Genomic DNA, 55,800 nt, shown 5'->3' on the forward strand with positions numbered 1-55,800 from the left:
GCATCAACGTCAGGAACGAAACCACGAGCACCAACAATCCCCCGCGTCCGACGACGCTGCGCACACGCAACGTCGCTGCCGTCATGGTGACCGCGGATTTGGCGCCCTCGATCGGGGCGGGCGAGCGCATGGACGTGACCGTATCGTCGCTCGGCGATGCGACCTCGCTGCTCGGCGGCACGCTGGTGATGACGTCGCTGCGGGCGGCGGACGGCGCGGTCTATGCGGTGGCGCAAGGCGCGGTCACGGTCGCCGGTTACAGTGTGGGAGGGCAGGCACAGAACGTCAGCCAGGGCACGCCGACGGCGGGCCGCATCCCGAACGGTGCGCTGGTCGAGCGCGAGGTGCAGGGAAGCCTCCACGAGATGGAGTTCCTGGTGCTGGAGCTCAAGAACCCTGATTTCGTCACCGCGACACGCATTCTCGACGCCATCAACGGTTACGCCGGTGGCCGCTACCGCGCGCAGATCGCCTTCGAGCGCGACTACCGCACCATCGTGCTGTCGAAGCCGCGCCATATCGGCCCCGTCCGCTTCCTCGCCGAAATCGGCGAGTTGACGGTCGAGCCGGACACGCCGGCGCGAGTGGTGATCAACGAGCGGACCGGTACGGTGGTGATCGGGCGCGACGTGCGCATATCGACCGTCGCCGTGACGCATGGCAACCTGACGGTTCGTGTCACCGAGCTTCCCGTGGTGTCGCAGCCGGCGCCGTTCTCGCGAGGGCAGACGGTGGTCGTTCCCCAGACGGTGGTCGAGGCCAACGAGGCCGGATCGCAGGTGGCGATCCTGAGCGGCGTCGACCTCCAGCGCCTGGTGCGCGGGCTGAACCAGATCGGCTTGAAGCCGTCGGGCATCATCGCGATCCTCCAGGCGATCAAAACGGCCGGCGCACTCCAGGCCGACGTGATCGTGCAATGATGCACAAGCGTCGTGCAAGCTTGGTCGCTCAATGCTCAGGTCTCGACCGAGAATCGCACCCGATGCTGAAGCTGGATCACAAAGCCAAACTCCTCCTCCTGGTCGCGGCCTGCGCGCTCGGATGCGCTTCGCCCGTTCTGGCGCTGGATGAGGCCAAGCCGTCGAAGCCGCTCAACCTGCTGTCGTTCGCGCGTGCCCGCGCGCCCGGACCGCAGAAGCCGTATCCGGCGGCCTCGTCGATACCGGGCGACAATGCGTCGTTCCGGGCGACGGCGTGGGCCGCCGAAGATTCCGGACCTGCGATCACGGGGGCCGTGCCGGCTCCCGAGAAGCCCGCGCCAGCGCCCGCAGTCGCGCCCGCGCGCCCGGCCAAGCCGGGCAGCGTCACGGCGCCGCCGAAGCCCGCACCGGCACAGGCTGCCGTACCTGCGGACAATGAGGTCGCCCTGTTCTGCAGCAATGTCGCCGACCCCGCCGTCGATGCGCGGCTGGCCTGGCAGCTCAGGGAGCTGGAGAAGGCCGAGACCCAGCTCCGGGAGCGGATCGCCGAGGTCGAGGCCAAGCGCGCCGAATACGAGAAGTGGATGGCGCTGCGTGACGACTTCCTGAAGAAGGCCGAAGCCAGCGTCGTCGAGATCTATTCGCGCATGAAGCCGGATGCCGCGGCGACCCAGATCGCCGGGATGGCGGACGAGACCGCCGCCGCCGTGCTTGCAAAACTCAGTCCGAGGAGCTCGAGCGCGATCTTCAACGAGATGGAGACGGCACGCGCGGCGCACCTTGCCGATCTGCTCGGCGGAATGCGTCGCGTGGATGACGGAAAGACCAAATAGATGAAGAATCTGATCCTCATCCTGCCGCTCCTGATGCTGACCGGGTGCATCGGCGATCCCGCGGAAGTGCTGACCGGTCCGCGACTGTCGCCGGTCGGCACCGGCCTGAGGACACAGGCCGATCCGATTCCGGTGACGCCCCGCATGCGTACGCCCGTCAGCTATCGCTCGACCTGGGACGACGGCACGGATCTCTATCGCGATCCCCGTGCCCGGCGCACCGGCGACGTCGTGACCGTCATCATCTCGATGCAGGACAAGGCCAAGCTCGACAACAAGACCGATCGTTCGCGCGATTCGCAAATCAAGTTCGGGCTGGATTGGCTGATGGACGTCGCCGGATGGCAGGACAAGGGCTCGACCAGCGCCAATCTGAACACCAACACCCAGATCAAGGGGAACGGTCAGATCGATCGTACCGAAGACATCAAGCTGTCGATTGCCGCCATCGTCACCGACGTGTTGCCCAACGGCAATATGATGATCAGCGGCTCGCAGGAGTTCAAGGTCAATACCGAGATGCGCGTGCTCAACGTCGGCGGCATCGTGCGTCCGCGCGATATCTCGCGCACCAACACGATCTCCTACGAGAAGATCGCTGAGGCACGCGTGGCTTATGGCGGTCGCGGAAATCTGTCTGACGTGCAGCAGCCTGGATGGGGACATCGGATCTATGACGCCGTGGCACCATTCTGAGAATCGCGCCGACCGCGCCGCGCCGCGAGGGCAGGGGACGTGATGCGCCTGATTGCGGCCATTGTGGTGCTGACCCTGATCGCGATCGGTGCGGGCGCGGTTGCCGGCCTGCAGCTGTTCGCGGCCGCGGAGCGCGCCGCCGACGCGAAGAAGAGCGCCACGCCGCCGCCCCTTGCCACGAGCTACGCCGGCAGCGCACGGCTGAGAAAGCTGTCCCCGATCGTGACCAATCTCGCCGCGCCGGCCAACAACTGGGCCCGTGTCGAAGCCTCCATGGTGACCGATAGCATGAGCGACGAGGATGCCGGCATCCTGGCCGCCCATATCAGCGAGGACATCGTGACCTATCTGCGGTCGGCATCGGTTGGCCAGTTCGAGGGATCGCGCGGGCTTCAGCATCTCCGCGACGACCTGACGGAGCGGGCCAATATCCGCTCGTCGGGCAAGATCCGCGAATTGATCATTGAGACCTTGGTGATTCAGTGAGAGTGAGAGTCCTGCTGCTCGCGTTGGTTCTGGTCGTGCTGCCCGAGGTGGCGCTGGCCCAGATTCCGGACCTCAACTCGCTGCTGCCGCCGGGCAACGGCTCGACCAGCGGCCGCATCATCCAGCTGATGGCGGTGATCACGGTGATGTCGGTGGCGCCGGGGCTGCTGATCATGGTGACGAGCTTCACGCGATTTGCGGTGGCGCTGTCGTTCCTGCGCTCCGGTCTCGGCCTTCAGACCACGCCGGCCAATCTGGTGCTGATCAGCCTCGCGCTGTTCATGACCTTCTACGTGATGGCGCCGACCTTCGACCGCGCCTGGGAAACCGGCGTCCAGCCGCTGATGAAGAACGAGATCTCGGAGGAAGAGGCCTATCTGAAGATCACCGATCCGTTCCGCGAGTTCATGCTGGCCCATGTCCGCGACAAGGATCTCCAGACCTTCGAGGCACTCGCCGCGGAGAGCTTCCGCAAGAAGTTCGACGACAAGCGCATCGACATGCGCGTCATCATTCCGGCCTTCATGATCTCCGAGCTCAGGCGTTCGTTCGAGATCGGATTCCTCATCATCCTGCCGTTCCTGGTCATCGACATGATCGTGGCGACGCTGACCATGTCGATGGGCATGATGATGATGCCGCCGACGATCATCGCGCTGCCGTTCAAGATGCTGTTCTTCGTGTTGATCGACGGCTGGAACCTGCTGGCCTCCGGACTGGTGCGGTCGTTCTCGTAGCGACCGCGATCGCCGGCCGGTTATGGTTAGCGAAAAGTGCCGGTCTATGGTTAGCAGAGGGTAATGTTAACTATATGATATTACAGCGAAATTCAAGCCGATCTTAATCTCGGCGCAAGATTCGACGTGCTAGCAATGCGGCACGGCGGGTTGGACCCCACCCACATCAGTCCAAAGGCATGATGCCGCCCCTCCGTACCGGTGAAAGCCCGGTATGTCCCCTCGTGAAAATGTAACGCGTACATCAAAGGGACATTCGCAATGTCAAGCCTGCTTACGAACTCGACCGCCATGACCGCGCTCCAGACCCTGCGGTCTGTCAGCTCGCAACTCTCCACCACGCAGAACCGGATCTCGACCGGCCAGCGCGTGGCCACCGCTTCCGACAACGCCGCCTACTGGTCGATCGCAACGTCGATGCGCGCCGACAACGCCGCGCTCTCCGCCGTCTCCGACTCGCTCGGTCTGTCGGCTGCGACGGTCGACACCGAATATACCGCTCTGACCACGGTTATCGGCAACAAGGACTCCGGCCTGACCAAGCTGCAGGCGCTGCTGGTCGAAGCCAAGACCGCTGGTATCGACCGCACCAAGATCCAGGCGGACGTCACCCAGATCCAGCAGCAGATGAAGGCGACAGCCAATGCGGCGACCTTCAACGGCGTGAACTGGCTGAGCACGACCGCCACCACCCCGGCGACCGTGAACCTGGTGTCGTCGTTCTCCCGAGTCGGCAGCACGCCGACCACGGGCTCGATCACCCTGACCACCGCCAACTACTCGCTCTACACCGCGACCCAGGGCGGCTTCCTGGACAAGGTGAGCGGCGCGGCGTCGATCGACACGCTCAGCATCTCCGCGCTGACCGACTCCGCGGCTGACCAGACCACGCTCGACGGCTATATCACGCAGGTCACCGCTGCGATCAACTCGGTGGCTTCGGCCGCCGCCGACCTCGGCGCCGTCAAGACCCGTATCTCGACCAACACGGACTTCGTGAAGTCGCTGATGGACTCGGTTGATCGCGGTATCGGCCAGCTCGTCGACGCCGACATGAACCAGGAGTCCACCCGCCTGGCGGCCCTCCAGGTCCAGCAGCAGCTCGGCGTGCAGGCGCTCTCGATCGCCAACAACAGCAGCCAGAGCATCCTGTCGCTGTTCCGCTAAGCCTTAGACCATCTGGGGAGGGCCGCGCTTCTCGCGAAGCGCGGCCCTTTCGTTTGGTGTGTTGCCGCGCGCACGCCGCAAATTCGGCTGCCCTGTTGCAGTCCGGGCACAGAGCCACAAGCCTCGCACAAGCTTCGCGCGCTATCGTCGCCGCTACGACAGGTTGGGCCTGCTTTTTCGCCGCCCAAAGGCATGACGCCGCCCTGTCGTACCGGTGCAAGCCCGGTATGTCCCCAAAAACAGTTCAATCTTCAAAGGGACATCAAAAATGGGTTCAAGTCTGCTCACCAACTCGTCTGCAATGACTGCGCTGCAGACCCTCCGCAATGTCAGCTCGCAGCTCGCGACCACGCAGAACCGGATCTCGACCGGCCAGCGCGTGGCCACTGCTTCCGACAACGCCGCCTACTGGTCGATCGCAACGTCGATGCGCGCCGACAACGCCGCGCTCTCCGCCGTCTCCGACTCGCTCGGTCTGTCGGCTGCGACGGTCGACACCGAATACACCGCTCTGACCGCGGTTGTCGGCGACAAGACCGGCGGCCTGACCAAGCTCCAGGCGCTGCTGGTCGAAGCCAAGACCGCTGGTATCGACCGCACCAAGATCCAGGCCGACATCACCCAGATCCAGCAGCAGATGAAGGGTACCGCCAATGCGGCGACCTTCAACGGCGTGAACTGGCTGAGCACGACCGCGACCACGCCGGCGACCTTCAACCTGGTGTCGTCGTTCTCGCGCGTCGGCGGCACGCCGACGATCGGGTCCATCACCCTGACGATCGCCAACTACTCGCTCTACACCGCGACCCAGGGCGGCATCCTGGACAAGGTGAGCGGCGCTGCATCGATCGACACGATCAGCATCGCGGCGCTGACCGACTCGACGGCTGACATGACCACGCTCGATGGCTACATCGCGCAGGTCACGGCCGGGATCAACTCGGTGGCCTCGGCCGCCGCCGACCTCGGCGCCGTCAAGAACCGCATCTCGACCAACACGGAATTCGTCAAGACCCTGATGGACTCGGTGGACCGCGGTGTTGGTCAGCTCGTCGACGCCGACATGAATGCGGAATCGACCCGCCTTCAGGCCCTGCAGACCCAGCAGCAGCTCGGCGTTCAGGCGCTCTCGATCGCCAACCAGAACAGCCAGAGCATCCTGTCGCTGTTCCGCGGCTAAGCCTCAAAACCATCCGGGAAGGCCGCGCTTCTCGCGAAGCGCGGCCTTTTTATTTGGCGTACGCTCGTCACGCGTCGTGACCTCCTGGCTCACCGTGTTGCGGTCCAGCCACGTCGCCACAAGCCTCGCACAAACTTCGCGCGCTATCGTCGCCGCTACGACAGGTTGGGCCCGCTCTTCGGCCGCCCAAAGGCATGATGCCGCCCCGCCGTACCGGTGCAAGCCCGGTATGTCCCCAAAATCAATTCAATCCGTTTCAAAGGGACGTCAAGAATGGCCTCGAGCCTGCTTACCAACTCCGCTGCAATGACCGCGCTCCAGACACTCCGGAGCGTCAGCTCGCAGCTCGCGACCACGCAGAACCGGATCTCGACCGGCCAGCGCGTGGCCACCGCTTCCGACAACGCCGCCTACTGGTCGATCGCGACGTCGATGCGCGCCGACAACGCCGCGCTCTCCGCCGTCTCCGACTCGCTCGGTCTGTCGGCTGCGACCGTCGACACCGAATACACCGCTCTGACCGCGGTTGTCGGCGACAAGACCGGCGGCCTGACCAAGCTGCAGGCGCTGCTGGTCGAAGCCAAGACCGCTGGTATCGACCGCACCAAGATCCAGGCCGACATCACCCAGATCCAGCAGCAGATGAAGGGTACCGCCGATGCGGCAACCTTCAACGGCGTGAACTGGCTGAGCACGACCGCCGCCACTCCGGCGACCTTCAACCTGGTGTCGTCGTTCTCGCGCGTCGGCGGCACGCCGACGATCGGGTCCATCACCCTGACGATTGCCAACTACTCGCTCTATACCGCGACCCAGACCGGTATCCTGGACAAGGTGAGCGGCCCGGCGTCGGTCAACACGATCAACATCTCCGCGCTGACCGACTCGACGGCTGACCAGACCACGCTCGATGGCTACATCACGCAGCTCACCACTGCGATCAACTCGGTGTCCTCGGCCGCCGCCGACCTCGGCGCCGTCAAGAACCGCATCTCGACCAACACGGAGTTCGTCAAGACCCTGATGGACTCGGTGGATCGCGGTGTCGGTCAGCTCGTCGACGCCGACATGAATGCGGAATCGACCCGCCTCCAGGCCCTTCAGACCCAGCAGCAGCTCGGCGTTCAGGCGCTCTCGATCGCCAACCAGAACAGCCAGAGCATCCTGTCGCTGTTCAAGTAAGCTTCGGCTTTGGAAACAACCGTGCTCCCCCGGGAGCACGGTCCCTGCCATGACCGGCGGGTGTGGCGGCACAAGATGTGCCCGTAATGGAAGTTCTTCCGACGCCAGACGTCATGCAACACGCCGCAGCCGATTGCGCTGCCATGCGCTCGTGCGCCTGCTTGTTGCTGCTGAGTTGATCGCGTCGTCCAGGATTCTTGTAAAATTGCAACGCCTCGCCCGCGAACCGACACATTCGTCTCCTTGCGCAACCTTCAGACAAGGTTGGCAGCGGAGTGTCCCATACGTTCGCATTGGTACGAGGTCACATGCTGCTCAGTCGTGCGCAGGTACAGCAACTGCTCAACAATCTGCTGGAGCTTGGGCCGCGGCGCCTGATGGCCTTGGGACTGATCGGCTTTGCCGTTCTCGTCACCGTCGTCGGCGGCGCCTATTATCTGAGCCGGCCTGAGTTCGAAACGCTCTATACAGGCCTGAATCGCGAAGACGTGACGCGCATCGGCGCCGCGCTGCGCGAGCAGAATATCACATTCGACGTCAATACGGCCGGCGACGCCATCTCGGTGCGCCCGAGCCAGACCATGCAGGCGCGGATGCTGCTTGCCGAGAAGGGGCTGCCGACCAGCGCCAATTCCGGCTACGAGCTGTTCGACAAGATCGGCTCGCTCGGCCTTACCTCGTTCATGCAGGAGGTCACCAAGCTCCGGGCGCTCGAAGGCGAGATCGCGCGCACCGTGCAGTTGATGAAGGGCGTCAAGGCGGCGCGGGTGCATATCGTGATGCCGGTGCGCGGCTCGTTCCGGGCGACGCAGCAGCCGCCTTCGGCGTCGGTCGTACTGCGCACCGACGGCGCGATCGAGGCGCGCACGGCGCAGTCGATCCGCCACCTCGTCGCGGCGGCCATTCCCGGCATGAGCCGCGACAAGGTGACGGTGCTGGATGCCGATGGTTCGATGCTGCTCGCCGAAGAGGACGAAGCCAGCGCGGCCCCGACCAAGATGGCGAGCCTCCAGAAGACGGTCGGCGGGATGGTGCAGGAGAACATCCGCAAGGCGTTGACGCCATATCTCGGTCTGGACAATTTCGAGGTGAGCGTCGCGCCGCAGCTCTCCACCGACAAGCGGCAGACCAACGAGACGGTCTACGACCCGGAGAGCCGCGCCGAGCGTTCGGTCCGGAACGTGCGCGAGAAGGAATCGTCGCAGAATGCGGACCGTTCGACGCCGACCACGGTGCAGCAGAACCTGCCGGACCAGCAGGTGAATAGCGGCGGCACGAAGAATTCCAGCGAGGACAAGACCCGCCGCGAGGACGTCACCAATTTCGAGGTGTCGTCCAAGACAACGACGACGGTGAGCGACGGCTATTTGGTCAAGAAGCTCTTCATCGCCGTGCTGGTCAACCGCGCGCGGCTTGTCGCCGATCTCGGCGACAAGAGCAATCAGGCGATCGTCGACAGCAAGCTCGCCGAGATCAGCCAGCTCGCGGCGACGGCAGGCGGACTGGACAAGCAGCGCGGCGACCAGATCCAGGTGACGGCCGTCGACTTCATCGAAGGCTCGCGCGAACTGGCGCCGGTGCCGCCGATCAGCTTCGTCGAGATGATCAACAAGCAGCTCGGCAGCGTCATCAACGCGGTCACCATCCTGGCCGTTGCCTCGATGCTGGTCTGGTTCGGCCTTCGCCCCGCGGTCAACGGCATTCTGACGCATCGCGCAGCGCAGGAGCAGACCGAGGCGGCCGAGGCCGCCGAGCTTGAAGCTGCAACAGCCCTTGCACTGGCCGACAGTCAGGACCCCGAGCTCAACCTCGTCGAGGATCTCGAAGGCAAGATGCAGCGGACGCCGCAGAAGCGGCTGGAGCAGATCGTCCGGCTCGATCAGATGCAGGCGGCAGCAATCCTTAAAGACTGGATGCGACGCGAGGAGGCAGCATGAACGCGGCTATCGGAAAACTCCTGACGCAGTTCGACGCGAATGGGCGGGCCAAGTCTCCGCCGCCGCCTCCGCCCCCCAAGATCCAGGATGTGCTGACAAGGCCGATGGAGGTGCGGCGCGAGCCTCAGCCTCAGCCGCCGCGTCAGGTCCAATCGCAGCCGCAGCTTCAATCGCCGCTTCCGGCGCCCGAGGCGGAAGCTCCGTCGGCCAATCTTCTCGAAGATGCCTATCGTCGCGGTCACGCCGCCGGTGTCGCGGAAGGCGATGCTAGGGTCGCCGAGGAGCGCGTTCGCAGCGCGATCCGGCTCGGCGAGGAGCGGGCCAAATGGTCCGACCAGCAGGCGGCCACGATCGTGGGCGGCTTCGAGACGGCCTGCCGCGAGATCGAAACCAACATCGCAAGCTCGGTTGCGCGGATATTGCTGCCTTTCCTCGCCGACGCCGTCCGTGACAAGGCGATCGGATCGCTGGTCGAGCAGATCGCAACGCTGACCGGCAATTCGCCGGTGCCGGTGTTCAAGATCACCGGCCCGGGCGAATTGCTCGATCTGGTGCGCTCGCAGCTCCAGACGGCCCGGCGAACCGGGATTGAATACGAAGCCGCCGAGACTTTCGAGGTCCGCGTCGTCGCAGACCAGACCGTGATCGAGACGCAGATTGCGGCGTGGAGCGAACGTCTGAACGAGGCGCGCCGGTAGTCCGCCATGGAAGAAGTCAAGCACGAGCTGGTGATCATCCGCAGGCGCAGCGCCTTCGCCGAGGAGGCGCATCACGGTGGCGTCTGGAAGATCGCGTATGCGGACTTCATGACCGCGATGATGGCGTTCTTTCTGGTCATGTGGCTGCTCAATGCGCTCAACCAGGACCAGAAGCAGGTGGTCGCGAGCTATTTCAACCCGATCAAGCTCGCGGAGAACGCACCCGCTCCGAAGGGCCTCAAGGATCTCAGCAAGAAGGAGCCGACGCAGTTCGAAGGCCAGGACGGCAAGCGTCAGCCGGCCGGGCCGAACGAAGAACGTCGCGGAGACTCGCCGACGGCGGAGAAGCCTGCCTCCTTCGAAGAGAAGGTTCTGTTTCGCGATCCCTACGCGACGCTTGCCGAGATCGCCAACAGCGCGAACCAGTCCTCGGGCCAGCGCCGCGCCGGCGCGCTGACCTCCGCCGAAGAGGACGGCCTCAAGGGCGGCGATGCCTACCGCGATCCCTTCGATCCCGGCTATTGGAAGTTGGCGCCGCAGACGTCCAAGGATGCGGATCACTTCGTCGACAGCGAGCCAAAGCCGAACGCGTCCGCGCGCGACAATGCGTCCGGGACAGGTCAGGGCGAGCCGCAGGCGCAACGTGCCAAGCAGGACGATGCCGGCGGTAGCGTGGCTCCAAACGCGGACGCGTCGTCTGCAAGCCTGTCGCCGCTGCTGCCGCCCGGGCCTGCGCTTTCGCAGGCTCAACGCGATGGCAGTGCTCAGGCGAATGCGCCGCAACCGGGCGCCCAGGCTGGCGCTCAAGCCAATGCCGCCGCGCAGCCACGCCCCGGCGATCAAGCAAAGAATTCCGAATCGCGCGATGCGGCACAGACCCAGCAGCCGACCGTCAAGCAGCTACAGTCCGCGATCGTGGATGCGCTGTCGGACATCAAGGCCGGTGCGGGCCCGGTGGCCGAGGTGCGCCAGGTCGAGGAAGGCCTTCTGATCAGCCTGACCGACGATGCGAGCTTCGGAATGTTCGCGGTCGGCTCGGCCGAGCCGCGGCCTGAGCTGATCCGCGTGATCGACAAGATCGGGCCGCTACTGACGAAGCGCCAGGGCATGATCATCGTCCGCGGCCACACCGACAATCGGCCTTACAAGTCCGAGAATTACGACAATTGGCGGCTGTCGACCGCGCGCGCGCAGATGGCTTACTACATGCTGGTTCGCTCCGGCGTCGATGCGCAGCGGATCGAGCATGTCGAAGGCTACGCCGATCGGCGGCCGAAACTGACGAACGATCCAGCTGCCGCCCAGAACCGCCGGATCGAGATCCTGGTCCGGGAGAAGCGCCCTTGATCAGGCCGCTCCTGCGCGCCGCGCTGCTGCTGCTGCCGTTCACGACGGTATGCGCGCTTGCCGATCCGGCACCGTCCCCGGCATCGACCTCGGGCGAGCCCTATGAGCTCGTGCGCACCTTGCAGGCGGTGCAGGATGGCATTGCCCGCGGCGACACCGCGGCGCATGGCAGCCACATCGCGCTGACCCGGCAGGTCGGCGAAAAGTTCCTCGCCGCCGATCCGAGCGTGTGGAGCAATGCGCAGAACGGCCAGGCCGTCATCATCTATTTGCTCAGCGGCGGCGGGCCGCAGGTCGTCCGAAAGCTGCCGCGCGACAAGCTGAACGTCGACGAGCGGCTGTTCAACGGTGCGCTGGCCTATGTCGAAGGCCGCCAGGACGAAGCGCGCGAACTGCTCAAGGACGTTAAGCCGCGCACGTTGCCAACGGGCCTGGGCGGACAGGTCGCGCTGGTCCAGGGCGCACTGTTCGCGCGCGCCGAGGCATCGCTCGCGATCGAGCGTCTGGACGACGCGCGGCTGCTGTTGCCGGGCACGCTGGTGGAGGAGGCGGCACTGCGGCGCGAGATCCTGCTGGTCGGGCAGGCCGAGGATTTCGACAAGTTCGAGTTCCTGACGCTCGCCTATATCCGCCATTACCGCAACTCGGTCTATGCCGGGGACTTCTGGCAGCGCTTCGCCTCCGGCCTGACGCAATCGAGCATTGCTCTCGACGAGCGCCGCTTTGCGCGGATCGTCACTCTGCTGGAGCAGATCGACCGGGCGAGCCGCCTCAAGCTTTATCTCGTGATCGCGCGCACCGCGATGGTGCATGGACGGCTGGCGGTGACCCGGCTTGCAGGCGAGCGTGCGCTGACGCTCAGCGCCGACGCGTCGGAGGATCGCGAGCGCGCGCATTTCTTCCGCGGCGTCTCGCGGGCGCTCACTGACGAGTATGACGGCGGTGTCGCCGAGTTGAAGGCCCTCGACCGCTCGAAGTTGCCCGAGCGCGACGTTCCGTTGCTGAATGCGACGTTGCAGCTCGCACTCGATGTCCGCAAGCCGTTCGCGGGTGGATCCACCGCCGCCGCCGACAAGCCTCCGGTCACGCCGGCGCGTCTCGATCTCGCCGCGTCGACCGAGACGCTTGCGCGCGCGCGGAAGCAGCTCGGCGAACTCGAACGCCTTACCAGGGATCGCCCATGACGAAGCTCAGTGGAACCTCCGGACAGGTCTTTTCGGGTCTCGCCGAAAGCCTCAACGTGCGCGGCGCATCGCGCTCGGGAAAATCCGCCGGAACGAAATCGCCGGCAGATTCGTCGTTCAACGATCTGCTGCACACCGTCTCGAATCTCGCGAAGCGGGCGCTCAACGACGAGGGCGGCAACACGAGCGCGAAAGCCGGATCGTTGCGCACGCACCTCGCGCGCCCGGCCGACAAGGACAAGACGGTGCGGGAACGCACCGAGGCGGATGATGAACCCGAACCCATTCGCAAATCGTCCGACGAGAAAACTGAAAAATCGCCGGAGACGCAAACTCCGGTCGACCACGGCGCGAAGACCGAAGTTTCGGCCCGATCGAGCATTCCGGCGGTCGTCGAACAGCAGTTCGCCGCCGTGCCGGCCGTGAAGCCGCAGCTGCAATCGCCGGCGGGCGACAAGAAGGACGCGCCTGCGCGCGACGAGCGCTCTGCCACGACGAAGCGTGAGGTCCAGGGCACCGCGAAGGTCACGTCTGCCGAGCCCGCGCCGCCGGCTGCCGCTTCAACGGGCACGCGCTCGCAGGCCGCGCCTTCGCAGGCGGCGGCAGCCGCGCAGCAAGCCAGCGATGCGTCCTCGAAGGCAATGCCCGCGACGCAAGGCTTCGAGGCCGTCACGGCCAATGTCGAACGCGCCGTCAAGGCCTCGGCGCGGGACGCATTGCCCGAAGCGACCAAGGTCACCGTGGTCCAGCAGGAGACCCATCTGCCGCCGGCGCAGTTCAGCGCCACGCAGCAGGTCGCCAACGCAGTCGTCGCCGAGCTGAAGGAATCGCCGGCTCCGACGGCGTCCACCGCCGCCGATCTCGCGACGTCGCAGACCAAAGCGCCTGAGCCGCTCAAGATCCTGACGATCAATCTCGAACCGCCGGCGCTCGGCAACGTCACGGTACGCCTTCGCCTCGTCGGCTCGGAGGTTTCAGTTCACCTCGCGGCCGCGCGCAAGGACACCAGCCTGATGCTGGATCAGCAGCGCGAGTCGATCCGCGATCTCATGCAGTCGGCGGGCTATGTCGCCGACGTCGCGCCCGTGCAGCACGGCTCGCTGGACGGATTCCAGAGCGGCTCCGGCCAGCCGCAGCCGCAGCTCTCCGGCCAGCAACAGCCATCGTCGCAGTCGCAAGGCACGTTCGGCGGCGCCGGCACGTCGTCCGGGCAATCGGACGGCGGTGCGAAGCAGGCCCGGCAGGAGCGCCAGTCCAACGAGGAGACGCGTCATGACCAGGACGTGGGGCCGCATACTCGCCGCGGCCCTGTTTATCTGTAGCGCGGGCGCCGCGGCAGCGGCGACCGACAACGCGCGCCCTTGCGAGCGCGAGATGGCGCGCGCGTCCCAGCAGCATGGGATCCCGCTCGGCATTCTCTATGCGGTCGGCCTCACCGAGACCGGACGGCGCGGTTCGCTCCACCCTTACGCGCTCGGCGCCGACGGCCAGACCGTGTTCGCCAAGGACATGAACGACGCGATCGCGAATTTCGAGACGATGCGCGGCAAGGGCATCAAGCTGATCGACCTCGGCTGCATGCAGATCAACCATTATTATCACGGCGACAAGTTCACGTCGGTGCGCGCGATGTTCGATCCCGCGAAGAACGTCGAATACGCCGCACGCTTCCTGAAAGAGCTGAAGCAGCGCGAGGGCAGCTGGACCATGGCGGTCGCGCGCTACAACGCAGGCCCCAACAATCAGCCCGCGCAGAAGCGCTACGTCTGTCACATCGTCGCTCATCTCGTCTCCAGCGGCTTCGGCGCGTGGACCGACAAGGCGCGCTCGTTCTGTCAGCCGAAGACGACGTGACCGCTACCACCTGAAAGTTGTGCACGGATCCCAATCATCAGCTCCGCGCAAGCAAGAACCCGCATTGTAGATACAACCTGACAAAGGAGCCTACTTCATGAGCCTGTATGGTGTTATGCGCACCGGCGTTTCCGGAATGAGCGCGCAGTCCAACAAGCTGTCGACGGTTTCGGACAACATCGCGAACGTCAACACGACCGGTTACAAGCGGGCTTCGACGGAATTCTCGTCACTGATCCTGAAGAGCGGCTCCGGCAATTACGACTCCGGCGCCGTCGAGACGACGGTTCGCTACGCCATCAGCGACGCGGGACACACGCAGTTCACCACGTCGACCACGGACCTCGCCGTGCAGGGCAACGGCTTCTTCGTGGTGTCGAACGCCGCCAACACGCAGCAATATCTGACGCGCGCCGGCTCGTTCGTGCCGGACGCCCAGGGCAATCTGGTCAACGCGGCCGGCTACTACCTCCTGGGCCAGCCCGGTAAGGTGACCAATTTCTCGCAGAACAGCCTGTCCGGCATGCAGATCGTCAACATTGCCCAGGTTTCGCAAGTGCCTGTGCCGTCGACGGCGGGAACGCTCACGACCGGCAATCTGGATCCGAAAGCGGCTGTGATCGCCGGTCCGCCCGGGCCGGCGTCATATTCGTCGAAGAGCTCGATCGTGGCCTACAACAATATCGGCCAGGCCGTTACGCTCGACGTCTACATGTCCCACACGGCGACGGCCGCCGGCTCTGACACCTGGCAGCTTCAGGCTTACAACTCCGCGACAGGTGCGTCGGTTGGTGCCGCCACCACTTTCACCTTCGATACGACCGCAGCCGGCAAAGGCACGCTGGCCGCGGCGAGCCCGACGACTCTCGCCCTCACCGTTCCCGGCGGTGCGGCGATGAGCCTGGACCTGTCGAACATGACGCAGGTCGGAACCGACTTCAGCTTCAAGGCGACAGTCAATGGCAGCGTTCCATCGGCCATCGACAAAGTCGATGTCGACGATTCGGGCTTCGTGACGGCGATCCTCAAGAACGGTCAGCAGCTGACGCTCTACACCATCATGCTCGCCGACGTCGCGAGCCCCGACAACCTGACGCCGGAGCCCGGCAACGTCTATTCGACCAACATGAATTCCGGCAACGCGCAGGCCGGGAATGCCGGTACCGGCGGTCTCGGCACTGTCCAGTCGGGCGCGCTGGAGGACTCCAACGTCGACCTCGCGGACGAACTCACCGGGATGATCGAGGCGCAGCGCGGCTTCACTGCGAATTCGAAATCGTTCCAGACCGGCGCCGATCTTCTCGACGTCGTCGTCAACCTGAAGCGCTGAATCCTCAAGCGCTCATTCCGGGCAAGAGCAAATCATGTCCCTTACCGCTGCTCTCGACTCCGCTCGTGCGTCGCTCATGGCGTCGGGTATCCAGTCGTCGACGATCTCGCGCAACATAGCCGGTGCCAGCGCCGCCGGCTATTCGCGCAAGATCGCCGTGCTGGACAATCTCCCTGGGGCCGGCGTCTATGTGGCGGCGATCCAGCGCGCCGCGAGCTCGGGTCTCTATAATAACGTCCTGATCGCGACGTCTGGGTCCGCCAAGCAGAATGCGATCCTGGACGGTCTTCAGAAGATATCGGCCTCGACTGTAGACGATCCCGAGCTTGGGCAGTCGCCGGCCGCCCAGCTCAACAAGCTGAAGCAGGCGCTCCAGCAATATGCCAACGCCCCGGACAACACCACGCTGGCGCAGGCGGCGGTCACGTCCGCCAAGGACATGGCGACCGCGCTCAACCAGGCCACCAAGACCGTGCAGACGGTGCGCCAGGGAGCGGACGCCGACATGGCGACTTCGGTCGGGAATATCAATCAGCTCCTGACCCAGTTCGATAAGGTCAACACCGCGATCGTGAAGGGGACGATCGCCGGTGACGACGTCACCGATTATCTCGACCAGCGCGACAACATTATCTCGAAGATGTCGCAGGAGGTCGGCGTCTCGATGACGCTGCGCGCCAACGGCGACGCGGCGCTCTACGCCGACAGCGGCGTCGTGCTGTTCGACAAGACGGCGCGCTCGGTCAGCTTCGCGGCGACCAACATCTATACGCCCGGGACCACCGGAAATGCTGTCTATATCGACGGTGTCCCGGTCACCGGCGCCAATTCCGTGATGCCGATCAAGACCGGCAAGCTCGCTGGCCTCGCCCAATTGCGCGACAACGCCACGGTCACGTATCAGAGCCAGCTCGACGAGGTCGCACGCGGCCTTGTCGAATCCTTCAAGGAGGTCGACCAGTCCGGCGCCGCGCTGCCCGACCGGCCCGGCCTCTTCACCTATCCCGGCTCACCCGCGATGCCCGCAAGCGCGACCGTCTCGGTCGGCTTGGCCGGCTCGATCAGCGTTGCCGCGTCGGTCGACCCGGCCCAGGGCGGCAATCCCAACCTGCTGCGTGATGGCGCGATCAGCGGCAACGTTGCCTACAGATACAACACCACCGGCAATGCCGGTTACTCGACCAGGCTGCAGCAGCTCATCGGCAACATGGATGCGTCGCAGCCGTTCGATGCAACCACGCAAGGCAAGCCGAGCGGCAGCTTGATCGACTTCGCTGCGTCGTCGACGAGCTGGATCGAAAACCAGCGCAAGGCCGCGGACGACAACGCCACCTACCAGAACACGCTGCTCGACCGCAGCTCCGCGGCGCTGTCGAACGTCAGCGGCGTCAACATGGACGACGAGATGTCCTTGATGCTTCAGGTCGAACGTACCTATTCGGCGTCGTCGAAGATCATCTCGACCGTCGACCAAATGTTGCAGAGCCTGCTGGCCGCCGTGGGGAATTAAGTCATGATGAGCGCCAACTACATCTCGACCCTGATGCTGTCTTCGTCGTTGAGGTCCTCGATCACGAACAATCAGGCCGCGCTGACCAAGGCCTCGAAGGAAGCCACCACCGGCCGCTTCGCCGATGTCGGCCTCGAGCTTGGTGCCACGACGGGAAGCGACGTCACCCTGCGGGCGGACCTGAGCTTCGCCGATCAACTCGTCGATACCAACGGGCTCGTCTCGGGGCGGCTGGACACGACGCAGAACCGGATCACCCAGCTCGGCACGACCGCAACCTCTTTCCTCAAGGACCTGATCGCGGCCCGCAGCACCGACGGCGGCGGGCGGATCATCCTGCCGCCTGCGTCCGCCAACCTCCAGGATCTGATCGGCGCGCTGAACGTCTCCTATAATGGCTCGTATCTCTTCTCGGGGGTCAACACGCAGAACACGCCGATCACGGCTTACACCGCGGGTTCGGCCAGCAAGAACCAGGTCGATGCCGATTTCCTTGCGACCTTCGGCTTCTCGCAATCCTCGGCCAGCGTGAGCACCATTACCCCGGCCCAAATGCAGACCTTCCTCAACACCACCTTCGATGCCGAGTTCGCGAGCCCGGCCTGGAACACCAATTGGTCAACGGCCACCGACCAGACCATGCAAAGCCGTATCTCCACGACCGAGATCGCCGATACGTCCGTTAGCGCCAACCAGATCGGCTTCCGTAGGCTCGCCGAGGCCTACACCATGATGGCGGATCTTGGGAACGCGAACCTGAGCCAGGACACGTTCCAAGTCGTCGTGGACAAGGCCATCGGCCTCGTCGGTAACGCCATCACTGACCTCGCTACGCTCGGCGGCGGCGTCGGCACAGTCCAGCAGCGGGTCACCGGCGCCACCGAAAAGCTCAAGACGCAGCAGGACATTCTGAACAATCAGATCGTCAAGATGGAGGCCGTCGACCCGACGGAGGCCTCGGTCCGGGTCAACACCCTGCAGACCCAGATCAAGACGGCGCTGTCGCTGACGTCGCAGCTCCAGCAGATCAGCCTGATCAACTATCTCTGAGCCGGGGTCTGTAACTTTGTCTTGTTGTTCGGTCTCCTGCGCAGAGTGGTTCTGATGACGTTTGAAGCCTATGAAGTGGTCGTCGATGATAGCGCCTCTGAGGCGCGGGGCCGCGAGCGGCAGGCGCTCAGCCTCGGCATCGACCGGCTCGAGCGGGTCCAGGGCGGGCGCTTCAGCTTCGAAGATCTGGTCGAGAGCCTGCTCTACGTGCGGCGGCTGTGGACGATCTTCATCGAGGATCTCGCCCATCCGGAAAACGCACTCCCGGAAAAGCTGCGCGCCGACATCATCTCGATCGGTCTGTGGGTCGTCAAGGAAGCGGATCGGCTTCGCGAGGAGAAGTCGAACGACGTGATGCAGCTCATCGAAATAAACCGCCTGATCCGAGACGCGCTCTGATGAAAATATCCTTGCGGGCGGGCGAGCGGATCTACGTCAACGGCGCGGTGCTGCGCGTGGACCGCAAGGTCTCCGTCGAGCTCGTCAACGACGTGATGTTCCTGCTCGAAGGGCAGGTCATGCAGGCTTCCGACGCCACGACGGCGATGCGGCAGCTCTATTTCATCGTCCAGCTCATGCTGATGAACCCGACGGATATCGGCGCCGCAGTCGCGCTCTACGGGGAGCATCACGCGGCCCTGCTCGCGGTTTGCGAGAGCCGTGAGATGCTCGACGGGCTCGCCACGATCCACGAGCTGGTCCGCACGACCCGCTATTTCGAGGCGCTCAAGCGGATCCGGGGACTGTTCCCGGTAGAGGACGCAATCCTGGCCGGCCTGGCCGGCGTCGCCACCGAGATCCCATTCGAGGCTGCCTGACAGCGGAGAGGCTACATGAACGTCAACAGCGCGACCGACAGCACCAGCAAGTCCAATGCGACCGATTCCACGAAGAACACGGCGAGCAACACCGTCGACTACAATACCTTTCTTCAGCTCCTCGTCGCCGAGATGAAGAACCAGGATCCCACCAATCCGATGGATACCTCGCAGTACATGAGCCAGTTCGCCCAGCTCTCGACGGTCGAGCAGGCCATGCAGACCAATTCGAAGCTGGATGCGCTGCTGTCGTCGCAGTCGCTGTCGCAGGCCAACGGGCTGATCGGAAAGACCGTCAGCTTCACCGACGCGACCGGCGCGACCTTCAGCGGCAAGGTCGTTTCGATCTCCATCAACAACGACGGCTCCATCGCAACCCTCGAGAACGGCACGAAGGTCGCGGTCGGGCCCGGCCTTACGATCAGCCAGTCATGAACGAGCGGGACGCCCTCGACATCGTCCAGGCGGCGATCTGGACCATCATCGTCGCCTCCGGCCCCGCCGTCGGCGCCGCGATGCTCGTCGGCACCGCCATTGCGCTGATCCAGGCGCTGACCCAGGTCCAGGAGGTGACGCTGACCTTCGTGCCGAAGATCATCGTCATCCTCCTGGTCGTTGCTGTTTCCGGCTCCTTCATCGGCGCCCATCTCTCCACCTTCACCGAGATGGTCTATTCGCGGATCGAGCACGGCTTCTGATCCGCGAGAGCCCGGCCACCACCCTCGCGTAAGCTTTGCACGGCAGATTGCGGGGCGGACCCTCTGCCGGTGACCCATGGCCGATACATTAGCTGCTAGCCTGCCGACCCCGCGACGATTGGGGGCCGACGCCTTTTTCGCGGGCGGTATCGTGGCCATGCTCACGATCCTGTTCCTGCCAATACCGCCGATCCTGATCGACCTCGGCCTCGCCTTCTCGATCGCGCTGTCCGCGCTGATCCTGATGGTCGCGCTGTGGATCCAGCGGCCGCTCGATTTCTCCGCCTTCCCGACCGTGCTGCTGATCGCGACGATCCTGCGGCTGGCGCTCAACGTTGCGACCACCCGTCTGATCCTGTCGCGGGGCGGGGAGGGCGAACAAGCCGCGGGTCACGTCGTTGCCGGCTTCTCGAAGTTCGTCATGGGCGGCGACTTCGTCATCGGTCTGATCATCTTCACGATCCTGGTGACGGTGAATTTCGTCGTGATCACCAAGGGTGCAACGCGTATCGCGGAAGTCGGTGCCCGCTTCACCCTGGACGCCATCCCAGGCAAGCAGATGGCGATCGACGCCGACCTCTCCGCGGGTCTCATCGACGACAAGGAGGCCCAGCGCCGGCGCCGCGAGCTCGAAGAGGAGAGCGCGTTCTTCGGCGCAATGGACGGTGCTTCGAAATTCGTCCGCGGCGACGCAATCGCCGGCCTGATCATCACGGCGATCAACATCTTCGGCGGCATCATCATCGGCGTGACGCATCACGGGCTGACGTTGTCGCGCGCCGCCGACGTCTACACCAAACTCTCCGTCGGCGACGGTCTGGTAACGCAGATGCCGGCACTGATCGTGTCGCTGTCGGCGGGCCTCCTGGTCTCCAAGGGCGGCACCAGGGGGTCGGCGGAGCAGGCCGTGCTGAGGCAGCTCGGTGGCTACCCGCGCGCGGTGTCGGCGGCGTCGTTGATGATGTTCGTGCTCGCCTTGATGCCTGGGCTGCCGATGGCACCCTTCGTGCTGCTCGGCGGCGCAATGGCCTTTGTCGGCTACTCGCTGCCGCGGCGGCAGGCGGCGCGGGAGAAGAAAGAGCATGCGCGCAAGGCCGACGAGCGCGCCCAGGCCGATGCCAAGGAATCCGTCAAGGAATCGCTCAAGACCGCAGAGATCGAGGTGTCGCTCGGCGGCCATCTGTCGGTCCATTTGCTGGGCGCGCGCACCGAGCTTGGGCACCGCGTCAGCAAGCTCCGCAAGAAGTTTGCCAAGCAATACGGCTTCGTCATTCCGGAGATCAAGCTCAGCGACAATCTGTCGATCGATCCCAAGGGATACCAGATCCGGATCCACGACACGCGTATCGCCCACGGCGAGCTGCGGCTCGGCGAGGTGCTGGTGCTCGTCGACAAGGACGGCAAGCCCGACGTTCCCGGCGAAGAGGTGATCGAACCCGCTTTCGGCATGAAGGCGCTGTGGGTGACGGAGGCGTTCACCGACGAGGTCAAGCGTCAGGGCTGCAAGCCGGTCGACAACCTGTCGGTGCTGCTCACGCACTTGAGCGAAGTGCTCAGGGCAAATCTCGCGCAGCTGCTGTCGTACAAGGACATGCGCGGGCTGCTCGACCGTCTCGATCCCGAATACAAGCGCCTGGTCGAGGATCTCTGCCCGTCGCAGATCTCCTATTCGGGCCTGCTGGCGATCCTGAAGATCCTGCTCGCCGAGCGCGTGTCGATCCGCAACCTCCATTTGATCCTGGAGGCCATTGCCGAGATCGCGCCTCATGTGCGGCGCTCCGAGCAGGTCGCGGAGCATGTGCGGACGCGACTTGCCCAGCAGATCTGCGGCGACCTTTCCGACAACGGTGTGCTGAACGTCGTCCGCCTCGGCAACCGCTGGGACCTGGCGTTCCACCAGAGCCTGAAGCGCGACGCCAAGGGCGAAGTCTTCGAATTCGACGCCGATCCTCGGCTGATCGAGCAGTTCGCAACCGAAGCCAGCGCCGCGATCCGAAAATTCACCGAGAACGGCACCAGCGTGGTTCTGGCGGTCACCCCCGAAGCGCGCCCCTATGTCCGGATGATCCTGGAGCGGGTGTTCCCGACCTTGCCGGTCCTGTCGCATGTCGAGGTCGCGCGCAGTGCCGAGATCAGGGCGCTGGGAGCCATATCGTGATCAGCGGGCTTGCCGATAGCGTGCTGGTCACGTTCATCGTGTTCTGCCGAATCGGCGCCTGCCTGATGCTCGTACCCGGCTATTCCAGCGTCAACGTTCCGGCCCAGGTTCGCCTGTTCGTCGCGCTCGTCACGACGTTTGCGCTGACGCCGATCCTGATCTCGGTCCTGAAACCTCTCACCGACAACGCCGCGCCGCTGACGCTTGCGCTCCTGATCTGCTCCGAGCTCGTGGTCGGCAGCGTCATCGGGCTCGGCGGGCGCGTGTTCTTCCTCGCGCTGCAGACCATGGCGACCGTGATGGCGGGCGCGATCGGGCTGAGCAACATCCCGGGAACGCCGGTCGGCGACACCGATCCGGCGCCGGCCCTGGTCCCGCTGATCATGGCAGCCGTCACCACGCTGTTCTTCATGACCGATCAGCACTGGCAGGTCCTGCGCGGGCTGATGAACTCCTACGACGTCTGGCAGCCCGGCAACAGGATCGGCGGCAGCATGGCGCTCGAACAGCTCGTCAGCCGCCTGTCCGAGGCGTTCGTGCTGACGCTGCGGATCACGAGCCCCTTCATCGTCTATTCGGTCATCGTCAACCTCGCGGTCGGCCTGATCAACAAGCTGACGCCGGCAATTCCGGTCTATTTCATCTCGGTGCCCTTCGTGCTGTTCGGCGGCTTCCTGCTGCTCTACCTCACGAGCGACGAGCTCTTGACGCAATTCATGCTTGGCGTCTCGTCGTGGCTGGCGGAGCGATGGTCATGACGTCGCGCGCGGACAAGCTCGGCCGGATGGTCTCGCTCGTGAAGCTTCAGCTCCGGCTGTCCGAATGGCAGCTCGCGCATCTGCGGCAGCAGGAGCGCAGCTTGCAGGACGAGCAGGAATGGCTGGTAGGAACCCTCAACGAGGGCAAGCCGCCGGCGGGCTCGTCGAGCGACTCAATCGCGCGGCGCCTGAACAGGACGAGCGCCGGTGCGCGCGCGGTCCAGGCGCAGGCGTCGCAGCAGCTCGACCAGGTCCGCGCGGACACCCGCCGTGTGAAACAGTTCGAGCAGGTCGCGAAGGCCGCGCTCGCAGACAAGCTTCGCGACGCGGAGGCGCGCTCGCTCGAAGAGATGACGGGAATAAGCCCCGCCGTGCGTGACTGGACGCCACGGCCAGCCAGCCGGAACAAGACATGATCGTGACAGCGACGCCCGACCTCGTTCTCGATGTCCTCGATGCCGCCGACCCCGTGACGCAGCGGGCGGCGACCGCGAAGCTCGATGCACTGAAATCGTCGGACGCCGATTTCGCCGCCACCATGGACGCGGAGGTCGGCAAGGCCAAGGCGGCGAATGCCGATCAATCCGCGGCGCAGGCTGCCGAAGCGCAGCAGCCGGGTGCGGTGAACGGGCCGCCGGTGCGGGTGATCAAGGCGCCCGCATCCGGCGAGGTGTACCGGAAGTTCGAGGCGTTCATTCTCCAGACCTTCGTCGAGACGATGCTGCCGAAGGAGTCGGAGGAAGTCTTCGGCAAGGGCACGGCCGGCGGCGTCTGGAAGTCGATGCTGGCGGAGCAGCTTGGTGCTCAGCTGGCAAAGGGCAAGGGCATTGGCATTGCCAAGCAACTGGCCGCTGCGCAACCGGCGGGGCCCGGCGTTACGGAAAAGACCGGATCATGATCCGGGAATGGGTGACAGAAGTTGAGGGGTGAATTTCCTATGCAAGCACAAGAAGGTGCGGCGGTCCTGGTGGTGGAGCAGCCGGTCGTGGACGCCGAGGCGATGACGCTGGAAGCGGCAGAAGGCGATGCGTTCTTGCCTGCGCTGCTGCCGAATCTCGGCGGTGACGTGGTGAACGACGGCACCGACGCGGCGAGATCGGACGAGGTGCGTGGCCTGCTGTCTGCGATCCGCCGGCTCGAGAACATCGTCGAGGAGGAGACGGTCGCGCTCTCGACGGGCAAGAAGATCGATTTCGACGACTTCAGTGCCCGGAAGAGCCGGAGCATGCTCGAATTCGTCCGCTTGATGCGGGCTCGGATGCATCTCGGCAACGAGGTCGAGATCACCGAGGAGATCCAGCGGTTGCGCGAGAAGCTCGAGCGAAACCGTTCCATCCTCGAAATGCATTACGATGCGGTGCGTGAGGTCGCGGCCATCATCGTCAAGGCGATCAAGGAAGCCGAGTCGGACGGCACCTATACCGGCCGCACAGCACAGGACGGAAAATGATCAGACTCGTGCTGGCCGGGCTCTGGGTATGCATCCTCACCGCGGGCACGAGCTATGCCGTGGCCTATTGGAAGGAAAACGGCAGCCTGCTGCCGGCGAAGGACGAATATCTCGACGGCCTTCAATACCAGAAGACGCGGGCGCTGAGCGTGCCAATGGTCGAGGGCGGCAGCGTGCAGGGCTACATCGTGGCGCGCTTCGTCTACACCGTTGAAGCGCGGATCATGCACCAGCTCAACGTCCCGCCGGAGCCGTTCGTCGTCGACGAGGCCTTCCGCAGGATCTATGCCGACGACCGCCTCGATTTCAGGAAGCTCGCCCGTTACGACCTTTCCATCCTCACGACGGCCATCAAGCAGCGTGTCAACGAGCGGATGCAGGCCGACGTCGTCCAGGACGTCCTGGTCGAGGACTTCAACTATGTTTCGAAGGAAGAATTCCAGCAGAAGCCGTAGCTGTCGCGGCGCCGGCATCGCGAGGCCGCTGTTCCGCCATCCCTGCCGCTGAAAGTGCAACGGCCTCTGCGAAGGGTACTCCGCAGAGGCCGTTGTCGTTTTCGTGGCGGTGCCCTGCCGCGTTAGTTTCCGGCCGGGTACGCCGCCGGGGCGGCATGTGCCCTGTTCAGGAGGATCCCGACCTCGTCGAGTTCCTGCATCGGCACGTCGATGGTCTCGCCGGCAGGGATGTTGAGGCGGTATCCGACGTAGCGCCGGGCCACGATCGCGTCGAAGCCGAGGCGGTCGCGGAGTTTCTTGCGCAGCTTGCTGACGTGGCTCTCGATCACGCTCTCGTCGAAGGTCGACTCGAAGATGCCGTAGACCGCGTTGAAGATCTGCGTCTTGGTGATCCACTTGCCGTGGTTGCTGACCATATACTCGAGAATGCGCAGCTCGCGGCGGGGCAGGGTGAGAGCGTGGCCCGCGATCTCGGGGTCACGTCCGTTGAAGAAGACCTGGATCCTGGTCTCGCAGGGCCTCGGCAGCTCGCCCACCCGGCGGCGCGCGATTGCGGCCGTTCGGGCGAGGATCTCGCGCAGGTGAATCGGCACGTGGACGACGTCGTCGACGCCCGATTCGAACAGCTCAAGCGTGTTCTTGAGCATCTTCTGGCCGCTCATGGCGATGATGGGCGCCGAGGAGCGCTTGCGCATCGCCCGCGGCAGGCTTCCGCGGGCATCGCAGTCCCCGAGGAGAAAGGCGTCGACCGCCGCCAGATCCGGTTCGCTCGCAGATTGCAGCCAGTCCCAGAATTCTCCGGAGGAGAAGCCGATCGACGATACACCTTCGCGAACGAGCCCTCCAACGTAGCTGTTCGTGACGCTCTCGCGATCATCAACGATAATATACATTAGTCTTTCGCCCCTGTTTCGCACTTGTTGCTGCCGGATGGTTGTTGTGATGCCCGGCTCGGCAACCATGCTGTTTGACGATATTTCCATCCCGCGAACCGTTGTTATGGTTTCGATATTCGCGGGCAGCCCTACGCATTCAGTGCCTGCGTGTGCAGGCCTGCTACTTCGACTCGATACTGAACGCTTACTGCGTGAGGCTCGGCGGGTGTCTTACGGATCACCTCGCGGAGCGGATTGAGACAGACCTAGAACAGTTGCGCCAACTTGCCGATTGCGTCCGAACGCACCTGAACTGTGTCGATCTCCTCGCCAACTGGCGAGAATCACTTGAGTAGGACCGTAACAATTGCCGATTTCCGATCAAGCGCGCGCAGCAAAGCGGTTGCTATGCGTGTTTGATGCTGTTGATTCGTTTCTGGTTGTTTCTTTGTATGTTCGATCGCATCAGTTGATTTGGTAATCGAACTAGTTTTGCACCGTAGCGTTTCTAAAGTTCCGCATCCCCGCGTAATCACAGCTATTTTGCGCGGTGCTGCAGGTCATGCGCACAATGGGGTTTTCAACCCGGGATTGACTCTCCTGCTGGTGTTTCCCCATGCGACAATTCGACTCATGTATGGCGCGGCGACTCCAGCTTGGCGAAATCTTGGCGAGTGTGTGTCTTTCGAGTCGCACTCTCGCCACGTCCATGACGCTTTTGACTCATGCGACGTCGCATCGGGCGCGATGGAAAGTTTTCGCTGCGCACGTTTCAGGCAAGCTTCGGCAAATAACTTCACCGTTCGATAGATCGAACCGAACGGAGCATTTTCACATGTTGTCCGATGGACAAGCTCGTCCCAACGCGACCGCTGATGTTTCCGCGGCGGCGAAGCCGGCTCCGGATGCGCGCGATACAAACACGACACAGACGGCCAAGCCCGCTGCAAGCGCGAAGCGTGTGTCGGCTGCGGCGAACGACGAGACCCTGGCGAAAGAGGCGCTCGAGGGGCTGAAGCGTATTCGCGCCAAGGCGCGCCTCGACAAGATGGCGATACCGAAGCCTGCGCCGACCGTGATGAAGCCGGCCGTGATCGTGGCCAAGCCGCCGCCGCCGCGTCCGACATGGGTCGCGCCGCTCGCAACACTGGCGGTCGCTGCGATCCTGGTGGTCTGCGCCTGCACCGGCGTGATCGCCTATCTCACCACGCAGCCGGCCCAAAGCAACGTGGCCGCCAATACGGAGATCAGGAATCTGCGCGAGACTGTCGCGCTGCTGCGCAAGCAGGTGTCGGGCGTGTCCGAAAATCTCGACGGCCTGCGCACCGCGGTCGATCAGTCGAGCAAGGCGACCAACGATCGCTTCGGCAGGTTCGCCGAGAATCTGGACCGTATCGAGCGGGTGAGTTCGTCCTCGACGGTGAAGCTGGACAAGCTCGCCCAGGCTCAGGCGCAAGCGCCGGCGCCGGCGGCCGTCGCCTCGCAGCCGCCCTCGCAGACGATGCCGATGATGGCCTCGGTTGCCGCGCCCGAGATCACGGGTTCGGTTCCTCCGTCGGCGCCGCGCAAGGTGGTCAAGGGCTGGTCGGTCCGCCAGGCCTATGAGGGAATTGCGATCCTGCAAGGTCCGAACGGCGTCATCGAGGCCGTGCTTGGACAGCAGGTACCCGGGCTTGGCCGCATCGAAGAGATCAAGAACGAGAACGGCCGTCTGGTCGTGGAGTCCAGCGGCGGCGTCATCTACTCGTCACGCAAGGCGACGCCGTGATCGAGGGCCGCCTCCTATTGGCGATGATGCTCGAAGCTGGTGCATAGCAGATCGATCTCCGCCTCGGCGATCGGCGCGCGAAACAGGCGGCAGCTGAACTCGGCGGCGCCGGGCTTGCCGTCCGTGGCGGTGCGATCTTCGCGCAGGAAGATGCATCGCTTGCAGACGTCGGTATGGTGCCGCTGCTCGGCCGCGTCCGCCTGATCGAGCACGTGCCGGAGCGTGTCGCGAAAGCGGATCTTGGCCTCGTCGTCGAGGACGGCGATCGGCTCGAGGAGAACGCTGATGGGGTCGCGCACCAGGAACTTCTTGCCCTGCTGCGTCACGCTCAGCGTCACCGATCGCTTGTCCGTCGCGGAGCGCTTTCGCTCCAGATATCCGAGCCGCTCGAGTTCGCCGATGATGAAAGAGGCGGTGCCGCGCGTGGTGCCGACGTAGCTCGCGAGCGCCGAGGGCGTCCGCGAGAAACGGTTGGCGCGGGAGAGAAAGCGCAGGGCCATCCATTCGCGGTCGCGCAAGCCATGCTTGGTGCCTTCGAACCACAGGATGCGGGCCATCTGTCCCAACAATTCAATCGCTTCGCGAGCTAAAATCATTTCAGTTCCAGGTCGGACAAGCTTTATTCAATTGAGCCTTTGGTAGCGCAATCTGGGTGGACGAGAATGAAAGTTCTCGGGCGATTCTTCGTCCGTTGCCGGATGGAGGGACCGCGCTCGGGAAGTTGCATCCGTTGTGCAGATGGAACTTCCGGCCGTGGAACTAGAGCGTCACACAGAAAGTTCGAGTAAATCGCACGGCTCAACTCTTCTGAAAATTTCAATCAAATCACGAGAGCTTGCACGTGAATTGACGGTGATGTGCGACGCCTGAGCAACATGATGTGTCATTGTCGCCACTGCGAGGCCCATTTGTTGCGGCCTGGAGTTTCGAATACGCAAAAGGGCGCATCACCGGCAACGCCTGGCGATGTGGCTGGCCGGGAGAGAACCCTCTCTTTCGGTTAATGGATGTTGCGACGCAATGCAGCCGGACGGTTAAGTCTGGCAAACGAGCGAATCCAGGGAAGTCAAAGTGTCGTTGGGAATTGAGCAAGCGGCGCCGTTCAACGTCAAACGAGCAGCATTCGCAGCCACCATCGGCAACATGCTCGAATTCTACGACTTCATTACCTACAGCTTCTTCGCCATCCAGATCGGCCATACCTTCTTCCCGACCGGAAGCGAGTACGGCAGCCTGATGCTGTCGCTGGCGACGTTCGGGGCCGGCTTCGTGACGCGGCCGATCGGCGGGATCGTGCTCGGCATCTATTCCGACCGGATCGGCCGGCGGCCCGCCATGCTGCTGAGCTTTGCGTTGATGGGAGCTGCTATCCTGACCATCGCGCTCACGCCGTCCTATCGCATGATCGGCGTCGCCGCGCCCATCATCGTGATTGCGGCGCGCATGGTGCAGGGCTTCGCCCTCGGCGGCGAGGTCGGACCGACCACCGCCTATCTTCTCGAGATTGCCCCGCTCGAGCATCGGGCGCTGGTCGTGGCATGGCAGCCGGCGAGCCAGGAGATCGCGGCGACCGCCGGCGCGCTGGTCGGCGTCATCCTGAGCACGACCATGGCGCCGGAGATGCTGGACTCCTACGGCTGGCGGGTGGCGTTCCTGATCGGGGCTGTCTGCCTGCCGTTCGGGCTCTGGATGCGGCGGACACTGCCCGAGACGATTCCGCATGCCGATGCCGGTGTCGCAGCGAAAGAGCGCACAGGTCACCTCTCGCAGGCCCGGCGTCACCTCGGCATCATCGCGCTGGCGTTGATGATCCTGGCCAGCGGAACGATCTCGACCTATGTCACGCAATACATGACGACTTATGCGCAGAATACCCTGCACGTGTCGTCGACGCTGGCTTTCGCCGTGTCGCTCGTCAGCAACGGCATTCAGTTCGTCGGCGCACTGGTCGGCGGATGGCTCGCCGATCGTCTCGGCCGTAAGCCGATCATGATCTGGCCGCAGCTCGCAACCCTCCTGCTCACCTATCCGACCTTCCTGTGGATCGTCCATGCACCGGGCGCGCTGTCGCTCCTGATCGGCTTCGGTGTGCTATCGATCATCGGCTCGCTGCCGTTCACCGCGTTCTATGCGACCTTCACCGAAGCGCTGCCCCAGAACATCCGCGGAGGCGTGTTCGCGACCGTCTACGCGGTGGCGATCGCGAGCTTCGGAGGTACGGCGCAGCTCGTGGTCACCTGGCTCCTCCACGTCACCGGCAATCCGCTGGCACCGGCCTGGTACCTCCTGCTTGCGGCGATCGTCGGACTTGTCGCAATGAGCCTGATGCCCGAAACGGCGCCGGTGAAAAGACGTCAGGGCTTGGCCTGAACGCGAACATGCTCGCAGGCTGGTGATTTGCGTTTCGCCGGCAATTATCGGCGAATGCGCCGCCTGAGGAATCAGGGCCCAGCATCAGGAAGGATCGACCGATGAGCTTCGAAACCACCATGACATCCGACGTCGTCGGGCTGACGAAAGTCGCGCCGGTCTCGCGCCGCGGATTCATGAGCGCCACCGCGGCCGTCGCTGCCGGCTACACGCTTGCGGCCGGTCCGGTCCGTGCCGAAATCATCACGACAGATACCGGCGGCCTCCAGGCTGGCGACACCAGGATCAAGGTCGGCTCCGAAGAGATGCCTGCCTATTTCGCGCGCCCGGCCGGCAACACCAAGGCGCCGGTGATCATCGTGGCGATGGAGATTTTCGGCCTGCACGAATACATCAAGGATGTGACACGGCGCCTCGCCAAGCTCGGCGCCTTCGCGGTCGCGCCCGACTATTATTTCCGCAAGGGTGTCGATCTCACCAAGGTCACCGACATCAAGGATCTGCTGCCGGTCGTCAATGCCAAGCCGGACGCCGAGCTGCTGTCCGATCTCGATGCGACGGTGGCGTGGGCGGGATCGCAAGGCGGCGACACCACGAAGCTAGGCATCATCGGCTTCTGCCGGGGTGGCCGCAATGTCTGGGAATACGCTGCCCACAGTGGCACCCTCAAGGCCGGTGTCGCGTTCTACGGTGCGCCGGTCGATCCCGCCAATCCGGTGTGGCCGAAGAGTCCGATTCAGCTCGCCCCCGAGATGAAGGCGCCGGTGCTCGGCCTCTATGGCGGCGCCGATACCGGCATTCCCGTGGCCCAGGTCGAGCAGTTCAAGGCGACGCTTGAGCAGGACAAGAAGATCGCCGAATTCAAGATCTATCCGCAGGCGCCGCACGGCTTCCATGCCGACTATCGCGGCAGCTATCGCAAGGATGCGGCGGAAGACGCCTGGAAGCAGGCCCAGGCCTGGTTCAAGAGGTACGGCGTGTTGAGCTGACGCCAGATTCGCAAAGGGCGGCCTGAGCGGCCGCCCTTTCTATTCCAGCGCGCCGGTCTTACTTCACCATCGCGCCATAGACGATGTCCTGCACCTGCTCGCGATAGTATTTCCTGAGCTCGCCCGGCGCCGCCGTTCCCACCACCACGACGAGACGCTCCTTGGGATCGCAGAAGAACTGCGTCCCGTAGGCGCCGTTCCAGGTGAACTCGCCGGGATTGCCGGGAACCGACGACAGCCCTTCGCTGGTCCGGACCGCGACCGCGAGACCAAAGCCGAAGCCGGCGCGATGCGGCTCGATGTTCGCCACATTGTTCTTGATCTCGGGACCGAGGTGGTTGTTCGTCATGTGATGCACGGTCTTCGGGGAAAGAATGCGCTGGCCGTCGAGCTCGCCGCCGTTCAGGAGCATCTGGCCGAAGCGGATGTAATCGCCCATCGTCGCGAACGAGCAGGCGCCGCCGCAGTCGAACTTGGTCGGAGTGTCCAGCAGCTTGATGGCCTGCGGCTTGCCGGTCAGCGGATCATTGGCAAACGGGCGGGCGAGGCGAGGGCGCTGTGCGTCGGTCGGGTGGAAGGTCGCGTCCTTCATGCCGAGCGGCTGCCACACATTGGCGGCGAGATAGTCGCCGAGCCTCTGCTCGCTGACCTTCTCGACGACGGCGCCGAGCACGTCGATCGAAAAACCGTATTCGAACTCGGTCGAGGGCTGATGCGCCAGCGGCAGTTTTGTGATGCGGTCGATGAAGGCCTCAGTGTCGCCTTCCACCGCCGGGGCGACGCCATCGGGGTATTGCCGCGCCACCGGGCTTGATGAGTCGGGGCGGCCGCCATACATCAATCCGGACGTATGCCGGTAGAGATCGTGGATGAAGATCGGGGAGGCCTGCGGTTCGAGCTTGAGCGAGCCATTGGCCTCGGTCGCGCCGACCTTCATGTCGGCAAAGCCTGGATAGTAGTCGGACAGCTTCGCCTGGAGCGGCAACTGGCCTTTCTCCATCAGCGTCAGGCCGGCGACCGCCGCCATCGGCTTGGTCATCGAGGCCAGCGCGAAGATCGCGTCGACCGGCATCGGCGTGCCCTTGTCCGGATCGAGCATGCCGTAAGCCTTGTAGTGCACGAGCTTGCCGTCCCGCGCCACCGCGACGACGGCGCCGGGGACGCGCTTGGCGGCGATCTCGCGCGCGAAAAAGCTGTCGAGCCGCGCGAGACCCTGCTTCGAGAAACCGGCGTCATCAGGGCTGGCTTCGGGCAGTGGTGCGGCGCGCGCCGCACCGAACGTGATGACGGCAACCGCCGTCGCGATCATGGCGATCGTCTTGTTCATTGCATCCTCCCAAGGCGAGCTCGTTCTGTGGTGGCTCGCCGAGCGGCTAGATCACGGCTGCGCCTGAGCGAAGTCAAGCGCGGGCGGGGCATGTCTGGGACGCGTCGGAGATAACCGGAACCTATCGCCCTTGCCCGGTGCGCCACAATGCATCCAGGCCATGCCGATAGGTCGGATGAGCAAGCGTGACACCGAGCTCGTGCTTCAGTTTCGCGTTGGAGACCCGGGCACTGCTGGCATAGAAGCTGCGGGCCATCGCCGACATCTCGGCGGTTTCAAACGGCTCTTCGGGCGGCGGCGCAAGGCCCATCAGCTTCGCCGCATAAGCGATCACCTCCTGCGGCGGCGCCGGCTCGTCGTCGCAGACGTTCCATGTGCCGCCGTCACTGTGCTTCACCGCGGCCATGATCGCGGTCGCGATGTCGTCGGCGTGGATGCGGTTGAAGACCTGTCCCGGCTTGATGATGCGCCGGGCCGTCCCCGCCCGCAGCGTCACCAGCGCGTTGCGGCCGGGACCGTAGATGCCCGCAAGCCGCAGGATCGCGACGTCGCCGCGCGCCGTGGCGGTCCAGGCTTGCTCCGCCGCAACGCGCGTGCGCGTGCGGTCGAGGGTGGCCTGCGGCGGCGTGCTCTCGTCAACCCAGCGGCCTGCGTGATCGCCATAGACGCCGATGGTGGAGAGATAGACGATCTTCCGCCGCCGGCTCGCGAGCGCGTCGCCAAGGGCCGTAACTGCGGGGTCGCCCGCGCTGCCGGGCGGGATCGATATGAGAAGGACATCGGCGTCGCGGACTCGCTCGACCACCTCGCGGGCCGGACTGCTGCCGGAAAAGGTGTGCACCTCGATATCGGCAAGGTCGTTTCGCTTGCCGGGATCGCGCACGGTGCCGGCGATATGCGAGAAGGCGCCGCCGAATTGGCCGACGAAATGCCGGGCACTGTAGCCGAGGCCGAGGATGAAGAGCCGCATGCGCCTGCCGTGCTGGAGTTCCCGCTCGCGCGAACTGCGCGCCGTTCGCTCATAAGGGATTTTTGGGTCCGGCAAAAGATATTGCAATTTTACTCGGCCGCCAGGGCACGCGATGCTCGCTTGTCAGGAGGGAGGTGTCGGTCATGCAGGCAGAAGCGCCGGCCGCAGTGCCATGCGGTGCCGCGGAGTTGATCGGGCGCGCCGCCGCGCTGATCTTCGATGTCGACGGCACGCTGGCCGAAACCGAGGAGCTGCATCGGCGGGCCTTCAACCATGCCTTCGTCCGTCACGGCCTCGACTGGCAGTGGGACCGGGCCGTCTACAAGGAGCTGCTGCGTGTCACCGGCGGCAAGGAGCGCATGCGCGCCTTTCACGCGAGGCTGCAGGTCGCGCCGCCATTGCCGGATGCCGATATCGCAGCCCTTCACCGCATCAAGACCGCGCATTACGCCGAGCTGATCGAAACCGGCTGCTGCCCCTTGAGGCCCGGTGTGGCGGACCTGCTCACCGCCGCGAGGGCCCGTGGCCAACGGCTCGCGATCGCGACCACCACCTCGCACGGCAATATCGATGCGCTGCTGTCGCAAGCGTTGGGAACGCGCTGGGCGGCAGATTTTGATGCGGTCGTCGCAGGCGACGATGTCCGCCACAAGAAGCCGGCCCCCGATGTCTATCTGGAAACCCTGGCGCGGCTGAAGCTGGGCGCAGCCGACTGCGTCGCGATCGAGGATTCCCGCAACGGCCTGATCGCGGCCTCGCGGGCGAACATTCCGGTGCTCATCACCAGGAGCATGTTCTTTCGGGACGATGATTTCAGTGCGGCGCAGGTCGTGCTGGACGATTTGTCGGAACTTGGGGGCTCAAGACAAAAAACTGAAAAACAACCCCATGCACAGTAGAAAGCGCCGGCCGGCCCGCCGCGGTCAGTGGACGCGGTGGCTCGTTCTATCGTCTTCAGCCTGCTCGACAATCTGCGCGATCGGGCTCGACTGGTGGTGCACCAGCCGCCAGCCGTCGCCGACACGCCGAAAATGGTTGGCCGCGGCCAAAGCGGTGCCGTCGACGATCTCGATGCAGAGCACGCGCGCGCTGTCGCCGTCGACGATCGCCTGCGGTTCGGCGCAGACGATCTGCGGCCGCTCCGGATTTTGCAGGATGTCGCGCCAGCTGCCGATCACCGTCGCCCGGCCGATGATGGCCGGCCAGCCGGGATGGATGCAGGAAATGGCGTCGTCATCCGCCCACATCCGCTCCATTTCGTCGAAGTCGCCCGTTGAAAAGGCGGCGTAGAAGGCCGCGTTCGCGGCGATGACCTTATTGTCCTTTGCCATGCCTCTCGGGTGGGGCAATGGCAGGCAAAAATCAAGCGCGACTTCCGTCCGACTTTGCGTTCGATTTGGACCGCAGTGCAGCATTGCCTGCTTTGTGGTCACGCCGAGACAGATGTCTCCACCGCTCGCCGCGCACCATCCTTATAAAGACGGCCGAGCGCCGTGGTCACGGCCTCGCGCAGGCGCGGCTCGGTGCCCAGCGGTCCGAACACTTTCTCGACCCCGAGCAATGCGGGCGCGAGCCGTTCGGCGACGGGACCCGCCTCGCGCGCCAGCGCGGCGAACTCGGCGGCGAGCGGATCGCGAACGTCGATGGCGCGGCCCTGCTCGTCGCGTGCGGTGACGTAACGCATCCAGCCGGCCACAGCGAGCGCATGCGTCGCGATCGGCAGGTCTTTGCGCAGGCGATCCTGCATCGCGCCGAGCAGGCGCTGCGGAAGCTTCTGCGAGCCGTCCATCGCGATCTGCCAGGTACGGTGATGCAGCGCCGGGTTGGCGAAGCGCTTGAGCAGCGAGGCGCGATAGGCGGCGAGATCGGTGCCAACAGGCATCGTCAGCGTCACCGCGGCCTCTTCCATCACCTGCGCGGCGAGACGGGCGAAATGCGGATCCAGCATGGTGTCGGCGATGGTCTCGTAGCCCGCGAGATAGCCGAGATAGGCCAGCGCCGAATGGCTGGCGTTGAGCAGTCGCAGCTTCATCAGCTCGAACGGCTTGACGTCGGTGACGAGCTCGACACCGGCGGCGGCCAAATCGGGCCGCCCCGCCGTGAAGCGGTCCTCGACCACCCATTGCGTGAACGGCTCGGTCATCACAGGCCAGGCGTCGCGCATGCCGAGCGCGTTCGAGATCGCATCCCGGTCGGCGTCCGTCGTCTCCGGCACGATGCGGTCGACCATGGTCGACGGGAAGGCAGTACTATCGGCGATCCATTTGCCGAGGTCCTTCGAGCGGAGCGCGGCGAACTGCGTCACGATCCGCTGCACGGTGTGGCCGTTGGCGGCGAGATTGTCGCAGCAGAGTACGGTGAAGGGCGCCAGCCCCTGTGCACGCCGGCGCGCCAGTGCGGCCACGATGAAGCCGGGCGCCGAGCGCGGCGCGTCAAAATTGTTGAGATCGTGCACGACATCCGGATGCCGCTCGTCGAGATCGCCGGTCTGCGGCGTGTGGCAATAGCCCTTTTCGGTGACCGTCAGCGAGACGATGCGAATGGCGGGATCGGCCATCCGATCGACCAGTGCTGCCGGCTTCTCGCGCGCGACGACGCTGTCGAGCAGCGCGCCGATGACGCGGTGCTCGGTGCCTTCGGCGGCACGTACGGCGACAGTGTAGAGATGATCCTGCGGGGCGAGGGCGTCGCGCGTATCCGGGCTGCGCAGGCTCGCGCCGACGATACCCCAGGAGGAGTTGCCTGCGGCCAGGCAGTCGTCGATGACGACGGCCTGGTGCGCGCGATGAAATGCGCCCAGGCCCAGATGCACGATGCCGGGCGTAACGCGCGAGCGGTCATAGGCCGGCCGGCGGATGGCGGGCGCCAGCCGGTCGAGATTGGCGCGGCCAAGACGCGTTGAACTATGGCGCATGGTCGTCTCTCCCTGTGTTTGGCCGCTGCTTGACATGGCGCCTGTCCTCGGTCAATGCTTCGGTCAATTGGTAAGACCAATTTTCCAAAATTGGCGGGCCGCCGGGACGCGATGCTTCCCAGCGAGACCCTTTCGGGGAGGCCAGCGTGCCGCTGGAAGCTGTGGAGGCGAGACGGCTTTACCGCCAGGTCGCCGATCAATTGCGAAGCCTGATCGACAGCGGCGAGTACGCGGTCGGCAGCCGCTTGCCGACCGAACGGGAACTCGCCGAGCAGCTCAAGATCTCGCGGCCGACGGTGCGCGAAGCCCTGATCGCGCTCGAGGTCGAGGGCCGCGTCCGCATTCGCGTCGGCTCCGGCATCTATGTGACCGAGCCAGCGGACGCCGCGCCTGCGCTTCCGGCCGCCGGCATCGAAGGCCCGTTCGAGCTCTTGCGCGCCCGCGAATTCCTCGAAAGCGCGCTCGCCGAGCAGGCCGCGCGCGTGGCGACCAAGGACGATATCGCCCGCATCAATGCGTCGCTTGTCGCCATGGAGAATGTCGAGCATCCCGGCGAGGCCTCGATGGTGCACGACCGTGCCTTCCACGTCGCGATCGCCGGCAGTCTCGGCAATGCCGTGCTGGTGCGCGTGGTCGGCGAGCTGTTCGACCAGCGCCTCAATCCCTATTTCGCGCAGCTTGCGCATTACTTCGAGAGCCCAGGCACCTGGCGCACCGCGCTCGACGAGCATTGCGCCGTGCGTGACGCGATTGCGGCGCATGATCCGGACGCCGCGCGCGAGGCCATGCGCAAGCATCTGGCGCGCTCGCAGGAGCGCTTTGCGCAGAACTTTGGTGCCGAGACCGCCGCGGGATCGCCCGCGGAGCGAGGCCGGGTCGCGCGCACGCCGGCGAAACCGGCAAAACCAAAACGCGCGAAGACGCAGGCCAAAAGCGGCAACGCGCGGCGACGATGAGATTGGGCGGCTCGTCCCGGTTTTGGGGCGGGTGAACAAGAAGCAGACTTTAGTCAGTGGAGGATAAGTCAGTGTTGAAGAAGATGACGATGGTGCTGGCGACTTCGGTCGCGGCGATGTTCGCGGCGACCAATCCCGGCATGGCGCAGACCAAGCTCAAATGGGCCCATGTCTACGAGACCTCGGAGCCGTTCCACACCGCCTCGGTCTGGGCCGCGCAGGAGATCGGCAAGCGCACCAACGGGCGCTATACCGTGGACGTTTATCCGGCGTCGCAGCTCGGCAAGGAAGCCGACATCAACCAGGGCCTCTCGCTCGGCTCGGTCGACATCATCATCTCCGGCTCGAGCTTCGCGGCCAAGAGCTTCCCGCCGATCGGCGTGACCTACTATCCCTACACCTTCCGCGACGCCGACCATCTCCTTGCCTACACCAAGAGCGACATCTTCAAGGAGCTCGCCAAGGGCTATGAGGACAAGAGCGGCCACCACATCGTCGCGGTGACCTATTACGGCGTGCGCCAGACCTCGTCGAACAAACCGATCAAGACTTGCGCCGACCTCAAGGGCCTCAAGATGCGCGTGCCCGACGTTCCGGCCTATCTGGCGATGCCGCGCGCCTGCGGCGCCAACACCGCGCCGATCGCGTTCGCCGAAGTCTATCTCGCGCTTCAGAACGGCACCGTCGAGGCGCAGGAGAACCCGCTGACCACGATCGAGGCCAAGAAGTTCTACGAAGTGCAGAAGCACATCGTGCTGACCGGCCACATCGTCGACCACCTCAACACGGTGGTGGCGGGCGCGCTCTGGAAGAAGCTCAGCGACGAGGACAAGAAGATCTTCACCGACGTCGCGCAGGAGGCCGCTGCGAAGGCGACCGCGGAGATCAAGCAGAACGAGGCCAAGCTGGTTTCCTTCTTCAAGGAGAAGGGACTGACCGTGACCGAGGTCGACAAGAACGAGTTCCGCGACATCGTGCTGAAGAACGTTGCGTTCGAGACCTTCGGTTATCGCAAGGCCGACTGGGAACGCATTCAGGCGGTGAAATAACTGAGACCCTCATGGTGAGGAGCGCGAAGCGCGCTCCGGACGATGCTTCGCATCGCCGGGCGAACCATGAAGGCCCGGATGTTGCTCAGGCGTCGCCCGAGGCCATCCTTCGAGACGCTTGCTTCGCAAGCTCCTCAGGATGAGGAGTGGAGTTCGTAGAACTAAGTCGTCGTTCCGGGTTCGGCTCTTCGAGTCACCCCGGAATGACGATTAAGAGGTTGAGGAGTAACCCCATGTCCACCGTCGAAGTGCACCGGCAGATCACCGGGGACGAGATCGCCCACACCTTCGAGGAAGAGGCGGTGCCGAAGGTCGATCTCGGCGTCTACGCTTTCGAGGACTGGGTGGCGCTGGTGATCTTCTGGGTGATGGCGCTTGCCGTCTTCCTCCAGTTCTTCACCCGCTACGTCCTCAACGACAGCTATGCCTGGACCGAGGAGATCGCGACCTACTGCCTGATCGGCGTGGTCTTCATCGGCTCCTCGATGTGCGTACGGCTTTCACGCCACATCCAGGTCGACCTGATCTACCGCTATCTGCCGCACATCGTAGCGCGCGCGCTGTCGACGGCGATCGACCTGATCCGGATCGCGTTCTTCGGCTACGCCATCAAGCTGGTCTGGGTCTATATCCAGATCATCGGCGATGAATCGATGACCACGATCAACCTGCCCAAGGACTACGTCTATTACGCCGTGCTGGCCGGCTTCGTGCTGATGTTCGTGCGCTCGGTGCAGGTGGCCATCCAACATTTGCGACAGGGTTATTCGATCCTCGAACGTCCCGGCGCCTACGACGGTTTTGAAGGGTAATCCCATGTTGCTGTTGCTTGGAGGCTTTCTCATCCTGATGCTGCTCGGCGTTCCCGTGGCGATCGCCATGGCCGCGTCGTCGCTGCTCTACATCCTGGTCAGCGGCGTGACGCCCGATGTCACGCTGGCGCAGCGCATGATCGCCGGCGTCGAGAGCTTTCCGCTGCTCGCGGTGCCGTTCTTCATCCTGGCCGGCAATCTCATGAACATCGCCGGTGTGACCGGCCGCATCTACAAATTTGCGGTCGCGCTGGTCGGCTGGATGCGCGGCGGCCTCGGTCACGTCAACATCATCGGCTCGGTGATCTTCTCCGGCATGTCGGGCACGGCGATCGCGGACGCCGCCGGTCTCGGCACCATCGAGATCAAGGCGATGAAGGACCACGGCTATTCCACCGAGTTCTCCGTCGGCGTCACCGCGGCCTCAGCCACGCTCGGGCCGATCATCCCGCCGTCGCTGCCCTTCGTGATCTACGGCATGATGGCGAACGTCTCGATCGGTGCGCTGTTCCTTGGCGGCGTCATTCCCGGCATCGTCATGACGCTGCTGATGATGGCCACCGTCACCTATTTCGCGCACAAGAACAAATGGGGCAGCGATACGCCGTTCTCCTGGCCGCAGCTCGGCTCGGCCGGCATCGAGATCGCCATCGTGCTGGCTTTCCCGCTCGCGATCTGGCTGATGGTGCTGGCCGGCATGTCCACCAACATGGCCGTTGTCATCGGCCTCGGCACGCTGCTCGCGATCGACTGGTACTTCGACTTCTCGGCGGTAATGGCGCTGATGGCGCCGGTCATCCTGATCGGCGGCATGACGCTCGGCTGGTTCACGCCGACGGAGGCCGCGGTCGCCGCCGTGATCTGGTCGCTGTTCCTCGGTCTCGTCCGCTACCGTACCATGACCTTGAAGACGGTGGCGAAGGCGACCTTCGACACCATCGAGACCACGGCCTCGGTGCTGTTCATCGTCACGGCAGCCTCGATCTTCGCCTGGTTGCTGACGGTGTCGCAGGCAGCCCAAATGCTTTCGGACTGGATGCTCAGCATCACCCACAACAAATGGGTGTTTTTGGCGCTCGCCAACGTCCTGATCCTGTTCGTCGGCTGCTTCATCGACACCACGGCGGCGATCACCATCCTGGTGCCGATCCTGCTGCCGATCGTGCTCAAGCTCGGCATCGATCCGATCCATTTCGGGCTGATCATGACGCTGAACCTGATGATCGGCCTGTTGCATCCACCGCTCGGCATGGTGCTGTTCGTGCTCGCCCGCGTGGCCAAGCTCTCGGTCGAGCGCACGACGGTCGCGATCCTGCCCTGGCTGGTGCCGCTGATGGTCGCGCTGATCGCGATCACCTACATTCCCGAACTGACCCTCTGGCTGCCTAAATACATGGGACTCTCCAAATGACCTCCACCGCTCTCGCCGCAACCCTGTTCGGCCCCGAAGATCTGCGCATGATCGAGCATCCGCTCGACAAGCTCGCTGATGGCATGGTGCGCATCCGCTTCGGCGCCGGCGGCATCTGCGGCTCCGACATGCATTATTTCCGTCATGCCCGGACCGGCGATTTCGTCGTGAAGTCGCCGCTCGTGCTCGGTCACGAGATCTCGGGCGAAGTCGTGGAGATCGCAGGTTCCGCAGCGAACCTGAAGGTCGGCGACCGTGTCGCCGTCAATCCGTCGCGCTGGTGCGGCCATTGCGTCGCCTGCCGCGAGGGCCGGCCGAACCTCTGCGAGAACATCTACTTCATGGGCTCGGCGTCGAAGACGCCGCACATGCAGGGCGGCTTCGCCAACTATTTCGACGCGATCCCGGCGCAGTGCGTCAAGATCCCCGACCACGTATCTTATCAGGCCGCGGCGCTGGCCGAGCCGCTCGCGGTCTGCCTGCACGCGGTCGCGCGCGCCGGCAACATCGAGGGCAAGCGCGGCATCATCTTCGGTGCCGGCCCGATCGGGCTTTTGACCATGCTCGCCGCACATCGCGCCGGCATGGCCGACATCACGGTGGCCGACATCGCGCCGGCGCCGCTCGCCTTTGCGACCCGGCTCGGCGCTTCGCATGTCGAGAACGTCTCGGCCGGCGAGGAAGGACTGAAGGCACAGGCCGCATCGCGTCCCTATGATGTGGCGTTCGAGGTCTCGGGCACCGCCGCGGGCCTTGCCAGCGCGATCGGCATAGTCAGGCGCGGCGGCATTGTGGTGCAGATCGGCAATCTGCCGGGCGGCCAGATTCCGACGCCGTCGAATGCGGTGATGGCCAAGGAGATCGACCTGCGCGGCTCGTTCCGCTTCGGCTTCGAGTTCATGACCGCGGTGGAACTGATCGGCGCAGGCAGCGTCGACGTGCTGTCGCTGGTCACCGCCGAGCGGCCGCTGTCGACCGCGCCGGACGCGCTGCGGCTGGCACTGGACCGCTCGCAGAGCGTCAAGGTCGTGCTGACCGCGAACTGATTCTTTGTTTTGACGCGTTTTCTTCACGCGAACCGGTATCCACTTCGCCCGAAAACGCTTTAGGAGAATTTCGATGATGCTCGAGGGATGGCGCTGGTACGGTCCGGATGATCCGGTGTCTTTGGACGATGTCAGGCAGGCCGGGGCGACGGATATCGTCTCGGCGCTGCATCAGGTGCCGATCGGCGAAGCCTGGACACGCAAGGCGGTCGAGGAGCGCAAGAACTTCATCGAGCACGGCCAGCCCGGCCGCTCGCAACTGACTTGGTCGGTGGTGGAGTCCATTCCGATCCCCGACGACGTCAAGCGGCTCGGGGCCAAGGCGACGGCCTCGATCGACGCGTGGATCGCGAGTCTCGAAGCGGTGGCGGCGGCCGGCATCAAGATCATCTGCTACAATTTCATGCCGGTGGTGGACTGGTGCCGCACCGATCTGGAGTGGGAGCTGCCGAACGGCGCCCGCGCCATGCGCTTCGACCAGGACCGCTTTGCCGCGTTCGAGCTGCATATCCTGAAGCGTCCCGCCGCCGTGCAGGAGTATTCGCCCGAACAGCAGGCGCGCGCCAAAAAGCTGTTCGACCAGATGAGCCAGGCCGATATCGACTATCTCGTCATGGTCATCGCCAGCGCGCTGCCGGGCTCGACCACCGAGCCGATGACGATCCCGCAATTCCGCGACCGGCTGGAGACCTATCGCGACATCACGCCAAAGATCCTGCGGCAGCATCTCGCCGAGTTCCTGGGCCGCGTCACGCCGGTCGCCGAGCAACTCGGGGTGTCCCTGACGCTGCATCCCGACGATCCGCCGCGTCCGCTGTTCGGCCTGCCGCGCATTGCCTCCACCGCCGACGACTATCAGGCGCTGTTCGACGCCGTGCCGTCCAAGGCGAACGGCATCTGCCTGTGCACCGGCTCGCTCGGCGTGCGCGCCGGGAACGATCTGCCCGCGATGGCCGAGCGCTTCGGCCCGCGCATTGCGTTTGCCCATCTGCGCGCGACCAAGCGCGAGGCCGACGGCCTGTCATTCTACGAGTCCGATCATCTCGATGGCGACGTCGACATGGTCGCGGTGCTGAAGGCGCTGTTGAAGGAGAACGCACGGCGTTCGCCCGACAAGAGAATCGTGTTCCGTCCCGACCACGGCCATCGTATGCTCGACGATCTCGCCGCAACCAAGCGCACCAATCCCGGCTACACCGCGATCGGACGCCTGCGCGGCCTCGCCGAGCTCCGCGGCGCGATCAGGGCGATCGAGCATCGATAGGAGACCGGCGGCGCCATCAGGCGAGAGATCGCCGCGATGGCGACCGCTGACAGCATCGGCGGCGCGATGGCAAGATGATCGACGCGCAGAGCATGCCGTGAGCGGAGTTGAGAAATGCGCCTGACACAGTGTCATAACTTCCACGATTTCCGGCGGCTGGCGCGCCGCCGACTGCCCGGTCCGATCTTCGACTATATCGATGGCGCGGCCGACGATGAGACCACCCATCGCCGCAACAGCGCGAGCTTCGAGCATTGCGACCTTCTGCCCAACGTGTTGCGCGGCGTGCAGGACGTCGATCTGTCGGTCACCATCATGGGCCAGAAGCTCGCGCTGCCGTTCTACTGCTCGCCGACCGCCTTGCAGCGCCTGTTCCATCATGAAGGCGAGCGTGCCGTCGCCGCTGCTGCGGCGAGCTACGGCACCATGTTCGGCGTCTCCTCGCTGGGCACGGTGTCGCTCGAGGAATTGCGCAAGGCCCACGACACGCCACAGGTCTATCAATTCTATTTCCACAGGGATCGCGGTCTCAACCGCGCCATGATGCAGCGCGCCAGGGACGCGGGCGTCGAGGTGATGATGCTGACGGTCGACAGCATCACCGGGGGAAATCGCGAGCGTGATCTGCGCACCGGCTTCAGCATTCCCTTCCGCCTGACACCTGCGGGCATGTTGCAGTTCGCGATCAAGCCGATGTGGGGCATCCAGTATGTCAGCCACGAGAAATTCAGGCTCCCGCAGCTGGAAGAGCATGTCGACATGAGCGGCGGCGCCATGTCGATCGGTCGCTACTTCACGGAAATGCTGGATCCCGCGATGAACTGGGACGATGTCGCGGAGATGGTGCGGACCTGGAACGGCCCGTTCTGCCTGAAGGGGATCATGTCGGTGGAAGACGCGCGCCGCGCCGTCGATATCGGCTGTGCCGGGATCGTCCTTTCCAATCATGGCGGCCGCCAGCTCGACGGCTCCCGCTCGGCTTTCGATCAACTCGCCGAAATCGTCGATGCCGTGGGCGACCGCATCGACGTGATGATGGACGGCGGCATCCAGCGCGGAACCCATATCCTGAAAGCGCTGTCGCTCGGGGCCAAGGCGGTCGGGCTTGGACGATACTATCTCTATCCGCTCGCCGCCGCCGGCCGGCCCGGCGTCGAACGGGCCCTCGGCCTGCTGCGGGCCGAGCTCGTGCGCGATATGAAGCTGATGGGATGCACGTCGATCAGCCAGCTATCGCGCGCCAATCTGCGCTTTCGGCCGGGGTAGCGCGCCGTGATCGTTCGGCATCAATAGCAGGCGGCCATCGCGCCGAGCTTCGGATAGAGCCGGTCGATCGCGGCGATCTCGCTTTTCATCTGCGCGATGATCCAGTCGCGGATCTCGGCGGCGATGGGGCGCATCGGCCGGTTGCGCGGCGGCAGGAATTCGCAGATGCGCCGCGTGGTGGTGAGCGTCTCGGAGGCCGGCACCAGCGCGCCGGTCAGGAGCCAGTGCGAGGCCACCGTCAGCCAGCCGAGCGCGATGCCCTGGCCGAGCAGGGCAGCCTGCATCACGACGGCATAGTCGGTGAAGCTCAGCGCCTTGGCCGCGCCGCGGCGGCCGGTGAGAAGCGAGGCGTAATCCGCCGCCCAGTCGCCCGGCGTCTCGGCGAGGCGAATGATGGTGTTGCCTTCAGCGGGATCGGTCTCGCCGAGATAGCCAGGGCTGCACATCGGCAGCATGACTTCCTTCATCACCAGCGTGCCGCCGGACGACGGCTCGTCGCGGTCACGGAAGCGCATGCCGAGGTCGACATTCTCGACCGGTCCGCGCAGCGCGCCGGAGATCAGCTGGAAGCGCAGATCGACCTCGGGAAACTGCTTCTGGAGCTTGTCGATGCGCGGCATCAGCCAATGCGTGGTGAAGGCGGAGGAGACCGACAGCGTCACCGTCTCGGTGCCCTTGCGGCGCCGTTCGATCTCGACGAGCCCGGTCTCGATGCTGCGAAAGCCTTCGAGCACGCGGCGATAAAGCAGCTCGCCTTCCTCGGTGAGCACCGCGCGCCCGGCAGTGCGGTCGAACAGGCGGACGCCGAGATGCTCCTCGAACTGTCCGAGCATCCGGCTCACCGCCGGCTGCGTGACGTTGAGCTCGGCTGCTGCCGCCGTGAAACTGCCATTGCGCGCCGCTGCGTCGAAGACGAACAGGGCGTTACTGGAGGGCAGCATCCGGCGTAGCTCGGGCATAACGCCATGTTATGGACACGGTGAGAATTTGGCAATTGCCGAGTTTTGCCAAGTCTGGTGTCATCGGCATCACAGCCTAAAGAAAGGGCTTGCGAACGAAGATTTGGTGCGGTGCACGCTTCGGCCGTGAGTGCTCAAAATTCCTGTCTATAAAGCAGGCTTATGGCGCGCAGTGAGGCACGCCATTGCAGGGAACGAGGCGAGGTCGATCGTTGGACAAACGAGCGGAAAGCGTCGAGATCAGGTCCGCGAGCAAGGCGTATGGCCCCGTTCGCGCTCTCGACGACGTTTCGCTCAATGTCGGCGCCGGCGAATTCGTCTCGCTGCTCGGGCCCTCCGGCTCCGGCAAGACCACGCTGCTTGGAATTCTCGGCGGCTTCATCCTGCCGTCGAGCGGAACCATCCTGTTCGGCGGCCGTGACGTCACCTGGATGCCGCCGCACAAGCGCGACATCGGCGTGGTGTTCCAGAACTACGCGCTGTTCCCGCATATGAGCGTCGGCGAGAACGTCGCCTTTCCCCTGCGCGCACGGCGCCTGCCGAAAGCGAGCTGGCCCGACAAGGTGCGCGCAGCGCTCGCGATGGTCGGTCTCGCCGGCTATGAAGAGCGCGGCATCGCGCAGCTCTCCGGCGGCCAGCGCCAGCGCGTGGCGCTGGCGCGCGCGATGATCTTCGAGCCGCGCCTGATCCTGATGGACGAGCCGCTCTCCGCGCTCGACAAGCAGCTCCGCGAATCCATGCAGATCGAGCTGCGCGCGCTGCACCGGCGCATCGGCGCCACCATCATCTACGTCACCCACGACCAGCGCGAGGCGCTGACCATGAGCGACCGCGTCGCCGTGATGAAGGACGGCCGGCTGATCCAGATCGACGCACCCGAGCGGCTGCACGATCATCCCGCGGATTCCTTCGTCGCGAGCTTCATCGGAGAAGCGACGATGCTGCCGGTTCGCCGCGTCGATGCCTCCAGCGTCGCGCTCGGCAACGCGCTCTTGCGCAGCGCCCGCGCCATTCCCTCAGGCGATGCCTTGATGCTCGCCGTGCACAGCGAAAAGCTCTTGATCGACGACGGCGCGCAGGATGCCGCCTGCAACCGGCTGACCGGAACTGTCACCGACATCGTCTACCAGGGCGAGAGCCTCCGCATCTTCCTGGCGCTCACCGATGGCATCGCGCTCAGCCTGCGCCAGCCGAGCTATCACCAGGCCTACAGCCGCATCCCGCCGCTCGGCGGCAGCCTCACCGTGACCCTTCACCCCGAGGACACCATCGTTGTCCCCAGGGCGGGGGACTGAACTCAAGCCCTGTTCAACCGAGAGAAGAAACCAAAGATGTCGTCAGCAGCCTCGTTCAGCAATTTCAAGGTTCTCACCTTCGACGTCGTCGGCACCTTGATCGATTTCGAGACCGGCGTGCTCTCCGCGGTGCGCAAGATCTCCGGCAAGTCGCCGGCCGAGCTCAGCGACGAGCAGATCTTCGAGCCCTATAAGCGCGGCCGCGACAAGCATTATGAGCGCTCGAGCGAGGCGATGTTCCACGTCTATCGCCATCTCGCCAAGGAGCTCGGGCTTCCCTCCGACGATGCGTCCTGCGATGTGTTCCAGCTTTCGGTGCTGCGCTGGGGGCCGTTCGCGGATTCGGTCGAGGCGCTGAAGCGTCTGCGCACGAAATTCCGGCTGGTGGCGATGACCAATGCTGACCGGGTCGCGCTGTCGTGCTATGCGCACGCGCTCGGAAATCCCTTTGACGATACCGTCTGCGCCGACGATACCGGCGTTACCAAGCCGAACCCGGAGTTCTTCGCCTACAATAAGGGACGCCAGTCCGCCTTCGGCTACAAGAAGTCCGACATCCTGCACGTCGCGCAGAGCCAGTACCACGACATCGGGATCGCGCGGAAGCTCGGCTACAAGGTGTGCTGGATCGAGCGCCGCCAGGGCATCGCCGGTTTCGGCGGCACGCCGGCGGTTGAGACGCTGACCAAGCCGGACTTCCACTTCCCGACGCTGAAGGCGCTGGCCGACGCGGCGATCGGACCGGCGGCGTAAGGCATGAGCGGCGGCATGACACGGGACTGGAGCGCATTGCCATCGGCCAACTCGCTGTGGGAAGCCACGGCGGAGCCGGCGCGCGCGTTTCCCGTGCTGTCGGGCGAGCGACAGGCGGATGTGGTGATCATCGGTGCAGGCTACACGGGCCTCTCCGCGGCGCACCACATCGCCAAGAGCGGCCTGTCGCCGGTCGTGCTGGAGGCGAACCGTCCCGGCTGGGGCGCAAGCGGTCGCAATGGCGGGGTGATCACCGCAAAATTTCGCCTGTCGTTCCGCGAGATCGACGCCACCCATGGCCGCGCCATGGCGCAGCGCATGTACGAGATCGCGCATGAATCGACTGACATGGTCGAGGAGTTGGTGTCCGAATTCGGCATCGCCAGCGCGGCGCTGACACGCACGGGCCAGGTCAAGGCCGCGCATAACGAGACGACGCTGAAGGCCGCGATCGACGAAGCCAACTGGATGACGCGCGAGATGGGCTCCGCCGAAGTCCGCATCCTCGACAAGCGCGGGGTGCGCGACGAAACCGGCTCCGACATCTTTGTCGGCGGCGTGCTCAATCCCGGCTCCGGCGGCATTCATCCGCTGAACTATCTGCGCGGGCTCGCCGATGGCGTCGCGCGCCGTGGCGTTCCGATCTTCCACGAGTCGCCGGTGGTCAAACTCCGGCGCGAGAATGGCGGCATCGTCGCTGAGACGCCGCAAGGCGCGGTGCGCGCGAAGCAGGCGATCATCGCCACCAACAGCTACTCCGATCTCACCAGCGCGACCGCGCACATGCAGCGCACGCTGATCCCTTTCCGCAGCGCCATGGTCGCGACCGAGCAGCTGCCGCGCAATCTCGCGGGCAAGCTGATGCCGACGGGGCGCACCTACACCGAGACCAAGCGCATGATGCGCTGGTTCCGCATGGTCGACAACCGCGTCATCTTCGGCGGCCGCGGCGCCTTCGGCAAGCAGGACTCGCAAGCTGCCTTCGACGCGTTGCGCAAGGCGATGGTCGGCATCTTCCCGGATCTCGCCGATGTGCCGCTCGCGTACAAATGGTCGGGCCTCGTCGGCATGACCCTGGACTCGGTGCCGCATATCGGCCGGCTCGACGACCGCACGCTGGTCTCGATGGGCTACAACGGCGCGGGTGTTGCGATGTCGAGCCTGATGGGCCGCTATCTCGCCGCCTTCGTGCGCGGCGAGACGCCCGAGGTAGGGCTGCTCGATATCAGGCGCATGAAGGCGATCCCGTTCTATCCGCTGCGCGAGCCCGCCGTGCGCATGGTCGCCGGCTGGTACCAGTTTCTCGATGCGATCGGTCAGTGAGATTATTTGGTGATGGAGGAGGCGAGGATGATGACGAAACGGCATTCTGGATTTGGCTACGCCCTGTTGGGCGCCATCGCGTTTAGCGGCACCGCGGCGAGCGCCGCCGAGCAGATCACCTTCGTCTCGCAGGGCGGCGCCTATCAGGCGGCGCAGACGGTGGCGATCCTCGATCCCTCCGCCAAGAAGCTTGGCATCACCATCAACCAGGACTCCATTCCCGACGCCTGGCCCGCGATCAAGACGCAGGTCGGCAGCGGCAAGCCGATCTGGGACGTCGTCGATACCCCCACCGGAAACTGCCTGCGCGGCGGCGAGCAGGGGCTGATCGAGAAGCTCGACTTCTCGAAGATTCCAAACGGCGCGGCGATGCCGGAGGCCTATCGCAGTCCCTATTCGGTGTCATACGAGTTCTATTCCAGCGTGCTGTCCTACAGCCAGAAGACGTTTCCGAAGGACGCGCCGAACAGCTGGGTGGATTTCTGGGACGTCAAGAAATTCCCCGGCCGCCGCGCGCTACGCAATCACCCGATCGCCACGCTCGAGGCCGCGCTGATGGCCGACGGCGTCGCGCCCGACAAGCTCTACCCGCTCGACGTCGACCGCGCCTTCAAGAAGCTGGAGGAGATCAAGCCGCACATCACGGTGTGGTGGACCTCAGGCGCGCAATCGGCGCAGCTGCTCAACGACGGCGAGGTCGACATGGAGATGGCGTGGAACGGCCGCGTCAGCGCCGTGGCCAAGGAGGGTGCAAAGGTCTCCTTCACCTACAACCAGGGCGTCCTTCAGAGCACCTCGCTCTGCATCCTCAAGGGCGCGCCGAATCTGGAGACGGCAGTCAAATTCGTCAACGAGGCCGTCGATCCCGTGCACCAGGCCAATCTGCCGCTCAACATCGACTACGGCCCGGGCAATCCGAAGGCGTTCGAGACCGGCGTGATCAAGCCCGAGCGTGCCGCGCAGCTGCCGAGCGAGCCGGCGAACGCGGCTAAGCAGGCGCTGATGTCCTACGCCTGGTGGTCCTCGCCCGCGGGCGAGGCCGCCGAGAAGCGCTGGGCGTCGTTCATGCAGAAGTAAGCGAGGTCAGCCTTGGCGACATCCATGCCAGATTCCTCCCAAAAGCATCAGCGCCGCGAGCATGCGCTGATGCTGGCATTGGTGTCGCCGGCGCTGCTCGTGATTCTTCTCCTGATCGTGCTGCCGGTCGGGTGGCTCGCCTGGCAGTCGATCTACCATGACGGTTTCACGCTGGAGAACTATCGCCGGGTCTTCACGGAAGACATCTACTGGCGCAGCTTTGCGCTGACCTTCGAGATCAGCCTCGCGGTGACAGTCATCGCGCTGCTGCTCGGCTATCCCGTCGCCTATCTCGCCAACGCCGTGCCGAAGGGCTGGAGCATCCTCATCCTGTCGCTGGTGGTGCTGCCGTTCTGGACGTCCGTGCTGGTCCGCGCCTATGCTTGGCTGGCGCTGCTCCAGCGCACCGGCGTGATCAACCAGTTCCTGCGCTATCTCGATGTCATCTCCGAGCCGCTCGCGCTCGTGCACAACACGTTCGGCACGGTGGTTGCGACCGTGCACATCCTGCTGCCGTTCATGGTGCTGCCGCTCTATGCCACCATGCAGAAGATCCCCGGTGATTTGATGCAGGCCGGCGCGAGCCTGGGGGCGAGCCCGTCGCTTACCTTCTTCCGCGTGTTCCTGCCGCTGTCGTTGCCGGGCGTGCTCGCCGGCTGCACCATGGTGTTCGTGCTCTGCCTCGGCTTCTACATCACGCCGGAATTGCTCGGCGGCGGCCGCACCGTGATGGTGTCGATGCTGGTGAGCCGCAATGTCGAACTCTACAACCAGTTCGGCGCCGCGAGCGCGGTCGCCGTGGTGCTGCTCCTGAGCGTGCTCCTGATCTTCTTCGCCGTCAGCCGCTTCATCTCGCTCGATCGCGTGTTGGGGCAAAAATGACGCGCACTTCGCCCGCACGGATTGTCCTCTACGTGATCAGCGCGCTGGTGCTGGTCTATCTGATCCTGCCCGTCCTGATCATCGCGCCGATCTCGTTTTCCAGTGCGCGCTTCCTGACGTTCCCGCCGCCGTCGTTCTCGCTGCGCTGGTACCAGCAATATTTCGCCAATCCCGCCTGGATGCAGGCGACGCGGGTAACGCTGACGGTCGCCTTCTTCACGGTCCTGATCGCAACGCCGTGCGGGGTTGCTGCGGCCTACGCGATCAGCCAGTCGAAGCTGCGCATCATGCGCATCATCCACATGGCACTGCTGCTGCCGCTGGTGGTGCCGATCATCATCACGGCGGTCGGCATTTTCTTCGTCTATGCAAAGGTCGGCCTGGTCGCGACCATGCCCGGCCTCGTGCTGGCGAATGTGATGCTGGGCCTGCCCTACGTCGTCATCTCGGTGCTCGCGGGCTTGCAGAGCTTCGATCCGGCGCAGGAGATGGTGGCGCGCAGCCTCGGCATGAACCGCCTGCGCAGCTTCTTCGCGGTGACGCTGCCGCAGATCAAGTCCAGCGTGGTCGCGGGCGGCATCTTCGCCTTCATCTCGGCGATGGACGAGACCATCGTCGCGCTGTTCATCTCCGGCGGCCAGTATCAGCCTCTGACCAAGCGCATGTTCACCGCGCTGCGTGACGAGATCGACCCGACCATCGCCGCGATCTCGACGCTGATGACGGTGGCGTCGTTCATGCTGGTGCTGCTGGCGAGCACGCGGGGGAAGAGGGGCGGGTGAGGGGGGCTCCGGTCTCCGCCGTCATCACCCGCGAAAGCGGGTGATCCAGTATTCCAGAGCCGGTAGTGGTTCCTCGATAGGCCGCGGCGTACTGGATTCCCCGCCTGCCGCCTACGCTAAAGCTTCGGCGCCCCTGGACCGCAGCCCCGGCGAAGCCTTGGCGTAGCCGGGTCGCGGGGAATGACAGCGAGTGTGCTGTTAAGCCTTCGCCCCAAGCCACGCCAGGATCATCTCCACGATCTGCGTCCGGCTCGTCGCCAGCACCCTGGGCTCGCTGAGGTCGCGGTCGAACAGGGCGCCGAAGGTGTGGCGGTTGGCGACGCGAAAGAAGCAGTAGGAAGAGATGGCGAGGTGCAGGTCGATGGCGTCGACGTCGTCGCGGAAGACGCCTTCGCCGCGGCCGCGCTCGAGGATGCCGTCGAGTGTCGCGATCACGCTGGCGTTGAGCTGGCGCAGTTGCAGATTCTGCTTCAGGTGCTTGCCGTGGTGGATGTTCTCGATGCTGACGAGGCGGATGAAGTTCGGATTGCGCTCGTCATGGTCGAAGGTGGCCTCGATCAGCCGGCGCAATCCCTCGCGGGCGTCGCAGCTTTCGATGTCGAGCTGGTCCTCCAGCGCGCGGATGCTGCGATAGGCCTCCTCCAGCACCGCGAGATAGAGCTGCTCCTTGCCGCCGAAGTAGTAATAGATCATCCGCTTGGATGTGCGCGTGCGCGCCGCGATCGCATCGACGCGGGCGCCGGAATAGCCCTCCGAGGCGAATTCGGCCATCGCCACTTCGAGGATGTCGCGCTTGGTGCGCTCGGGGTCGTTGGTGCGCTTCGATGGGGGCGGCATACGCTCGAGCATCACTGTTTCTCCCGCCAGTTTCCACGGATCACCTTGAAGGTGAAGGCAAATTTCACCCGTCGGGGCACTGATCCAATGCGTATTGCATAAACGTACTAGTTCGTACATTATCGCTCCAAACCAAAGTTGCGGCAACCAGAACCAGAAAACGCGCGCGAGGCGATCTGCCTGACGCGAACCGCACCGGCCACATGGGGAGGAGCTTTCAATGACGTTGACGTCAACCGCACCGCTGCGCGCATCATCCAGCGCGGAAGCCACGCCGAACAGGCTGCCGAAGCGCGCCGCGCTGGTCAGCTTCGTCGGCAGCATGCTCGAATACTACGACTTCTTCATCTACGGCACCGCGGCGGCGCTGATCTTTCCAAAAGTGTTCTTCGCCAATGTCGATCCCTCGACCGCGTCGCTGCTCGCGTTGCTCTCCTTCGGCATCGGCTATATCGCCCGGCCCGTGGGCGCCGTCATCCTCGGCCATTTCGGCGACCGTATCGGCCGCAAGACGGTGCTCTTGTTCACGCTGGTGCTGATGGGCGGCTCGACGCTGGCGATCGGCCTGCTGCCGGATGCCAAGACGATCGGCAACGCCGCGCCTGTCATCCTGACGCTGCTCCGCCTGTTGCAGGGCCTGTCGGCCGCCGGCGAGCAGAGCGGAGCCAACTCCCTGACGCTGGAGCATTCCGCCAATTCCAACCGCGCCTTCTTCACGAGCTGGACCCTGAGCGGCACCCAGGCTGGCGCCATCCTTGCAACACTGGTGTTCATCCCGGTGTCGAGCCTGCCGGAAGACCAGCTGTTGAGCTGGGGCTGGCGCATTCCGTTCCTGCTCTCCGCGCTCGTGCTGCTGGTCGCCTATCTGGTGCGGAGGACCATGCCGGAAACGCCCGTCTTCGAAGACATCAAGGACAAGGCGCAGGTGGCGCGCTTTCCCGTCGTTAGGCTCTTGCGCGACTACTGGCCGGACGTGCTGCGCGTGATCGTCTGTGCGCTGATCGCCACCGTGAGCACGATGACCGCGGTGTTCGCGCTCGGCTATGCCACCAGCAAGTTCGGCGTCGCGCGCCCGACCATGCTGTGGGCCGGCGTGCTCGGCAATGTCACCGCGCTGATCACCCAGCCGCTGTGGGCGCTGCTGGCCGACAGGATCGGCCGCAAGCCGGTGTTCATCGGTGGCGTGCTCGGCTGTGCGGTGCTGGTGTTCCCGTACTTCATGCTGGTGACATCAGGGAATACGCTGGCGATCTTCGCCGCGGCGATGATCCTCTCGGGTGTCATCTACGCCGCGCCGAACGCGATCTGGCCGTCGTTCTATGCGGAGATGTTCGACGCGCGCGTGCGTTACTCCGGCACGGCGATCGGCACGCAGCTCGGCTTCCTCGCCGCCGGCTTCACGCCGCTGGTGAGTGCGAGCCTGGTCGGCGAAGGGCCGAACGGCTGGATTCCCGTGGCAATCTTCGTTGCCTGCTGCTGCGTGATCTCGGCGGCATCAGCGGCCACCGCGCGCGAAACCCACAATGTCGACATCGCCGATCTCGGCAAGCAGCGCGCTTGAGTCGGGATGAGTGAAAGTCGCATGTTGACCAACGCAGTTTCGACCGCCAGCGGGCCGATCATCGGCGCCGAGCAGAACGGCATACGCGCCTTCAAGGGCGTGCCGTTCGCGACCGCGCGGCGCTTTGCCAGGGCGACACCGCCGCTCGCGTGGACGGAGCCGCGCCAATGCACGGACTACGGCGCTTACGCGCCGCAGCCCGGCCATCTCGATCATGCTGACGAGGAATCCTGTCTCAGCCTGAACATCTGGGCGCCGGCGGCGGATCACCCGCTGCCGGTCAAGTTCTTCATCCATGGCGGCGCCTTCGTCACCGGCGGCGGCGCCGACTATCACGGCTCCTTCCTCGCCGCCCACGGCCCGGCCGTCATCGTCACCATCAACTACCGGCTCGGGCCGCTCGGCTTCCTGCAACTGCATCGTCACGGCCTCACCGAAGCCAACAACCTCGCGCTCCAGGATACGCTCGCAGCGCTCGATTGGGTCCGGGCCAACATTGCGAATTTCGGCGGCGATCCGGATGCGATTACGCTGTCGGGACAATCCGCCGGCGCCTCCATGGTGATCGCGCTCGCAACCCTGCCGCAGACAAGAGGCAAGTTTATCCGTGCGCTCGCGCTGAGCGCGCCCGGCCGAAACATCATGAGCGCCGATCATGCCGACGATGTCGCGCGCCACGTGCTCGAGGAGCTCGAGCTTGCGCGCGATCCCAGCGCGATTGCGTCCGTGCCGCTGCCAAAGCTGTTTGCGGCGGTAAAGCGCGTCGGACGCAGGCTCGCGGACGAGACCGACGCAGGCACCGTGTTCGGTCCGGTGCTCGACGGCACCGTCATCGCGCGCGAGCCGCGCGACGTCTTCGCCGACGGAACTTTGCGTGACATTCCGCTCTGGCTCGGCTCCTGCCGCGACGAGATGGTGATGTTCCTGAAGAGCGTGCCGCCGGCCGCGATGATCCGCACCACCGAGCGACAAGTGCGCGCGGCGTTCGGCGATGCCGGCTGGTGCCGGCTGCTATCCTATTATCGCGCCAACGCGCGCCTCGACGAGGATCCGTACGAGGCGCTGTTGTCGGATGCGTTCTGGCATCGCCCCATGGCCGATCTCGCGCGGCGTCATGCTGCGGCAGGCGGCGCGGTGTGGTTGAGCCGGTTCGATCATCGCCCAGCGCTGGAGCCGTTCCTGTCGCAGGGGCCGACACACGGTGCGGACAACGCCTGCCTGTGGGCGCATCTGCCTGATTTCATCGATCGGCCGATCCTCAAGCGCAAGGGCGGGCCGATGACGCCGGCCGACATTGATGTCGCCGCGCGGTTTCAGGTGAGCGTCTTGCGCTTCGTCACGACCGGCAGGCCGGATATCGCTCAAGCCTGGCCGCGGTTCGAGCCGGGCCATGAGCCGCTCGCGATCTTCGGCCAGCCGTTTCACATCGTGCCGCTCAACGACGGCGCACGCTTCCGCGTGTGGGCGGAGCTATTGGCGCAATCCGGAGCAGCGCAAGCTGTGACTGCGATGTAGCAAGGCAGCACCATGAGATTAGACTCCATGATGCGTCGCCTGAAACACCGAGATGTTGTCGCTTAGCCAATCGGTTACCGGGCGCGGAGCGTGGCCAGTCAACTCGCGAACAGTTGACGTGGTTTCTGCGAGGACCGATTCGTAGAAAAGGCGATCCAGACCGAGCAGCAGGTCGGCGACAAATTCGTTGAGTCCAGACGCCATCAGCTTCTCACGCTGCTCCGCAGGGCTTCGGTGCTGATATGTGACGAGACGTCCAAGCAGTCTGGACATTTCATTTGCTATCTCAGGCATGCTGACCGCGATTGGCCCGGTCAGATGATAGGCGCGCTGGGACGTTAAGTGCGCGTCGTCGAGAAGCACAGCGAAAGCCGAGTCCGCCACATCGCGCGTGTCGATCAAGTTGACCAATCCATCGCCGGCTGCCCCGCCCCATGCGTCATTGGCGACTGGAGCGCCAGCCCGTGCCAGGATATCGACGAAACTCGATGGCCGCAAAACCGTGAAGCCTACGTCGCAGGCCGCAAGATGCGCCTCAATTTGCGCATGCCAGTCGAACGGATGTAGCCGAGACGGTGGTCCCAACACGGACAATTTGACGATGTGGCCTACGCCGCCGGCCACGGCTGCGTCGATCAGCGCAATTTCATTGGCGACTTGCCGGGGGGACGTGCCGTGGGCGAGGAACAGACGGTCAACTCCGCGCAGCGCGTTGTCCAAAGTCGATCGCGCATCGAAGTCCACGGTCGCAAGCGAAACTCCGGACGGCAGACGTCCAGCATCCGACGTGCGGGTCAATGCCACAATCTCAACCGGTTCCGTGAACAGTTTCGAAATCAAGGCGGAGCCCACGCGACCTGTGGCTCCAGCAACGGCAATGCGCGTGCGGCCGGCGCCACGCTGGGAGGGGTTGAACATCCGGATAACCTTCCGTATCTTGGAACGATCAGTTCAAGATACGTGGAACGATCGTTCCATGATGTCAAGTGGGAATGGCATGAGTGGAAAACCCCAATTCGATGACGATGCCGTGATCAATTCCGCGATGGATGTGTTCTGGCGTCACGGCTATTCGGCTTCGTCGATCGATCAACTGACGACAGCGATGGGCTTGTCGCGGTCGAGTATGTACAAGCGATTTCAAGACAAGGACGGGCTATTCGAAGAGGTCCTTTCGGCTTACATCGAGCGCGTCGAGCGGCGCATGAGCGCCGTTCGAGGCGAGACGAAGCGCCAACAGCTTGAAGCGCTGTTGCACGAATTCTTGCCCAGAGCGGGCAAGACGGCGCGGCCCGCTGGATGCATGCTGGCCCGATCGTGCGCTGAGATGGTGGACCTGCCTCCGGCAGGC

The 55,800-nt window shown here is 64.6% G+C and carries 56 protein-coding genes (2 of these 56 running past the window's edge); 47 read left to right on the forward strand and 9 right to left on the reverse strand.

All coding sequences use genetic code 11. The annotated features are described in order from the left end of the window. The 27 genes from flgI to AB7Z56_RS07810 all read left to right on the forward strand — a co-directional run. On the forward strand, positions 1–920 hold the 3' portion of the coding sequence (flgI, locus tag AB7Z56_RS07680; protein ID WP_063981299.1) for a flagellar basal body P-ring protein FlgI. 211 nt of this gene lie to the left of the window's left edge; 920 of the gene's 1,131 nt are visible here — the last part of the coding sequence; its start codon lies beyond the left edge, outside the window; its stop codon occupies positions 918–920. A 62-nt stretch (positions 921–982) separates the two neighbouring features. After that, positions 983–1,753: a MotE family protein gene (locus AB7Z56_RS07685; protein WP_063981300.1), complete on the forward strand. Its 771-nt coding sequence runs from the start codon at positions 983–985 to the stop codon at positions 1,751–1,753. Then, positions 1,754–2,449 (forward strand): flagellar basal body L-ring protein FlgH, encoded by a 696-nt coding sequence (gene flgH, locus AB7Z56_RS07690; RefSeq protein WP_028153467.1) that lies wholly within the window; start codon positions 1,754–1,756, stop codon positions 2,447–2,449. A 42-nt stretch (positions 2,450–2,491) separates the two neighbouring features. Then, positions 2,492–2,935, forward strand: a complete 444-nt coding sequence (locus AB7Z56_RS07695; protein ID WP_063986114.1) for a flagellar basal body-associated FliL family protein — start codon at positions 2,492–2,494, stop codon at positions 2,933–2,935. After that, positions 2,932–3,672, forward strand: a complete 741-nt coding sequence (gene fliP / locus AB7Z56_RS07700; protein ID WP_071909955.1) for a flagellar type III secretion system pore protein FliP — start codon at positions 2,932–2,934, stop codon at positions 3,670–3,672. Before AB7Z56_RS07695 ends, fliP begins: the two co-directional genes overlap by 4 nt. 261 nt (positions 3,673–3,933) lie before the next feature. Continuing rightward, positions 3,934–4,839 (forward strand): flagellin N-terminal helical domain-containing protein, encoded by a 906-nt coding sequence (locus AB7Z56_RS07705; protein ID WP_135216098.1) that lies wholly within the window; start codon positions 3,934–3,936, stop codon positions 4,837–4,839. Between the two features lie 268 nt (positions 4,840–5,107). Continuing rightward, positions 5,108–6,019 carry a flagellin N-terminal helical domain-containing protein gene (locus tag AB7Z56_RS07710; protein WP_063981303.1) on the forward strand — a complete coding sequence of 304 codons (912 nt, stop codon included), beginning with the start codon at positions 5,108–5,110 and terminating at the stop codon, positions 6,017–6,019. Between the two features lie 273 nt (positions 6,020–6,292). Next, positions 6,293–7,201, forward strand: coding sequence for a flagellin N-terminal helical domain-containing protein (locus AB7Z56_RS07715; protein WP_063981304.1), 909 nt, complete (start codon positions 6,293–6,295; stop codon positions 7,199–7,201). A gap of 308 nt (positions 7,202–7,509) precedes the next feature. Then, the gene (gene fliF, locus AB7Z56_RS07720; protein ID WP_063981305.1) at positions 7,510–9,138 is read left to right on the forward strand and encodes a flagellar basal-body MS-ring/collar protein FliF; all 1,629 of its coding nucleotides are present in this window, start codon (positions 7,510–7,512) and stop codon (positions 9,136–9,138) included. Further along, complete coding sequence (locus AB7Z56_RS07725) at positions 9,135–9,836, forward strand: hypothetical protein (protein WP_063981306.1); 702 nt, start codon at positions 9,135–9,137, stop codon at positions 9,834–9,836. Before fliF ends, AB7Z56_RS07725 begins: the two co-directional genes overlap by 4 nt. Positions 9,837–9,842: 6 nt before the next feature. Then, positions 9,843–11,183, forward strand: a complete 1,341-nt coding sequence (locus AB7Z56_RS07730; RefSeq protein ID WP_063981307.1) for a MotB family protein — start codon at positions 9,843–9,845, stop codon at positions 11,181–11,183. Beyond that, on the forward strand, positions 11,180–12,367 hold the full coding sequence (locus AB7Z56_RS07735; protein ID WP_063981308.1) for a chemotaxis protein: 1,188 nt from the start codon (positions 11,180–11,182) through the stop codon (positions 12,365–12,367). Before AB7Z56_RS07730 ends, AB7Z56_RS07735 begins: the two co-directional genes overlap by 4 nt. Beyond that, complete coding sequence (fliK, locus tag AB7Z56_RS07740) at positions 12,364–13,689, forward strand: flagellar hook-length control protein FliK (RefSeq protein WP_283017532.1); 1,326 nt, start codon at positions 12,364–12,366, stop codon at positions 13,687–13,689. The genes AB7Z56_RS07735 and fliK overlap by 4 nt, the downstream gene beginning before the upstream one ends. Further along, a complete protein-coding gene (locus AB7Z56_RS07745) occupies positions 13,640–14,221 on the forward strand; it encodes a transglycosylase SLT domain-containing protein (RefSeq protein WP_063981310.1) in 582 nt (193 codons plus the stop codon). The genes fliK and AB7Z56_RS07745 overlap by 50 nt, the downstream gene beginning before the upstream one ends. Positions 14,222–14,318: 97 nt before the next feature. Beyond that, a complete protein-coding gene (locus AB7Z56_RS07750; RefSeq protein ID WP_063981311.1) occupies positions 14,319–15,551 on the forward strand; it encodes a flagellar hook protein FlgE in 1,233 nt (410 codons plus the stop codon). 34 nt (positions 15,552–15,585) lie between these two features. Next, positions 15,586–17,061 carry a flagellar hook-associated protein FlgK gene (gene flgK, locus AB7Z56_RS07755; protein WP_063981312.1) on the forward strand — a complete coding sequence of 492 codons (1,476 nt, stop codon included), beginning with the start codon at positions 15,586–15,588 and terminating at the stop codon, positions 17,059–17,061. Positions 17,062–17,064: 3 nt separating this feature from the next. Continuing rightward, positions 17,065–18,111: a flagellar hook-associated family protein gene (locus tag AB7Z56_RS07760; RefSeq protein WP_063981313.1), complete on the forward strand. Its 1,047-nt coding sequence runs from the start codon at positions 17,065–17,067 to the stop codon at positions 18,109–18,111. Positions 18,112–18,165: 54 nt separating this feature from the next. Further along, positions 18,166–18,510: a flagellar biosynthesis regulator FlaF gene (flaF, locus tag AB7Z56_RS07765; protein ID WP_063981314.1), complete on the forward strand. Its 345-nt coding sequence runs from the start codon at positions 18,166–18,168 to the stop codon at positions 18,508–18,510. Further along, on the forward strand, positions 18,510–18,929 hold the full coding sequence (gene flbT / locus AB7Z56_RS07770; RefSeq protein WP_063981315.1) for a flagellar biosynthesis repressor FlbT: 420 nt from the start codon (positions 18,510–18,512) through the stop codon (positions 18,927–18,929). The genes flaF and flbT overlap by 1 nt, the downstream gene beginning before the upstream one ends. A gap of 15 nt (positions 18,930–18,944) precedes the next feature. Beyond that, positions 18,945–19,364 (forward strand): flagellar hook assembly protein FlgD, encoded by a 420-nt coding sequence (gene flgD, locus AB7Z56_RS07775; protein WP_063981316.1) that lies wholly within the window; start codon positions 18,945–18,947, stop codon positions 19,362–19,364. Beyond that, on the forward strand, positions 19,361–19,627 hold the full coding sequence (gene fliQ / locus AB7Z56_RS07780; protein WP_014492683.1) for a flagellar biosynthesis protein FliQ: 267 nt from the start codon (positions 19,361–19,363) through the stop codon (positions 19,625–19,627). The genes flgD and fliQ overlap by 4 nt, the downstream gene beginning before the upstream one ends. Before the next feature lie 76 nt (positions 19,628–19,703). Beyond that, on the forward strand, positions 19,704–21,785 hold the full coding sequence (gene flhA, locus AB7Z56_RS07785) for a flagellar biosynthesis protein FlhA (RefSeq protein WP_063981317.1): 2,082 nt from the start codon (positions 19,704–19,706) through the stop codon (positions 21,783–21,785). Continuing rightward, complete coding sequence (gene fliR / locus AB7Z56_RS07790) at positions 21,782–22,543, forward strand: flagellar biosynthesis protein FliR (protein WP_354233146.1); 762 nt, start codon at positions 21,782–21,784, stop codon at positions 22,541–22,543. The genes flhA and fliR overlap by 4 nt, the downstream gene beginning before the upstream one ends. Next, complete coding sequence (locus tag AB7Z56_RS07795; protein WP_063986115.1) at positions 22,540–22,959, forward strand: hypothetical protein; 420 nt, start codon at positions 22,540–22,542, stop codon at positions 22,957–22,959. The genes fliR and AB7Z56_RS07795 overlap by 4 nt, the downstream gene beginning before the upstream one ends. Further along, the gene (locus AB7Z56_RS07800; protein ID WP_063981319.1) at positions 22,956–23,441 is read left to right on the forward strand and encodes a rod-binding protein; all 486 of its coding nucleotides are present in this window, start codon (positions 22,956–22,958) and stop codon (positions 23,439–23,441) included. Before AB7Z56_RS07795 ends, AB7Z56_RS07800 begins: the two co-directional genes overlap by 4 nt. A gap of 39 nt (positions 23,442–23,480) precedes the next feature. Then, positions 23,481–23,993: a hypothetical protein gene (locus tag AB7Z56_RS07805; RefSeq protein ID WP_063981320.1), complete on the forward strand. Its 513-nt coding sequence runs from the start codon at positions 23,481–23,483 to the stop codon at positions 23,991–23,993. Then, positions 23,990–24,448, forward strand: coding sequence for a hypothetical protein (locus AB7Z56_RS07810; protein ID WP_014492689.1), 459 nt, complete (start codon positions 23,990–23,992; stop codon positions 24,446–24,448). The genes AB7Z56_RS07805 and AB7Z56_RS07810 overlap by 4 nt, the downstream gene beginning before the upstream one ends. Before the next feature lie 122 nt (positions 24,449–24,570). Here the strand turns inward: AB7Z56_RS07810 and AB7Z56_RS07815 are convergent, their stop codons facing one another. Continuing rightward, positions 24,571–25,341: a response regulator transcription factor gene (locus AB7Z56_RS07815; RefSeq protein ID WP_028147148.1), complete on the reverse strand. Its 771-nt coding sequence runs from the start codon at positions 25,339–25,341 to the stop codon at positions 24,571–24,573. An 817-nt stretch (positions 25,342–26,158) separates the two neighbouring features. Here AB7Z56_RS07815 and AB7Z56_RS07820 point away from each other — a divergent pair. Then, a complete protein-coding gene (locus AB7Z56_RS07820) occupies positions 26,159–27,091 on the forward strand; it encodes a hypothetical protein (RefSeq protein ID WP_063981321.1) in 933 nt (310 codons plus the stop codon). Between the two features lie 14 nt (positions 27,092–27,105). On the opposite strand, the gene AB7Z56_RS07825 is transcribed toward AB7Z56_RS07820, so the two are convergent. Next, the gene (locus tag AB7Z56_RS07825) at positions 27,106–27,687 is read right to left on the reverse strand and encodes a MarR family winged helix-turn-helix transcriptional regulator (protein WP_028147146.1); all 582 of its coding nucleotides are present in this window, start codon (positions 27,685–27,687) and stop codon (positions 27,106–27,108) included. Positions 27,688–28,234: 547 nt separating this feature from the next. Here AB7Z56_RS07825 and AB7Z56_RS07830 point away from each other — a divergent pair. Both AB7Z56_RS07830 and AB7Z56_RS07835 read left to right on the forward strand, forming a co-directional pair. Further along, positions 28,235–29,461, forward strand: coding sequence for an MFS transporter (locus AB7Z56_RS07830; RefSeq protein ID WP_245328637.1), 1,227 nt, complete (start codon positions 28,235–28,237; stop codon positions 29,459–29,461). Between the two features lie 101 nt (positions 29,462–29,562). Then, positions 29,563–30,450 carry a dienelactone hydrolase family protein gene (locus AB7Z56_RS07835; protein WP_063981323.1) on the forward strand — a complete coding sequence of 296 codons (888 nt, stop codon included), beginning with the start codon at positions 29,563–29,565 and terminating at the stop codon, positions 30,448–30,450. 58 nt (positions 30,451–30,508) lie between these two features. On the opposite strand, the gene AB7Z56_RS07840 is transcribed toward AB7Z56_RS07835, so the two are convergent. Further along, complete coding sequence (locus AB7Z56_RS07840; RefSeq protein ID WP_063981324.1) at positions 30,509–31,777, reverse strand: serine hydrolase domain-containing protein; 1,269 nt, start codon at positions 31,775–31,777, stop codon at positions 30,509–30,511. Positions 31,778–31,898: 121 nt separating this feature from the next. Beyond that, a complete protein-coding gene (locus tag AB7Z56_RS07845; RefSeq protein ID WP_063981325.1) occupies positions 31,899–32,747 on the reverse strand; it encodes an SDR family oxidoreductase in 849 nt (282 codons plus the stop codon). A 143-nt stretch (positions 32,748–32,890) separates the two neighbouring features. Between AB7Z56_RS07845 and AB7Z56_RS07850 the strand changes: the two genes are divergently transcribed. After that, positions 32,891–33,646 (forward strand): HAD family hydrolase, encoded by a 756-nt coding sequence (locus AB7Z56_RS07850; RefSeq protein ID WP_063981326.1) that lies wholly within the window; start codon positions 32,891–32,893, stop codon positions 33,644–33,646. Positions 33,647–33,670: 24 nt separating this feature from the next. Here the strand turns inward: AB7Z56_RS07850 and AB7Z56_RS07855 are convergent, their stop codons facing one another. Both AB7Z56_RS07855 and AB7Z56_RS07860 read right to left on the reverse strand, forming a co-directional pair. After that, positions 33,671–34,078: a nuclear transport factor 2 family protein gene (locus AB7Z56_RS07855; RefSeq protein WP_014492699.1), complete on the reverse strand. Its 408-nt coding sequence runs from the start codon at positions 34,076–34,078 to the stop codon at positions 33,671–33,673. Positions 34,079–34,176: 98 nt separating this feature from the next. Continuing rightward, positions 34,177–35,661, reverse strand: coding sequence for a mannitol dehydrogenase family protein (locus AB7Z56_RS07860; protein WP_063981327.1), 1,485 nt, complete (start codon positions 35,659–35,661; stop codon positions 34,177–34,179). Between the two features lie 146 nt (positions 35,662–35,807). On the opposite strand from AB7Z56_RS07860, the gene AB7Z56_RS07865 reads away from it, so the two are divergent. The 7 genes from AB7Z56_RS07865 (at position 35,808) to AB7Z56_RS07895 (ending at position 43,465) form a co-directional block, all read left to right on the forward strand. Further along, positions 35,808–36,617, forward strand: a complete 810-nt coding sequence (locus AB7Z56_RS07865) for a FadR/GntR family transcriptional regulator (protein ID WP_063981328.1) — start codon at positions 35,808–35,810, stop codon at positions 36,615–36,617. Between the two features lie 89 nt (positions 36,618–36,706). Beyond that, positions 36,707–37,666: a sialic acid TRAP transporter substrate-binding protein SiaP gene (locus AB7Z56_RS07870; RefSeq protein ID WP_071917185.1), complete on the forward strand. Its 960-nt coding sequence runs from the start codon at positions 36,707–36,709 to the stop codon at positions 37,664–37,666. A 233-nt stretch (positions 37,667–37,899) separates the two neighbouring features. Beyond that, complete coding sequence (locus AB7Z56_RS07875) at positions 37,900–38,478, forward strand: TRAP transporter small permease (protein ID WP_063981329.1); 579 nt, start codon at positions 37,900–37,902, stop codon at positions 38,476–38,478. A gap of 4 nt (positions 38,479–38,482) precedes the next feature. Beyond that, entirely contained in the window at positions 38,483–39,889 is a 1,407-nt protein-coding gene (locus tag AB7Z56_RS07880; RefSeq protein WP_063981330.1) for a TRAP transporter large permease, read from the forward strand. Continuing rightward, positions 39,886–40,935 (forward strand): L-idonate 5-dehydrogenase, encoded by a 1,050-nt coding sequence (locus tag AB7Z56_RS07885; protein ID WP_063981331.1) that lies wholly within the window; start codon positions 39,886–39,888, stop codon positions 40,933–40,935. The genes AB7Z56_RS07880 and AB7Z56_RS07885 overlap by 4 nt, the downstream gene beginning before the upstream one ends. 73 nt (positions 40,936–41,008) lie before the next feature. Next, positions 41,009–42,199 carry a mannonate dehydratase gene (gene uxuA, locus AB7Z56_RS07890; protein ID WP_084794984.1) on the forward strand — a complete coding sequence of 397 codons (1,191 nt, stop codon included), beginning with the start codon at positions 41,009–41,011 and terminating at the stop codon, positions 42,197–42,199. 114 nt (positions 42,200–42,313) lie between these two features. Continuing rightward, the gene (locus tag AB7Z56_RS07895) at positions 42,314–43,465 is read left to right on the forward strand and encodes an alpha-hydroxy acid oxidase (RefSeq protein ID WP_063981332.1); all 1,152 of its coding nucleotides are present in this window, start codon (positions 42,314–42,316) and stop codon (positions 43,463–43,465) included. 20 nt (positions 43,466–43,485) lie between these two features. Here the strand turns inward: AB7Z56_RS07895 and AB7Z56_RS07900 are convergent, their stop codons facing one another. Further along, positions 43,486–44,424 (reverse strand): LysR family transcriptional regulator, encoded by a 939-nt coding sequence (locus AB7Z56_RS07900; protein WP_028147133.1) that lies wholly within the window; start codon positions 44,422–44,424, stop codon positions 43,486–43,488. Between the two features lie 212 nt (positions 44,425–44,636). On the opposite strand from AB7Z56_RS07900, the gene AB7Z56_RS07905 reads away from it, so the two are divergent. Genes AB7Z56_RS07905 through AB7Z56_RS07930 form a run of 6 tightly spaced genes read left to right on the forward strand, consistent with a single transcriptional unit; the run spans position 44,637 to position 50,536 of the window. After that, entirely contained in the window at positions 44,637–45,719 is a 1,083-nt protein-coding gene (locus AB7Z56_RS07905) for an ABC transporter ATP-binding protein (protein WP_063981333.1), read from the forward strand. A 36-nt stretch (positions 45,720–45,755) separates the two neighbouring features. After that, positions 45,756–46,472 carry an HAD family hydrolase gene (locus AB7Z56_RS07910; protein ID WP_063981334.1) on the forward strand — a complete coding sequence of 239 codons (717 nt, stop codon included), beginning with the start codon at positions 45,756–45,758 and terminating at the stop codon, positions 46,470–46,472. A 15-nt stretch (positions 46,473–46,487) separates the two neighbouring features. Then, the gene (locus AB7Z56_RS07915; RefSeq protein WP_063986118.1) at positions 46,488–47,795 is read left to right on the forward strand and encodes an NAD(P)/FAD-dependent oxidoreductase; all 1,308 of its coding nucleotides are present in this window, start codon (positions 46,488–46,490) and stop codon (positions 47,793–47,795) included. Positions 47,796–47,822: 27 nt separating this feature from the next. Then, the gene (locus AB7Z56_RS07920; protein WP_063986119.1) at positions 47,823–48,872 is read left to right on the forward strand and encodes an ABC transporter substrate-binding protein; all 1,050 of its coding nucleotides are present in this window, start codon (positions 47,823–47,825) and stop codon (positions 48,870–48,872) included. Between the two features lie 24 nt (positions 48,873–48,896). Further along, positions 48,897–49,754 carry an ABC transporter permease gene (locus tag AB7Z56_RS07925; RefSeq protein WP_245328551.1) on the forward strand — a complete coding sequence of 286 codons (858 nt, stop codon included), beginning with the start codon at positions 48,897–48,899 and terminating at the stop codon, positions 49,752–49,754. Beyond that, positions 49,751–50,536, forward strand: a complete 786-nt coding sequence (locus AB7Z56_RS07930) for an ABC transporter permease (protein WP_063981335.1) — start codon at positions 49,751–49,753, stop codon at positions 50,534–50,536. The genes AB7Z56_RS07925 and AB7Z56_RS07930 overlap by 4 nt, the downstream gene beginning before the upstream one ends. A 198-nt stretch (positions 50,537–50,734) precedes the next feature. Here the strand turns inward: AB7Z56_RS07930 and AB7Z56_RS07935 are convergent, their stop codons facing one another. Further along, positions 50,735–51,385 (reverse strand): TetR/AcrR family transcriptional regulator, encoded by a 651-nt coding sequence (locus AB7Z56_RS07935; protein ID WP_063981336.1) that lies wholly within the window; start codon positions 51,383–51,385, stop codon positions 50,735–50,737. 208 nt (positions 51,386–51,593) lie between these two features. On the opposite strand from AB7Z56_RS07935, the gene AB7Z56_RS07940 reads away from it, so the two are divergent. Both AB7Z56_RS07940 and AB7Z56_RS07945 read left to right on the forward strand, forming a co-directional pair. Next, positions 51,594–52,934, forward strand: a complete 1,341-nt coding sequence (locus AB7Z56_RS07940) for an MFS transporter (RefSeq protein ID WP_084794985.1) — start codon at positions 51,594–51,596, stop codon at positions 52,932–52,934. Positions 52,935–52,955: 21 nt separating this feature from the next. Next, positions 52,956–54,449 carry a carboxylesterase family protein gene (locus AB7Z56_RS07945; protein ID WP_063986121.1) on the forward strand — a complete coding sequence of 498 codons (1,494 nt, stop codon included), beginning with the start codon at positions 52,956–52,958 and terminating at the stop codon, positions 54,447–54,449. Positions 54,450–54,467: 18 nt separating this feature from the next. Here AB7Z56_RS07945 and AB7Z56_RS07950 read toward each other — a convergent pair whose 3' ends face one another. After that, positions 54,468–55,367, reverse strand: a complete 900-nt coding sequence (locus tag AB7Z56_RS07950) for an NmrA family NAD(P)-binding protein (RefSeq protein WP_063981337.1) — start codon at positions 55,365–55,367, stop codon at positions 54,468–54,470. Between the two features lie 79 nt (positions 55,368–55,446). On the opposite strand from AB7Z56_RS07950, the gene AB7Z56_RS07955 reads away from it, so the two are divergent. After that, a protein-coding gene (locus AB7Z56_RS07955; RefSeq protein WP_063981338.1) for a TetR/AcrR family transcriptional regulator crosses the window boundary here: on the forward strand, positions 55,447–55,800 show its 5' portion. Its footprint extends 255 nt past the window's final position; 354 of the gene's 609 nt are visible here — the first part of the coding sequence; it begins with the start codon at positions 55,447–55,449; its stop codon lies beyond the right edge, outside the window.

The sequence above is a fragment of the Bradyrhizobium sp. 482_C4_N1_8 genome (assembly GCF_052075965.1).
In the GTDB taxonomy this organism is placed as follows: Bacteria; Pseudomonadota; Alphaproteobacteria; order Rhizobiales; family Xanthobacteraceae; genus Bradyrhizobium; species Bradyrhizobium barranii.

Bases quoted from the DNA above. Each gene is read 5' to 3' on its own strand.
- flgK (WP_063981312.1), top strand. From the start codon at position 15,586: ATGTCCCTTACCGCTGCTCTCGACTCCGCTCGTGCGTCGCTCATGGCG.
- AB7Z56_RS07930 (WP_063981335.1), top strand. From the start codon at position 49,751: ATGACGCGCACTTCGCCCGCACGGATTGTCCTCTACGTGATCAGCGCG.
- flgH (WP_028153467.1), top strand. From the start codon at position 1,754: ATGAAGAATCTGATCCTCATCCTGCCGCTCCTGATGCTGACCGGGTGC.
- AB7Z56_RS07860 (WP_063981327.1), bottom strand. From the start codon at position 35,661: ATGCGCCATAGTTCAACGCGTCTTGGCCGCGCCAATCTCGACCGGCTG.
- AB7Z56_RS07920 (WP_063986119.1), top strand. From the start codon at position 47,823: ATGATGACGAAACGGCATTCTGGATTTGGCTACGCCCTGTTGGGCGCC.
- AB7Z56_RS07875 (WP_063981329.1), top strand. From the start codon at position 37,900: ATGTCCACCGTCGAAGTGCACCGGCAGATCACCGGGGACGAGATCGCC.
- AB7Z56_RS07935 (WP_063981336.1), bottom strand. From the start codon at position 51,385: ATGCTCGAGCGTATGCCGCCCCCATCGAAGCGCACCAACGACCCCGAG.
- flbT (WP_063981315.1), top strand. From the start codon at position 18,510: ATGAAAATATCCTTGCGGGCGGGCGAGCGGATCTACGTCAACGGCGCG.
- AB7Z56_RS07895 (WP_063981332.1), top strand. From the start codon at position 42,314: ATGCGCCTGACACAGTGTCATAACTTCCACGATTTCCGGCGGCTGGCG.
- fliK (WP_283017532.1), top strand. From the start codon at position 12,364: ATGACGAAGCTCAGTGGAACCTCCGGACAGGTCTTTTCGGGTCTCGCC.
- flgD (WP_063981316.1), top strand. From the start codon at position 18,945: ATGAACGTCAACAGCGCGACCGACAGCACCAGCAAGTCCAATGCGACC.
- AB7Z56_RS07870 (WP_071917185.1), top strand. From the start codon at position 36,707: ATGGTGCTGGCGACTTCGGTCGCGGCGATGTTCGCGGCGACCAATCCC.
- AB7Z56_RS07825 (WP_028147146.1), bottom strand. From the start codon at position 27,687: ATGATTTTAGCTCGCGAAGCGATTGAATTGTTGGGACAGATGGCCCGC.
- AB7Z56_RS07835 (WP_063981323.1), top strand. From the start codon at position 29,563: ATGAGCTTCGAAACCACCATGACATCCGACGTCGTCGGGCTGACGAAA.
- flaF (WP_063981314.1), top strand. From the start codon at position 18,166: ATGACGTTTGAAGCCTATGAAGTGGTCGTCGATGATAGCGCCTCTGAG.
- AB7Z56_RS07745 (WP_063981310.1), top strand. From the start codon at position 13,640: ATGACCAGGACGTGGGGCCGCATACTCGCCGCGGCCCTGTTTATCTGT.
- AB7Z56_RS07705 (WP_135216098.1), top strand. From the start codon at position 3,934: ATGTCAAGCCTGCTTACGAACTCGACCGCCATGACCGCGCTCCAGACC.
- AB7Z56_RS07730 (WP_063981307.1), top strand. From the start codon at position 9,843: ATGGAAGAAGTCAAGCACGAGCTGGTGATCATCCGCAGGCGCAGCGCC.
- AB7Z56_RS07945 (WP_063986121.1), top strand. From the start codon at position 52,956: ATGTTGACCAACGCAGTTTCGACCGCCAGCGGGCCGATCATCGGCGCC.
- AB7Z56_RS07820 (WP_063981321.1), top strand. From the start codon at position 26,159: ATGTTGTCCGATGGACAAGCTCGTCCCAACGCGACCGCTGATGTTTCC.
- AB7Z56_RS07950 (WP_063981337.1), bottom strand. From the start codon at position 55,367: ATGTTCAACCCCTCCCAGCGTGGCGCCGGCCGCACGCGCATTGCCGTT.
- AB7Z56_RS07925 (WP_245328551.1), top strand. From the start codon at position 48,897: ATGCCAGATTCCTCCCAAAAGCATCAGCGCCGCGAGCATGCGCTGATG.
- AB7Z56_RS07795 (WP_063986115.1), top strand. From the start codon at position 22,540: ATGACGTCGCGCGCGGACAAGCTCGGCCGGATGGTCTCGCTCGTGAAG.
- AB7Z56_RS07800 (WP_063981319.1), top strand. From the start codon at position 22,956: ATGATCGTGACAGCGACGCCCGACCTCGTTCTCGATGTCCTCGATGCC.
- AB7Z56_RS07695 (WP_063986114.1), top strand. From the start codon at position 2,492: ATGCGCCTGATTGCGGCCATTGTGGTGCTGACCCTGATCGCGATCGGT.
- AB7Z56_RS07880 (WP_063981330.1), top strand. From the start codon at position 38,483: ATGTTGCTGTTGCTTGGAGGCTTTCTCATCCTGATGCTGCTCGGCGTT.
- AB7Z56_RS07710 (WP_063981303.1), top strand. From the start codon at position 5,108: ATGGGTTCAAGTCTGCTCACCAACTCGTCTGCAATGACTGCGCTGCAG.
- uxuA (WP_084794984.1), top strand. From the start codon at position 41,009: ATGATGCTCGAGGGATGGCGCTGGTACGGTCCGGATGATCCGGTGTCT.
- AB7Z56_RS07725 (WP_063981306.1), top strand. From the start codon at position 9,135: ATGAACGCGGCTATCGGAAAACTCCTGACGCAGTTCGACGCGAATGGG.
- AB7Z56_RS07685 (WP_063981300.1), top strand. From the start codon at position 983: ATGCTGAAGCTGGATCACAAAGCCAAACTCCTCCTCCTGGTCGCGGCC.
- AB7Z56_RS07805 (WP_063981320.1), top strand. From the start codon at position 23,481: ATGCAAGCACAAGAAGGTGCGGCGGTCCTGGTGGTGGAGCAGCCGGTC.
- AB7Z56_RS07760 (WP_063981313.1), top strand. From the start codon at position 17,065: ATGATGAGCGCCAACTACATCTCGACCCTGATGCTGTCTTCGTCGTTG.
- AB7Z56_RS07815 (WP_028147148.1), bottom strand. From the start codon at position 25,341: ATGTATATTATCGTTGATGATCGCGAGAGCGTCACGAACAGCTACGTT.
- AB7Z56_RS07845 (WP_063981325.1), bottom strand. From the start codon at position 32,747: ATGCGGCTCTTCATCCTCGGCCTCGGCTACAGTGCCCGGCATTTCGTC.
- AB7Z56_RS07840 (WP_063981324.1), bottom strand. From the start codon at position 31,777: ATGAACAAGACGATCGCCATGATCGCGACGGCGGTTGCCGTCATCACG.
- AB7Z56_RS07830 (WP_245328637.1), top strand. From the start codon at position 28,235: ATGCTCGAATTCTACGACTTCATTACCTACAGCTTCTTCGCCATCCAG.
- AB7Z56_RS07715 (WP_063981304.1), top strand. From the start codon at position 6,293: ATGGCCTCGAGCCTGCTTACCAACTCCGCTGCAATGACCGCGCTCCAG.
- flhA (WP_063981317.1), top strand. From the start codon at position 19,704: ATGGCCGATACATTAGCTGCTAGCCTGCCGACCCCGCGACGATTGGGG.
- AB7Z56_RS07900 (WP_028147133.1), bottom strand. From the start codon at position 44,424: ATGCCCGAGCTACGCCGGATGCTGCCCTCCAGTAACGCCCTGTTCGTC.
- AB7Z56_RS07885 (WP_063981331.1), top strand. From the start codon at position 39,886: ATGACCTCCACCGCTCTCGCCGCAACCCTGTTCGGCCCCGAAGATCTG.
- AB7Z56_RS07940 (WP_084794985.1), top strand. From the start codon at position 51,594: ATGACGTTGACGTCAACCGCACCGCTGCGCGCATCATCCAGCGCGGAA.
- fliQ (WP_014492683.1), top strand. From the start codon at position 19,361: ATGAACGAGCGGGACGCCCTCGACATCGTCCAGGCGGCGATCTGGACC.
- AB7Z56_RS07915 (WP_063986118.1), top strand. From the start codon at position 46,488: ATGACACGGGACTGGAGCGCATTGCCATCGGCCAACTCGCTGTGGGAA.
- AB7Z56_RS07850 (WP_063981326.1), top strand. From the start codon at position 32,891: ATGCAGGCAGAAGCGCCGGCCGCAGTGCCATGCGGTGCCGCGGAGTTG.
- AB7Z56_RS07855 (WP_014492699.1), bottom strand. From the start codon at position 34,078: ATGGCAAAGGACAATAAGGTCATCGCCGCGAACGCGGCCTTCTACGCC.
- AB7Z56_RS07750 (WP_063981311.1), top strand. From the start codon at position 14,319: ATGAGCCTGTATGGTGTTATGCGCACCGGCGTTTCCGGAATGAGCGCG.
- AB7Z56_RS07910 (WP_063981334.1), top strand. From the start codon at position 45,756: ATGTCGTCAGCAGCCTCGTTCAGCAATTTCAAGGTTCTCACCTTCGAC.
- fliF (WP_063981305.1), top strand. From the start codon at position 7,510: ATGCTGCTCAGTCGTGCGCAGGTACAGCAACTGCTCAACAATCTGCTG.
- AB7Z56_RS07810 (WP_014492689.1), top strand. From the start codon at position 23,990: ATGATCAGACTCGTGCTGGCCGGGCTCTGGGTATGCATCCTCACCGCG.